Origin of the sequence: Pseudomonas sp. IT-P395 (assembly GCF_949767675.1) — a bacterium.
Classification (GTDB): Bacteria; Pseudomonadota; Gammaproteobacteria; order Pseudomonadales; family Pseudomonadaceae; genus Aquipseudomonas.
In genome coordinates this window covers 113,634-170,120 of sequence record NZ_CATKPW010000058.1, presented here as the reverse complement: position 1 = coordinate 170,120, position 56,487 = coordinate 113,634, and the positions used below count along the sequence as shown (strand labels likewise).

Here is a 56,487-nt window from a genome sequence, read left to right as displayed (position 1 = left end):
CGAGCTGGAAATCACTGATGTGAACAGCGCCTACCTCAATAAGAAGTCGCTGAATGTCGAAATGCTCGGCCGTGGCTTCGCGTGGCTGGATACCGGTACCCATGACTCCTTGTTGGAAGCCAGTCACTTCGTTCACACCATCGAGCAGCGTCAAGGCTTGAAAGTAGCGTGCCTCGAAGAAATTGCTTACCACAATGGCTGGATAACAGCAGAGCAGCTGGGTTCTCAGGCAAATGCCTTGAAGAAAACCGGTTACGGTCAGTACCTGCAAAAACTGCTGGACTCGCCTTCTCGCTGATTCGAAAGCCTCGCGCTTTCAATCGGTGGGTTCAATCGCTGCTAGCAGGAATGGCATGCCAGTAAAACATCCCAAGATTGCGGTTTTGCTGGCTGCCTACAATGGCATGCAGTGGATCGAGGAGCAGGTAGCCTCGATCCTCGGTCAGCAGTCCGTCGATGTCACTATTCATATCAGCGTTGATTTGTCCGATGACGGCACCGAGGCCTGGTGCAAAGCTCTCGGAGAGGTCGACAGTCGCGTGATTCTTTTGCCTCCTGCCGGGCGTTTTGGTGGTGCGGCGCGCAATTTTTTTCGTTTGATTCGAGATGTTGATCTGCACGATTACGATGCTGTGTCGTTTGCAGATCAGGATGATATCTGGGAGTCCGACAAGCTGCTGCGCGCTACACAAGCCATTACCTCGCACGGAGTCGATGCCTACTCCAGCAATGTCACGGCTTTCTGGCCGGATGGCAAGACGATCCTGCTCGACAAGAGTCAGCCACAAGTTGCCTGGGACTTTCTGTTCGAGGCGGCGGGGCCTGGCTGTACTTACGTGTTGAGCCCCGCGCTTGCCCGGTCACTGCGCCAACAGGTCATTCAGGATTGGGAGCAACTGCAGCAAGTCAGTTTGCATGACTGGTATTGCTATGCGTTCGCTCGCAGCCATGGCTTCAAATGGTTCATCGATTCGCGGCCGAGCATGCTTTATCGGCAGCATGAGAGTAACCAGGTAGGCGCCAATACCGGGTTGACATCACTGTTTCAACGCTATGTCACCATCCATGAAGGCTGGTGGTTCAAGCAAGTTCAGGCCATCGCGCTGCTTGTCGGGGCGGATAAAAATCCCTTCGTCAGCAGCTGGCTGCCTCTGCGGCGGCGTGATTTGCTGCGGTTATCCGTCAGGGGCGGGCAGTGCCGTCGGCGGCCGCGTGACAAGTTTCTGTTTTTTTTCGTCTGCTGGCTGACTGCTGTCGTTGGCAGGAAGTCCTGATCGAGGCTGGAACGGGTTTTGCGATTTTGCTTCGCCTGCTCGAAGCCCAACAACCGGAGATGAAAGTTCTCTATAATCGCCCGCTTCATGAAGGGAACGAATGGAGCCGATACCGCCGAAGCACTGGATATGATTCCTCAGGCTTCCGACCGGCGTTTTAATTGCAGTGGAGCATACAGTGTCAAGCCCCTTATCAGCGGATTCCGCGAACTCCGGCCTGAGTGTCGATACAGTCGAAGTGCCGGAGCTGGATGAGTCTGTCGCGATATTGCTGTGCTCGTATAACGGAGAGCGATTTCTTTCCGAGCAATTGAGCTCCATTGAGCAGCAGCAACATGCGCAGTGGCGTCTGTTCGTCTCAGATGACGGATCGTCCGACTCAACACTGGAGATTCTCAAGTCGTTTCAGGCGCGTATGGGGGAGCAGAAAGTGACGTTGCTTTCCGGCCCTCGAACGGGGTTCGCCGACAACTTCATGTCGGTGACCTGTCTGGAAAATATCAGTGCTGATTTTTACGCATGGTCCGACCAGGATGATGTCTGGGCGGCCGATAAGCTCAGCGCTGCGTTGACGCGGCTACGTCAGGTACCCGTTGGCGTTCCTGCGCTGTATGCCTCCCGGACGACGGTGGTCAATGAGTCCGGTGTCGAAGTGGGGATGACCCCCGGATATTGCCGCGACTTCAGCTTCCCCAATGCGCTCGTACAGAATGTCGCCGCCGGAAACACGATGGTTTTCAATCGCGCGGCGCATGAGCTATTGAAGGCGGGGCCGGCTCGGGGCATTGTCGCCCATGACTGGTGGGCCTATATGCTGGTGACCGGTGCCGGCGGGCAGTTTCATTTCGATCAGGTGCCGCATCTTTTCTATCGGCAGCACGAAACGAATTCGATAGGCGCCAATGCGGGGTTCATGGCCGCCCTGACGCGTATCCGAAAAATGTTTCAGGGACGTTTGCGGCGCTGGATCGATCAGAACATCGACCACCTGGAGGTGGTTGAACATCTTCTGACCGAACAGAACCGCAAGGTGTTGAGCCGGTTCAAGAGCGCTCGCAATCGGGGCTTGGCTGGACGCATCACCGGGATATGGCGCTCGGGTATTTACCGCCAGACGCTCCTTGGAAATCTGGGGCTTGCAGTAGCGATCATTTTCAAAGGAATTTGATGATGAATGTTGTGAAAAGGGTTTGAAAATGATTTTTTTTGAGGTCGCAGGTTAATGCAGAAGTTTTCAGCGGCGCCTGGCGTCATGTTCTCCAGTGTCTGGCGCAATCGCGCACTTATCGTTGCTTTGATCAAGCGCGAAGTCATCGGTCGCTACCGCGGCTCCTTTATGGGCATTCTCTGGTCGTTCTTCAATCCGATCGTGATGCTGGCGATCTACACATTCGTGTTCAGCTTCATCTTCAATTCACGCTGGGCGGGGGCTGGTGATTCAAAAGCCGAGTTCGCGTTGATCCTGTTCGCCGGCCTGATGGTTTTCAACCTGTTCGCAGAGTGTGTCACCCGCGCGCCCAATCTGATCATTTCAAATGCCAACTACGTGAAGAAGGTCGTGTTTCCGCTGGAAATACTGCCGTGCGTAATCGCCGGCTCTTCCTTGTTCCATGCGTTGGTCAGCCTGATTGTGTGGTTGCTGGCTTACTGCGTGTTTTTTGGCATGCCGCCGCTCACATTGTTTTACCTGCCGCTGGTCATAGCGCCTCTGGTGCTGATCATCCTGGGTCTGTCATGGGGGTTGGCCGCCATCGGTGTTTACATGCGAGATGTCGCGCATTTCATTGGCCTGGTGACCAGCGGTCTGATGTTCCTCGCGCCGATTTTCTACCCTGCGACGGCAGTGCCGGAGGAGTATCGGCATCTGCTTTTGCTCAACCCGCTCACCGTGGCCGTGGAGAACGTGAGGGCCGTACTGTTTTTCGGGCAGCAGCCTGATTGGCAGGCGCTCGGCATCTACGCATGCATAGCGATTGCAGTGGCTTACCTGGGGTTTGCCTTCTTCCAGAAGACTAGAAAGGGGTTCGCCGATGTCCTCTGAAATCGCGATCAAGCTGCAGAATGTCAGCAAGTGTTATCACATTTACGACAAGCCACGCGATCGCCTCATGCAGATGGTCGCTGGTCAGCGCAAACAATACTATCGAGAGTTCTGGGCACTCAGGGACGTCTCGTTCGAAATCAAGAAAGGCGAGACTGTCGGTATTGTCGGCCGTAACGGCAGCGGCAAGTCGACATTGCTCCAGGTCATCTGCGGTACGTTGAACCAGACCGTCGGTGATGTTCAGACTCTGGGCCGGATCGGCGCACTGCTTGAGCTCGGCTCCGGATTCAACCCGGAGTTCACCGGGCACGAGAACGTCTACATGAACGCCGCGATTCTCGGCCTCAGTCGTGCGGAAGTGGATGAGCGCTACGACGACATTGCGGCATTTGCCGACATTGGCGAGTTCATCCATCAGCCGGTCAAGACGTATTCCAGCGGCATGATCGTGCGTCTGGCGTTTGCCGTTCAGGCGATGGTCGACCCGGACATCCTGATTGTCGATGAGGCGCTGGCGGTCGGTGATGAGCGCTTCCAGCGCAAGTGTTTCGCCAGGCTCGATGAGTTGAAGGCGAAGGGCACTTCGATTCTGTTCGTCTCCCACTCGGGACCGCAGGTTGTCGAGCTGTGTGATCGGGCGATTTTGATGGAGCGCGGTGAGCGCGTCTGTACCGGATCGCCGATGGAGGTGGTGCGGGCTTATCAAAAGCTGATCTACGCACCAGCCGAAGAGCAGCCTCGATTGATCGAGGAATTCCGCGCAATTGGTACGGACAAGATTGCTGTCGAAACGACCCCGCTGGAAGCTGAGCAGGATGCTCCGGCGCAAGACCAGTACTTCGATGCCGGAATGGTGCCTGAGTCGACTACGGTCTACCCCGAACAAGGTGCTCGAATCGACGCGTTCGAGGTGTTCGATAAAGAAGGACGTCGTTGTAATGTCCTGAAGGCCGGCGGCGAATACGATATCGTCATGCGGGGCAACCTCACTGACGCGGTTTCGCGGGTTTTCTTTGCGATGCATATCCGCACGGTGTCGGGCGTCGTGATTACCGGTCAGCGTTTCCCCGATGAAGGGAAATATTTTGACTGTGAAGGCGCTGAGCGCGAGTTTCGAGTCACGTTCAGCTGCAAGATGGTGATGCTCCCCGGCGTATACTTCGTCGGTGGGGGCGTGTGGTCGGAGAGCGAGCCAACCCTGTGCCATCGGATTCTGGATGCTTCGATGTTCAGGGTGGTGTCGGATCAGGGGGCGAGGTCGTTTGGTTATATGGATGTTTCGGTCGATGAGCCCGCACTTGAATTGCTCTGAACATCAAAAAATTTCCCAGTTCGCGTATGTTGCGCTGAAGAGCTGGCTAATTCACGTTGAAGAACACCGGGCGCTCGGGTTGGCACAGTCTGGTGTCGATAAAGTTTCCGTTCGCGAGATAAGATATGAAGCCTGAGAGGACGGTGATGACAAACAGTAGTGAAGAAAGTTTACTGGATTATTTTTCGTGGAATAGCTGCGTTTCGGATAAGCAGAAGTTGTTCTACGTCGCCACTCCAAAGGTGGCTTGCACGTCTCTGAAATGGTGGTTTGCGGAGCTTGAGGGCGTCGCCCAGGCCGTTAGAGAGAAGAAAATTAGTTCAGAGACCGATCCGGAACTTGTCATCCACGATACGCTGCTGGCCGTAGCTCCGAATCTTCTGGTTCGTTCCGAAGAGCGGCTGGCTCAGGTCATAAGTGAAGGTTATTTTAGCTTTGCGTTGGTAAGAAATCCCTACAAAAGGCTGTTTTCTGCCTGGCAATCGAAAATCTTGCTGCGCGAGCCACTGCAGATTGAACCTTACGTTAGTCAAGCTTTTCTGGACTGCCCGGTTAAGGTCATGTCTGACGTGACAGCTGCGTTCGAGTGCTTTCTCGAGTACTTGTATGCGCATGAGCGTGAGGGGTTCAAGGATTCACACTGGACACCACAGTACGATTTGCTCCAGCCGCTGAATTTCTCTTACGACTTCATTTCCAAAATTGAAGACACTTCAGAGCTTAACGCCGCGCTTCGTAGTCATCTCGGCGATGCTTACGTCAACCCGTTCACGACGGCCAGAGCAAATGAAAGCCTTATTCCTTACCTTCCGGAGTTCATAAGTCCTCGTTCCAAAGCCTTGATAGACGACCTCTACGCGAAGGATTTTGAAGCGTTCGGTTATCCGACGACAGTCGCACCGGCGAAAGAGAATTTTTCTCAAGAACAGTTGACGGTGGCGCTCAAGGGCGTCGAGTTGCTGCACGGTCGACATCAGCGAATCAGTGAAATTCGCCAGACTTTCACAGAACAGGTGTCCAGCTTGTTAGTCGACAAGCAATGGCTTGCCGAGCAGCGTGAGACCTGGATGGAGATGGCAAAGAGCAAAGAGAACGAACTCTTGGATCTTCAAGCGCATCACAAAGAATTTGTGGACCAAGCTGAATTGCAGTGGGTCAAGTCTCAGCAACTTCAGGCTGAAAACGAAAAATTGCAGCATGCTCTCGAGCAGGCCCAAACAGAGGTCGCGGCGCCTGCCTCAGAGCATGTTATTGAAAAGGGCAAAGGGGATTAAGGTGGCGAAGGTTTCAGTTGTACTCACTTCCTATAATCACGATAAGTTCATTGGGCAGGCAATTGATTCTGTTCTCAATCAAACTTACAGTGATTGGGAACTCATTGTCGTTGATGATGTATCGCCAGATGACTCTTGGGCGGTTATCGAAAGTTATAATGACCCCCGGATCATCAAGATCCGAAATGATCGGACGCGCCGTTATATTTACAATATCAACCGTGCGATTCAGTCCCAAAGCACCGGTGAATACATCGCGATCCATCACTCGGATGATGCCTGGGCACTGGAAAAACTTGAAAAGCAAGTGGCTGTGCTTGATTCCAATCCGCACATAGGGGCAGTTTTTACCCATGTGCAATGCATCGATGAAAGTAATCAGGCGCTGTCTATCGATTGGTTCAATCAGCCGAACAAAAGCCGAACGGCCTGGTTGCGAGCACTGTTTTTCAACGAGAACCGTTTGTGCCATCCGAGTGTGTTGGTTCGGCGCAGTGCCTATGAGCAGGCTGATCTTTACAAGTGCGCCCATGCTCAAATTGATGACGCTGAGTTGTGGACTCGCCTGCTAAAGAAGTCGGACATTCACGTCATTCAGGAAAAGCTGACACTGCACAGGATCTTCTCCGATCAATCCAATGCGAGTGGCGACCGACCAGACCGGCGGGCTCGCTTGAAGCTGGAATGGCATTTGCAGAAGCAGCATTATGTCGATTTGCCGCAGGCGGATATTCTTGAGATCTTCCCGGAGGCCGCTAAGTGGGTTACGCCTCAGGGGGCGAATAATGAGTTTCTGGTGGCAATGGTCGCGATTCATGCCGGTCCTTGCCCGGGTACGCGATTGTTTGGTATCGAACTGCTCTATGAACTGATGACCTGCGCGGAAACTCAGGAACAGATTGAGACGTTGCACGGCTTTAACTATCTGGACTTCATCGGCCTTACCGGAAAGGAGGATTTTTTCGGTGAGGGTTCCGGACCCTTGCAGCCTCCTGTGACTGCAATTACGGGATGGCGCGGCTTCGTGAGCAAGGCTCTACGCAAAATAGGTATTTTGTAAAGTTGTTGGCCCGGCTGCTGCAGGCCGGGTGCGGCGTCGGAACCAGCGATGGCTCTTGAGGTAACGTCAAGGGTATTGCTGGTTTTGTTTGCGTATTTCAAAAGATTGAGGCGCTGAGTGAAGATTGATCTGAAAATTTTAGGCTCCGTTTGTATATTTGTCTGCCTGGCTGCAGCTGTTTTGTATTTCACACGCTGGATGGACGTCAAGGCGCCTGTAGCAAATATCACTTCCGTTGCTGTTTCTGATCAGTTGCAGATTGAGATTGTCAGCAACGCATTGCAGTTGGAATTGAAGGGCTGTGATGTCGCCCAGGTCGCCGATAATTTCTTTGTTCATATCTATCCGCTAGATGCGTCGAAAGCGGGGGCAGAAGGCTTTATAAACAAAGACTTCAATTTGACTGGCTTAAAGCGGTTATCCAAAGAGACGCGGTCGGGTGTGACCTATTGTCGTTATGTGGTTGCATTTGGCTCAGTGGCCGTTGACAGGATTGAACTGGGTCAGTTCAGGGCTCCCGAGGGAAAGTGCTGCGAAATACTCTGGAACAGGCAAGTAAACTTTAATAAATAGTTTTTGGTGTTATTGAAATGAGCACAACTGTTGCGGATTCCAATCGTTCTTTCGGACTTGACGTTTGTCGGACGCTCGCCTGCTTACTTGTCGTATTCGGCCACATGCTGGGGCATTCGTTGCCCAGCCCGATACTGTCAAATTTCGCATTTCTTGCCATATTTGGTGTTGATCTGTTCTTTTGCCTCAGTGGTTTTTTGATCGGCAGGATTCTGCTGAAAGAAGCCGCTAACTGGAATGTGTCCAGAACCAGTGGGCTTACCAATTTTTGGTATCGTCGCTGGATGCGTACTTTGCCACTTTACGTCTTCTTCTTTTTTGTTTCCTTAAAGTTTGACTGGCAAGGGGCGACCACTTTTTCTGAACAGTTTCGCTATCTGTTTTTTGCTCAGAATTTTGCTTGGCCCATGACGGATTTCTATCGTTTGTCCTGGAGCCTAGCAGTGGAAGAGTGGTTTTATTACACCTTTCCGCTGTTGATTTTGCTCGTGATCGGCTTTGGTGCGGATGTCAAGCGAGCAGCCATGGTTACAATCGTCGTTTTTATGGTCGTGCCATTCCTGGCGCGAATCGGGTTGCCTATCGAGTCGGTCAGATATGATGACGCCCGCTATGTTGTCCTCTATCGCCTGGACGCCATAGGCTTCGGTGTACTGGCGGCGTATATCTATACGTGGCACAAGCCAATGTTTGAGCGCATTGCCAAGCATTGGTATATCCCGCTGGCAGTTGTGATAGGGATTATTGTTTCGACCAAAATGGGGGCGCCTTGGTTGTTGAATGGCAAGGTTCTTCAGTCGCTGTTTTTCACCTGTTCGGCGATATTTTTTGCAGCCTTGATTCCAGCATTCTTCAGCTTGCGTCCTTACCGCTGGGGCTGGGTCAACCGCTTTGTAAATTTCACGAGTCTGGTTTCGTATTCGATCTACCTCGGGCATATTTTTGCGTTCACGATGGTGATTGCAGTGCTCAATCGTTTCGGATTACACGAGGCTGTCTACAATAATCCTTGGATCGTATATCCGATATTTACGATTTGTGTCTACTTGCTTGCCTACTCTACTTATCGTCTCATCGAAAAACCGTTCCTTAAACTTCGCGATATCGATGGAACGTCGTTAGTGAAATTCTTTAAAAGTCTCCAGCGCCTCGGTACAGGGAAGTAGGTCTCGTAATGCAAAACTCAACAGCTCCCGATTTTCCCAGCTACCGTGGCACGGTTGCAATGGCGAAGAATTACCAAGCAGCATTGGCTGATGGTGCGCAAGATGCTTCTGTACTTGTCGTTAGTGCGATAGATGATCGCGCTTGTGACTTGTCCGATGTTTATGAGTCATTGTGCGCTCAAACATTTCAAGGTTGGAACTGGCTTGTATCTTACGACGATGCGCTGGGTCATCAACTGAGTCGTGACCTCGTCACAGCACTTGCAGGCGATAAGCGGGTATCCCTGCGGCCCCATGCCGAATGTCGGTCTGCAAGTGCATCGTGGAAGTCGTTTGATTATGTGGTGCTTGTGGATGCCAAGACACAACTGGCAGCTACCTTTATCGAAAAGGCTTTATGGTGTCTGGTATCTAATCCGGAATTCTCCTTTTGCAATTCTTTAGGAGTGATACCGGGGAGGAAGGGCGGACTGATCAGTCAGAATCTAAACCAAGGCAAATATCACCTCGATAATACTCAGCCAAAAGTCAGAGGGATGGTTTTTCGTAAAGCGCACCTTCTTGAGTCTTTTACTGATGTAGCAAGCCTGGCCGATGGCCGTGACCCGACAGAAATGCTGTCGCGATTGGCAGAGGCTGGTCATTGGGGCTACACCATCCCTGAATGTTTGCAGTGGTGCGCAGTTTCGGCTGTCGAAAGCGAAGTGGAAACTGATGTTGCAAGAGCAAGTAAGCCGGTCCCACAGGTTAATCGGCGCTATCCTTCAGCTTATGAAACATTGCCGGTGGAGTTTCCGTTTCATAATGCATTGAAGCCAAACGCCAATGGCAGAAGGGTAATGGTCCTTTTGCCGTGGATGGTGGAAGGTGGGGCTGATCGGGTCAGTATTGACCTCATCCAAGGAATGGTTGCCAATGGGGTGGATGTCACGGTGTGTGCCACTCTTGAAGCAGATCACCGTTGGCTTGGCAAGTTTGCCGAGTTGACTCGCGATATTTTCATTCTGCCAAATATTTTGTCGCCGTCTGACTTTCCGCGCTTCATCTTGTACCTGATCGAGTCGCGAAGCATCGACACCGTTCTGATCACCGGCAGTACGCTGGGCTATCAGCTTCTTCCGTATCTGCGTAGTGCTGCACCGGATACCGCGTTCGTTGATTTATGCCATACCGAAGAGATGAATTGGCTTAACGGTGGGCATCCACGATTTGCGGTGGGCTATCAGGACGCGCTCGATCTGAACGTGGTGAGTACGGGCCATCTCTCAAAATGGATGGCGGGCCTGGGAGCGGACCAAGACAAGATCCGGGTCATGTATACCGGGATCAAGTCTCGGCCAGTATCGCTGTCCGAAGAGAAACGTGTTGCGGTATTGCGTGGTTTCGAACTGGATGAAAATGCGCTGACCATCATTTTTGCCGGTCGTATGTGTGATCAGAAGCGACCGCTGAAACTTGCTGAAATTTTTCATGCGGCAAAGCAGAAAGGCATCCGTTTCAATGCGCTTGTCATTGGTGAAGGGGAGTTGCGTCCTGCGTTCGAAACCTTGATCTCTGACTACGACCTTAAGGCCGAGTTGCGGATTCTGGGCGCCAAATCTCACGCCGATTGGCTGTCCCTTCTGGCGGTATCGGACATCTTGTTGATGCCATCCGAATATGAGGGGATTTCCGTGGCTCTCCTTGAATCCATGGCGGCGGGAGTAGTGCCGGTCGTGGCGGATGTTGGCGGCCAGGATGAACTGGTAGGCGAAGATACTGGCTATCTGATCCCGCATGGCGAAGATGAAGTGGAGCAATACGTGAGTGTCATTCAGGCGCTTGCTGCTGATCCCGTCGGTCGTCGTAACAAAGCACAGGCGTGCATGAAACTGATCGAGCGGAGCTACACCGCTGAAGCAACAAATCGTCAGTGGCTTGAAATCCTGGATGAGGCGCATGTTCGCAGAGATGGCTCAGCCCAGCCTTTCATGCCGTTGGGCCTGGCGAAGGAATTAGCCACGACTGCACTGGAAAACAGACGTGTCACGTCCTATCTTGATCATCTGTATGCGACGCACTGTCTGACTAACAATGCGCAAACCGAGATTTCATATAATCTCGGAATTGTTAATTTGTTGATTGCTAAAGTTCGTCAATACCGTATTGCGAAGTTTATATTTGACAGGCCTTTTATCAAGAAAGCTCTAAGAAGGCTAAAACTGACTGTTTCTTGACGTATTTTGGCTTTCGTGTTAATTTTTTTGTCTTTTTTGTTGACTGATTTATGTCAGTTTTTTGCAGTAGTTTCGATGTCAGTCGAGAGTTTTTATGAAAATTACGGTATTTGGCGGCGGCGGCTTTATCGGATCGACTATTGTTGATCGCTTGTTGCAGGACGGGCATTCGATCCGAGTGTTCGAGCGTCCGCGAGTGGGGGAGTATCGTAAGTTCTTGCCCAATGAATCCGTCGAATGGATGACAGGCGATTTGTCGTCCACCAGTGATATAAACAAGGCAGTAGAAGGTGCCGATGTTGTTTTTCATCTGGTCTCCACCACGCTGCCGAAAAGCTCGAATGAAGATCCGGTCTACGATGTCCAGAGCAATGTCGTTGCAAGTTTGCAGCTGCTCAATGCAATGGTTGCGCACAAGGTTGGCAGAATCGTTTTCATTTCTTCCGGAGGCACTGTCTATGGCGCTCCGAAGTACCTGCCGATCGATGAAAAACACCCGACAGATCCAGAAGTTTCTTATGGCATCACCAAGCTGACCATCGAGAAATATCTGCAAATGTACAACCATCTGTATGGCATCAAGCCTGTCGTTCTGCGGGTCGCCAACCCTTACGGCGAGCGTCAGCGCGTGGAGACTGCGCAGGGCGCGGTGGGTGTGTTCATCCATAACGTTCTGAAGGGCTTGCCGATCGAGATTTGGGGTGATGGTAGCGTCGAGCGCGATTTCCTGCATGTCAGCGATGTGGCCGAGGCGTTCGCCAAGGCGGCTACCTACTCGGGTAGCGCCAGTGTCTTCAATATCAGTTCCGGCGTGGGTACCAGCCTGAACAGTCTCATGTCGATGATCGAAGAAGTCAGCGGTGAGCCGGTTGCCCGTAACTACAAGCCTGGCCGTTCTTTCGATGTGCCAGTGAGTGTGCTGAGCAACGATCTGGCGCGCGACGAACTGGGCTGGGAGCCCAAGGTTTCGATGAAGGAAGGGATCGTGCGAACTTTCGAGTGGGCCAAGAACGAACAGCAGAAGTGAGGGTGGTCGGGTGAGTTACCGTCTGCTCGGTGTCAGCGTTGGTTGCAAATGAAGGTTCTGCTCACGGTTCATCAGTTTTTCCCGGAGTTTTCTGCGGGTACTGAGGTTTTGACGCTGTCCGTTGCCCGCGTATTGAAAACCCTTGGCCATGAGGTCAGGATTTTTACGGGCTATCCGGCTACCGAAGCGCTCGCGGACAGTGAGCGCTTCGATCAATATAGTTACGACTCGATTCTGGTTGATCGTTTTCGGCACGCCTATGTGCCCATGGGCGATCAAACTTCAAAAATCGAGATCGGTTATGACAACCATCTGGCCGCTGACTTTTTCGGGCATTTGCTGGAAGAGTTCAAGCCGGATGTCGTGCATTTCTTTCACCTCAATCGTCTCGGCACCGGCCTGATCGAAAAAGCGGTCGCTGCCGGTGTGCCTGCGTATTACACGCCAACCGACTTCTGGAGTATTTGTCCTACCGGGCAGTTGCTGCGTTGTGGTGGGCGGGCATGTGCGGGGCCAAGTACGGATGCGGGGAACTGTGTCGTGCATTTTGCTGCAAGTCAGTTGCCTGAGCGCATTGGCAGGCTGGCGACCGCGGTTCCGGATGTCATCAGCGATTTGCTCGTGCGCATTGCTCGCTCGCCTCGGCTGCCAGCGGGTTCCCTGGTCCGCGAGGTGCGCGCATTGCATGGTCGTCTTGAGCGTAATGTCGGGCGGCTGAATATGCTCCAGGGCATCATCGCCCCCAACCAGATGATCGAAACGCTGCTGACCCGTAATGGCGTGCGCCCAGATATCGTGGTCAAGTCGTCCTACGGCATCAATCTTGATCAGCCAGTTGTGGTGCGAGATCGAGCGCGGCGTGAGCGCCCATTGGTCTTGGGATTCATTGGTACGCTCGCTTCACACAAAGGCTGCCATGTGCTTTTGGAGGCGTTGCAGCAGTTTTCTTCACGCGATGTGCGACTGAGAATTTACGGCAAGCAGACGGAATTTCCCGACTATGTAGCCGGCTTGCATCGGCTGGCGGATGGCAATGAAGCCGTTACGTTTTGCGGCACTTTCGCCAACGAAGACATATTCGATGTATTGGGTGGGCTGGACGCACTGATAGTGCCATCTGTCTGGAATGAAAATACGCCACTGGTCGTCTATTCGGCACAGGCTGCCGGTTGCCCGGTTGTGGCTTCCGATGTACCCGGAATCGCTGAGGCCGTGACCCATGATTTCAATGGATTGCTGTTTGAACCAGGCAGCGTGTTGGGCCTTGAAAGCGCATTGAAACGTCTGCTTGCCGAGGAGGGTTTATTGGCAAAGCTGTCGTCGAATTCCACGCCTCCAAAATCCGTTGCTGTTTATGTAAATGAGTTGTTACAGAGATGGACGTTATCCAAGTAACAGCGTCGGCTATTGTTCCGGTGTAGAGGTTTTTCTTGGCGCCGGCAGACGCTGGGTCTATTCTTCACGCTTAATTACGAACTTGGGTTCAATGCTCGCAGATCTAATTTCTGACAGCGTTGGAAAGCCTGATTTAAGTCAATGTGTATATAACTGCGGTGTAGTTTCGATGACGGAAAATCTTGTCGCTCATCAGATGGTCGTCGACCGGGAGCAGCGGAGCGCTCTTAAACAGCAGCGCCCTGTGGTTCTTTGGTTTACCGGGCTTAGCGGCGCCGGCAAATCGACGATCGCCAACGCTCTAGAGCAGGCACTGCTTGAGAATAATCGTCATACCTACTTGCTGGACGGAGACAACATGCGTCTCGGTCTGTGCAATGATCTCGGGTTCAATGATCATGATCGGGCGGAAAACATCCGCCGGATCGCTGAAGTAGGCAAGCTGTTCGTTGACGCTGGCCTGATCGTCGTCAGCGCCTTCATTTCGCCGTTTCGCCTTGACCGGGCATTGGCCAGGAAAGTGATCGGTGACGAGTTCTTCGTTGAGGTCTACATCAGTACGCCGTTACCTGAGTGCGAGCGCCGCGACCCGAAGGGTCTGTATGGCAAGGCCCGCTCGGGCATGATCAAGAATTTCACCGGTATCGACTCGTTGTACGAGCCTCCGTTGAACCCGGATATCACGATCAACACACTTGAAGAAGATGTGTCCGTATCTGTCGAGAAGATTATGCAGTATCTGGTCGGGCGGATCGAACGTTGAAGACTCTGGTCATCATTGGTGCCGGATTCAGTGGCGCGGTAACCGCTGTTCAATTCCTCCAGGTGTGCAAACCTGGCACTCGAGTGGTGTTGCTCAACCGTTCCGGTGAAATGGCCCGTGGTCTGGCTTACGGAACCAACAGTTCTCGGCACTTGCTTAATGTGCCAGCGGGGAACATGACGGCGCTGGTTGATCAGCCTGATCATTTTCTGCGTTTTTGCGAAAGCCGTTTGCCGGGTACTGCGGCGGGGACTTTTGTTCCTCGCAAGCTCTACGGCGAATACCTCTCGGGACTGCTCGCCGAGGCTGAACATCAGTGCCGTGATGGCGTCAGTTTCGAGCGGATCACCACCGAAGCTCACAGCATCGAAGCGGAGAACGGAAAAGCCCGGATACGTATTGCTGATGGCCGGGAAATACTGGCCGATCATGTGATTCTCGCGTTCGGTAACTTTTCACCGTTCAACCCGGCTATCACGTCCATTCCCCGTGCCGCAGGGCGCTATATCGCTGATCCGTGGTCGGGAGAAATCGAGGTGCCGATCGACCCGCAGGCTCCGGTTCTGTTGCTGGGCGCAGGATTGACTGCGCTGGATGTGGCACTGACCCTGGATCAACAAGGGCACACCGGGCCGGTGTACATGCTTTCGCGGCGAGGCGTTCAGCCGTTGCCCCATCGTACTTCGGGACATGTCGATAGCATTGCCGGTGAGGTGGTTCAAACGCTTCTTGCCTCCGCTCCGAGCGTGCGCAGCTATCTGCGCCACATGCGCTCATTGGTTCGTGTTGCCGCTAAGGATGGCGTCGACTGGCGTGATGTCATTGCCGCCGTGCGTCCAGTCACTGCACAACTGTGGGAGCGTTTGAGCGAGACCGAACGCCGGCGTTTCCTGCGTCACGTCCAAGTGTATTGGGACGCCCATCGCCACAGAGTTGCACCGGCTTCGTATGCGGCGTTTTCCGCGCAGTTGGAGCTGGGCAGGCTGAAGCCGATGGCGGGCAGAATCCAGGACATCGAAGTATTGCCCAATGGTTTGCGCGTTCAAGTCGGGCTGCGTGGTACTGCGGCGGTAGAGTCTCTGGATGTTTCGCATATCATCAATTGCACCGGGCCGAATTCCAATCTGGCGCGTGTCGATGATCGCTTGATCGTGCAATTGCGGCAGTCGGGGCTGATTCGATTGGATAAACTCGGCCTGGGCGTTTGTGTCGATGAGGCGCTTTCCGTTCAGGATGAGCACGGCGCCCCTGTCAGTTGGCTGAGCTACGTCGGGCCAATGCTCAAGGCGCAGTTCTGGGAAGCCACGGCTGTTCCAGAGCTTCGTCGTTATGCGCGAGATCTGGCCCTGCGGGTTGCCGCGAAAATCGGCTGATTCATATCGCGACGATCAGTGTCACGGGCTTGTCCTTTCAGGCATCACGGTTTCCACTGACGTGTAGTTTGGCCTCGCTGTTTGCAGCGGGGTCCAATCCTCTTTTGGATAATTTGATGGTCAGTAGTCGTGATGCAATTTCAAGCGTCAATATTCGTTACCGAGCCTGAACAATGAAAGTTGAAACGGTACTTGTCTCCGGCGGTTCAGGCTTTTTGGGTGGTGCCTTGCTGCGACACCTGGATACCAGCGGGCAGTATTCCCTGATTGCCGCGTTGCGCAAGGAATGTAGCGATCTCCCCCCATCCATTCGACGTTTCCTGTTTGCGGATCTGACGGCTGATGTCGATTGGCGAGATGCGCTTGATCAGGTTGATGTGGTGGTACATTCAGCGGCACGGGTTCACGTCATGGATGAATCCGCTGCTGATCCGCTGACCGAGTTTCGCCGGGTAAATGTCGATGCCACATTGAATCTGGCCCGGCAGGCTGCAAGTGCAGGCGTGAAGCGCTTCATCTACATCAGCTCGATCAAGGTCAATGGCGAATCAACTTCGCCTGGCATTGCGTTTACAGCAGATGACACGCCCGCGCCCCTCGACCCTTATGGCATTTCCAAACTTGAGGCCGAACTTGGCTTAAAGGCGCTCGCAATCGCTACCGGAATGGAAGTGGTCATCATCCGGCCCGTTCTGGTGTATGGCGCGGGCGTCAAAGCCAACTTCCTCAGCATGATTCGCTGGGTACAACGCGCAGTGCCGTTGCCGTTTGGTGCGGTGCATAACAAGCGCAGCCTGGTCAGTCTGGATAATCTGGTGGATTTGATCGAGACGTGTATGAGACACCCTTCGGCGGCTAATCAGACATTTCTGGTCAGCGACGGGCATGACGTCTCGACAACCGAGCTGTTACGCAGTCTGTCTGCTGCGCTGCACAAGCCCTCTCTGTTAATACCGTTGCCGGTGAGCCTGATGAGCGCTGCGGCGAAACTATTGGGAAAAGAGGCCGTCGCACAGCGCATCTTTGGTTCTCTGGAAGTCGATATCAGTAAGAATCAACGTCTGTTGGGCTGGGTTCCGCCGGTCAGTTTTCCGCGGGCTCTTGACGCCACAGTAAAACCATTCCTGGATGCTCGAAAAAAATGAATGACTGGTGGCTAGTTCCGGTTGTTGCGATCCTGTCGTTCGCACTCACGGGTTTTTTACGTCGTTATGCAATTTCGCGCAGCCTGATCGATATTCCCAATCAGCGCAGTTCCCACTCGATCCCAACACCGCGTGGTGGCGGTGTGGCCATCGTCCTGACCTTTATCTTCGCCATGTGCGTTTTGTTCGCTGTCGGGCTGACGACCAAGGATGCGTTGATTGCCTTGGTCGGCGCCGGCAGTATCACGGCGGTTATCGGTTTTCTGGATGATCACGGTCACATTGCCGCCCGCTGGCGCCTGCTGGCGCATTTTTCTGCCGCCGCTTGGGGCGTTTATTGGGTGGGTGGGCTATCGCCGTTGATGATTGCCGGTGTCAGCGTTGATCTGGGATGGCTCGGACATTTTCTCGCGCTGTTTTATCTGGTCTGGATGCTGAATCTCTACAACTTCATGGATGGTATTGACGGTATTGCCGGTGTCGAAGCCGTCACGACATGCGCTGGTGCCTGTCTGATTTACTGGCTCAGTGGCTTCCCGCAACTGTTATGGCCACCTGCGTTACTGGCGGTATGCGCTGCCGGTTTTCTGTGCTGGAACTTTCCCCCGGCAAAAATTTTCATGGGCGATGCGGGCAGTGGCTTCCTCGGTATCATTCTTGGCGTGTTGTCGCTGCAGGCGGCATGGACTGATCCCGGTTTGCTGTGGGTCTGGCTGATACTGCTTGGCGTGTTCATCGTTGATGCAACGTTCACGTTGATGCGTCGATTGTTGCGCGGCGATAAAGTCTACGAAGCGCATCGCAGCCACGGCTATCAGTTTGCGTCCCGACAGTTTGGCAAGCACCTGCCCGTGACTGTGGCAGTCGGGCTGATCAATGTGTTCTGGCTGCTGCCGATTGCGCTCTGCGTGAGCTACTGGAAAGTGGACGGTGCATTGGGCTTGGTTGTGGCGTACTTGCCACTTGTCTGGCTGGCCATAAAGTTCCGTGCCGGACAACTGGAAGATCGCTGAAAAAGCATCCTGCAGGCGCAGACCTTCCTCGTGGCTCAGCGAGTAAAAATTGGAATCTTTTGTTTGCCGGGGTGTCTGCATTATCGACCAGAGTGAACTCTTGGCGATGTTCAAAACCCAGGTTTCGATTTACCCCGAATAAGGATTTCCGTCAGGAGTTACGGCCTCCTCAAGCCGTAGTCTGTTGACGGGAGCAGGGATCGCTCTGATGAATGCTATCTTCTAATTAAGCGCAAGAAAAAGGATCAGATTTTGTCTCGAAGTGGCTCCTTGTCAGATCTACTACGGAAGGTTATTCGTAGGGTAATTAACTCGATTCGCTTCAGGCTTGCCGCTAAGTTCCGTCGCAACACTCATGTGGACGCAGTGGTGGAACGTGAAAAACTCGACTTGAGTTTGCTTCCAGCAGAGTTTGATCCCGATTTATATTTGAAGATGAACCCGGATCTCGGCCTGGTTGATCCCGTTGAGCATTTCCTGAAGTACGGTCGACACGAAGTGTGGCGGCCCTATTCTTTGCCGGGAATTCATCTGTCTACAGCTCGCGCGGCAAATCCCGAGCGGGAAACGATATTGGTGGTGAGTCACGAAGCGTCGCGCTCTGGAGCACCCATACTCGCTCTTGACCTTGTCCAGCGCTTTTCTGCTCGATACAACGTTGTTGTGCTTCTGCTGGGTGAGGGGCCATTGCTGAGTGCTTTTCAGGAAGCGGCAGTTGTATTGGTGAAAGGTTTAAGGATCAAAGGGAATTCTGAGTATTCAGGACACGTAGTTGAATTCTTGAACAAAAAATTCAACTTTAAATTTGCGCTGGTGAATAGCCTTGAAAGCAATATCATCCTGAAGCCACTTGCCAGAAATTTTATTCCTTCAACTTATTTAATTCATGAGTTCGCCTCTTCTTATCCCAACGCGAAGGCGTTGTTGTCTGATGCGATTCTTTGGGCGGAAAAGTTGGTGTTCTCCGCCGCGCTGACTTTAGAAAACGCGATAGAGTCATTGCCGGAATTGAAATTTGCCGCGCCGCTGATCATGCCTCAAGGGTGTTGTGTCCTGCCGGAGCAACAGCACACTGAGCGTCAGAGCCTGGAAGAATCGGAATCTTTGCGAAAGCTGATCCGTCCTGAAGGCGACACCGAAAGAAAGTTTGTTGTGCTGGGGGCTGGGTACGTCAATTTTCGAAAGGGCGTAGATCTCTTTATTCAATGTGCCATCAAGGCAATGCGTGAACCGGGGGGCGATGCGTTTCGGTTTGTCTGGATTGGCAAGGGCTACGACCCGCAACTTGAGGACGGATATTCTGTTTATCTGGCGGATCAGATCAAGCGTTCCGGATTGCAGGACCGTTTTTTGATGCTGGGCGAAACATCTAATATCAACGCTGTCTATGCTGAAGTTGACGCACTGTTCATTTCATCGCGTCTGGATCCATTGCCTAACGTAGCCATAGACGCACTGACGATGCGCATACCGGTGGTTTGCTTCGATAAAGCGAGCGGTATTGCAGATTTTCTGGATACTTGTGGTTTACATGAGGCGTGCGTTGCGGATTATCTCGATGTGGACAGTGCTTTTCAGAAGTTATCCGCACTCGCCAGTTCTCGCCCGTTCCACGAGCATGTAGCGAATCAATCCTTTGAGGCATCCAAGGCGTACTTTGACGCAGACAAGTACGCTGGCCAGCTTGAGCGATTGGGTGTCGAGGGACATGAGAATGCTCGACAGGAAAAGCACGATGTAACGACTATCCTGGACTCCGGTCTGTTTGGCTCGGCCGGGGTTAACGCGAACGCCGAGGACGTGCAGGATTACGTCCGTGGAAACGCTCGCGGCATCAACCCTCAACGTCTAAACGCCAATTTTCGCGCGGATGTCTACCTTGCCGAGCACGGGGTTGCTAAAGCAGGAGCTGATCCATTCGCTGACTATATTCGGGCGGGGCGCCCTCAGGGCGCCTGGAATGAATCCGAATAAGCCAAACGCTATTTCCAGCGCTGTATGAATTTCAGCAGCCTTTCGCGAACAGTTTGCTTCGCGACCGGCTGCGCCCTGTAACCATCCGGATGGAAGTGGAGGCGTTGGAGCAAAGGGCCCAGTAACGGTTCAATCATCAATGCGTGTGCCGAAGGATCATAGTGGTGATCGCTTGGATCTGGATTTCGAAGTGATTCCGTGAGATTGCCCGAATCATCCGTAGAGTGGCTGTCAAAATTCAGGTAACTGATGCCTTCCGGGATGCAAAAGTTCTCCATCAGGTCATTGAATTTAATTGTCAGCAAGGTTCTTTCAGCGAGAGAGGCTGTCACCTCCTTTCGCAAATTGGCCACTTCTCCCCAGTCCATACCGTCCCTGATGGTGGGGAGAGGCGTACTAATACAAATTACCTCGTGTGTGCGGGCAATATCTTTTAACAGCTTCTGGTAGTTATCGAGTGCCAACTGCAGCATTTGGTTAACGGGGGTGCCATATTTTTGCGCCCGATACCAAATAACAAACCCGGTATCTACCTCGCCTAACATAACGATCACAGTGGTTGCCGTTGTCTTTTCCAGTGCAGAGGTGAACTGAGGCATGGCTTGTGTGACGGCGTTCGGATTTTGCAAACCGGATACAGTCGCACCGCCGACAGAGATCACTTCAAACGAGTACCCGGGTAGTAGCGCTGCTATTTTTTCAGAGCTGAAAACCGATGCGTGAGAGTCGCCGAGTACAAGTACTGGGATCATTGCCTGTAAGTCCCCTGATTCAATGATTTGAGCTGATGCTCGGGATTCGGGGCGAAAGTCTATAGAGTCGGGGAATCCACGCCTAGTTGAAGCAGGAAAATTCGGTGACAGCAACCCTTGAGGTACAGGGTGACGTGTTTTCCAGACAAACAGTTTTCCGGTTTTCCAGACTCGGCGAATGATTTTGCAGACGTTGCATTGATCCTCGCACTGCGGTTTTTGCCAAGTGTTAAATGTCCGAGCCCCCCAGGATTTTTGCTCGCGAGTTTGTGACAATCCTGTGAAACATCGGGCCAATTATTCAGATGAAGACGCCAGCATGAGGTTACAATGCTGGTCGTCGACTGTTTAAGGAGGGAGCCACGTGCTCGAGCGGCTGAATGGATAAAGTGCGGACTGTCTTGCTGGGCTTGCCTCGTAAGCAAAAACGTTTGCTGCAGGTGGCTACCGACGTCGTCCTGGTCTGGGTTGCTCTCTGGATGTCGTTCATCGTGCGCCTCGGCATCGATGACATGTACAACCCCTTGAAGGCTCACATCTGGCTCTTTGCATTCGCCCCTGTCATCGCCATTCCACTCTTTATTCGCTTTGGCATGTACCGGGCCGTGATGCGTTACTTTGGTAACGACGCCCTGATTGCCATCGTCAAGGCGGTCAGCCTGTCCTCGCTGATTCTGGCGGTCGTCGTTTACTGGTACAGCAATCACGAAGCGGTAGTGCCGCGCTCGATCATCTTCAACTACTGGTGGTTGAGCATGATGATCATCGGCGGCCTGCGCCTGTGCATGCGCCAGTTTTTCATGGGCGACTGGTTTACCGCAGCTCAACACGTACCGTTTACCAGCCGCGATGACGGTTTGACCAAGGTCGCCGTGTACGGTGCCGGTGTCGCCGGCAATCAGCTGGTTGCCGCTTTGCGCATGGGGCGCGTGATGCGTCCGGTGGCCTTTATCGATGATGATCCGGGCATTTCCGATCGTTCGATTTCCGGGCTTCAGGTCTACAAACCCAAGCACATTCAACATATGATCGATGTCACCGGTGCCCAGGAGATACTCCTCGCGCTGCCGTCGTCGACCCGCGCCAGGCGCCGGGAAATCCTCAACCTGCTCGAGGGTTTTCCGCTGCACGTGCGCAGTGTGCCGAATTTCACCGATCTGGCCAGCGGTCGCGTCAAGGTCGAGGATATCCAGGAAGTGGATATCGCCGACTTGCTCGGGCGTGACGCCGTACCGGCCCAACCGGACCTGTTGGCGCGTTGCATCAATGGCAAAGTGGTGATGGTCACAGGCGCTGGTGGTTCGATCGGCTCGGAGTTGTGCCGACAGATCTTCACTCTGGGGCCGACCACGCTCGTGTTGTTCGAACATAGCGAATTCAATCTCTACAGCATTCTCTCCGAACTCGAACAACGGGGTTGCCGGCAGTCGGTTCCGGTACGTCTGTTGCCTATCCTCGGTTCCATTCGTCATCAAGACAAACTGCTCGATGTGATGAAAACCTGGAAAGTCGACACCGTGTATCACGCAGCAGCCTATAAGCATGTGCCGATGGTTGAGCACAATATTGCTGAAGGTGTACTGAACAACGTGATCGGCACGCTCAATACAGCGCAGGCGGCATTGCAGTCGGGCGTGTCGAATTTCGTGCTTATCTCCACCGATAAAGCCGTGCGCCCGACGAACATCATGGGCAGTACCAAGCGTCTGGCCGAGTTGACGCTGCAGGCCCTCAGCTGTGAAAGTGCACCGGTATTGTTTGGTGACAGTGCCAACGTGTCGCGGGTCAACAAGACCCGGTTCACCATGGTGCGTTTCGGCAATGTTCTCGGTTCCTCGGGTTCAGTGATTCCGCTGTTCCACAGTCAGATCAAGTCCGGTGGCCCGCTGACGGTCACTCACCCGAAAATCACCCGCTATTTCATGACCATCCCCGAGGCCGCCCAATTGGTGATCCAGGCCGGCTCCATGGGGCAGGGCGGGGATGTGTTTGTGCTGGACATGGGCGAACCGGTGAAAATCGTCGAGCTGGCAGAAAAAATGATCCACCTGTCCGGCTTGAGCATTCGCTCCGAACGCAATCCGCAGGGCGATATTTCCATCGAGTTCACCGGGCTGCGCCCCGGCGAAAAGCTCTACGAAGAGCTGTTGATCGGCGACAACGTGGCCGCCACCCAGCACCCGATGATCATGACGGCGAGCGAAGACCACCTGCCGTGGGATGTGCTGAAAACCCGCTTGAGCGAATTGCTTCTGGCCGTGGAACGCGATGATTATGCGCGGGTCCGTCAACTGCTGCGCGAAACGGTCAGCGGCTATATGCCGGACGGCGAGATCGTCGATTGGATCTATCAGCAACGCCGTCTCGAACCCTGATTGTTTCACATCCTGTAACGCACGCATTTTTGACATAGCTCCAGCATGACCTACGTTTGGAGAGCAGCTTCGGAAAAGCTGCTTTCTCAAACGATGATGGAGCGTCACTAATGCGTACCGGTTACTTCTACTCTCTGATTTTCGCTTTCCTTACCAGCGCCTCGATCGCCGCTATTGCCGCACCTGTTGCGCCAGCGGAGTCGCCCAACGCGCCTTTGGTGATGGATACCGCGGCACCTTCCCTGAGTGCAAAAATCGATCTTAACGATGCCGACGCGGCAACGCTGCAAAAGGAGCTGGCGGGAGTTGGTGAGGCCAAGGCCAAAGCGATTGTTGCTTATCGTGAAACAAACGGGCCTTTTGCATCGGTGGATGAGTTGCTGGAAGTGAAGGGTATCGGCAAGGCGATTCTGGATCGCAATCGCGACAAGCTGGAAGTCAACTAAGCTAAGTGTTCAACGCCAAGGGGGCCGGTCATTGACCGGCCTTTTTTACTTGCGCAGCGTATGGCCGCTAGTGTTGGTGGAGAGGGCTGCCGTCGGCCACTTAAAATTACGGCTATCATATTGCGTTTGGATTATGCCTATAATAATTTGCCGGTGCGTCGAGCCAACGTGGCTCATAGGCAACTTCCTCCATCAAGCGTTCCAGGAGCATTCTCATGAGTTCCGCCCAATCCCAAGGTACTGCTCTCGTTACCGGCGCATCGTCCGGTATCGGTGCGATTTACGCTCAGCGCCTGGCGGCGCGTGGTTTTGATCTGCTGCTGGTTGCCCGTGACAAGGACCGTCTGGAAAGTGCTGCGAGCCGGTTGCGTGACGCCCATGGCGTTCAGGTTGAAGTTCTCAAGGCCGATCTGACACAGAAGGACGACGTGCTCAAACTCGAACAGCGCTTGCGCAGTGATTCGAGCATCAGCCTGCTGGTCAATAACGCCGGTGTGGCAGCGGACGGACTGCTGGCCAACGCCGATATGGACCAATTGGAGCGCCTGATCCAGTTGAACATCACCGCAGTCACCCGCCTGGCATCGGCTGCTGCTGCCAGTTTCGCCAAGGCCGGTCGTGGCACGATCATCAATATCGCCTCGGTGGTGGCGTTGTTTCCGGAACGCTTCAACGCTACCTACAGCGCCAGCAAAGCTTATGTACTGAGCCTGACCCAATCGCTTAACACTGAACTCGAAGGCACCGGCGTGCAGATCCAGGCCGTGCTGCCGGGCGTGACCCGCACCGAAATCTGGGAGCGCTCGGGTATCGATGCCAGTGGCATTCCGGCAGAAATGGTCATGGACGCAGGCGAGATGGTCGATGCGGCGCTGGCCGGCCTGGATCAGGGCGAGTTGATCACCATTCCTTCGCTACCTGACGCAGGCGAATGGCATGCCTTTGTAGCGGCTCGTCATGTCATGGCACCGAACCTTTCCCGCAGTGCTGCAGCCCAACGCTACAAGTCCGGCAATTGAATTGATCAGAGGTCATTACGGTATGGATTCGCGTCGAATAGTCGTCACGGGCATGGGCCTGGTTTCACCCTTGGGCAGCGACCTTGAAGTCGTATGGCAGCGCTTGCTGGCCGGGCGTTCTGGTCTGCGTAACTTGCCTGAGGCAACGGTCGCTGATTTGCCCACGCGAGTCGGCGGCGCGGTGCCGACGCTGGAAGAGGATGCTGAAGCAGGTTTTGATCCGGATCGCGCCACGTCACCCAAGGAACAGAAAAAGATGGACCGCTTTATTCTGTTCGCCATGGAGGCTGCCCGGCAGGCGCTGGAGCAGGCTGACTGGCATCCGTCGGAGAGCAAAAGCCAGGAGCGTACCGCAACGATCATCGGTTCCGGTGTCGGTGGTTTCGGCGCGATTGCCGACGCCGTGCGCACCACCGACAGTCGCGGTCCTCGGCGTTTGTCACCATTTACCATTCCGTCGTTTCTGGTCAATCTCGCGGCAGGGCACGTGTCCATTCAGCACGGCCTCAAGGGGCCTTTGGGGGCGCCGGTGACGGCGTGCGCTGCGGGTGTTCAAGCGATTGGCGATGCGGCGCGCTTGATTCGCGCCGGCGAAGCGGATATTGCCGTGTGCGGTGGCGCGGAAGCTTGCATCGACCGCGTCAGTCTTGCCGGTTTTGCGGCAGCACGGGCACTGTCGAGCGGTTACAACGACACCCCGGAGCGCGCATCTCGACCATTCGACAGCGGTCGCGACGGTTTCGTGATGGGCGAAGGCGCGGGGCTGCTGGTGATCGAATCTCTGGAGCATGCCTTGGCCCGGGGGGCCAAACCTTTGGCTGAGCTGGTCGGTTATGGCACCAGCGCCGACGCCTATCACCTGACGGCCGGGCCGGAAGATGGCAGCGGTGCCAGGCGGGCGATGACGTTGGCACTGGCGCAGGCGGGTATCGAGCCGGAACAGGTGCAACACCTCAACGCTCATGCGACTTCGACCCCGGTGGGCGACCTCGGCGAACTGGCGGCGATCAAAGCGTTGTTCGGCACGCAAAATAAAATCGCCGTGACCTCGACCAAGTCAGCCACCGGTCATTTGCTCGGCGCTGCCGGCGGGCTTGAAGCCATTTTCACACTGTTGGCCATTCGTGATCAGGTCGTTCCGCCGACGCTGAATTTCGACAATCCCGATCCGGCGAGCGCAGGGGTGGACATCGTCCATGGCCAAGCGCGGCCGATGTCGATCGAATATGCACTGTCCAATGGTTTCGGGTTTGGCGGGGTCAATGCCAGCGTGCTGTTCAAGCGCTGGCAGGCTTAGTCGCGGTTCTTGAGATGATCGCGGGTGACATCGAGGATGCGTTGCGCAAACTCGGCATCCGCGACGCTGCGTGACAGCAGCAGCGCGCCGACCAGTGTCGACATGATGACGATGGCGCGGTCAGCGCTGTTCTCTCCTTCGAGGCTGTTTTCGATCTGCTTCAGCCGCGCGTTGAGGACCACGTCGCTGGTGGGGCTCGGTTGGCCACGCAGGCCCAGCTCGGAAGAAATGGTCAGCAACGGACAACCTTCATGCGGCGATGTCTGGTGCCATTCGGACAGATACGTTTCGATGAAGACATCGAGCGGATTGTCCTGGGAAAAAATCTCGGCGCACAAACCGTCGACCTGGTTGCCGGCCTCTTGCAAGGCTTTCTCGACCAATTCGTCCTTGGACTTGAAATGTGAGTAGAAACCGCCATGGGTCAGGCCCAGCGCTTTCATCAGGGGTTGCAGACCTGTAGCGCCGATTCCGTCCTTGCGAAAGCGAGCCGAAGCCTCCTTGATGATGCGCTGATGGGTCTGGGCTTTATGATCCTGCGAATAACGCATGTGGAACTCTCCGCAACAATGTCCCCATCTTAACCAAGGAAAATTAGATGGTGACTGTACTTCTACTTCTTAAAAGCGTGCAGATAGGTCCAATGGCTATAAAAAGCACAAACCCCGCCGATCAGGCGGGGTTGTGTTCAGCGGTCCTGCGCATCTTTGGCGTCCGCTTCGGCATTGCGTTGGGCAACGCGTCGGCGTTCTTCATCGGTCAGATCGACCTTGTTGGCGGTGTCGCGCAACATCATCAATCCGCCGACGATCGAGCCGATTGCAACGACTAGAATCAACCAGGCATACCAAGGCATAACGGCTCTCCTTAAGGGCAGGTCGACGGACGAGGATTTCGCCGTGCGACGCTGCATACCACGTTTGAGCGAAGTGAACTCGCAGTGGTTCCATTCTAGGCCGCTTGCACCCGGTACACCCGAAATCCCTCAATTGCCCGTCAGCATCGCATCGGCCGGTGCGTTGGCACGCAGTTGTCCGGTGAGCAGGAAGTAGCCGAAACCGACTGCCATGAAGCCGAGGAAGATCAGCCCGATCAACGCGTTGAACCACGCCATCGCCACCAGACACACCACCGCCAGCACCAAGGCAATCAGCGGAATCAACGGGTAGCACGGCGCGCGGAAGGTACGTTCCAGATTCGGTTCCGATTTACGCAGTTTGAACAGACTGAGCATGCTCATGATGTACATCACGATCGCGCCGAATACCGCCATGGTGATCATCGCGGCGGTGAGGGTCATGCCGCCGAGGTTGATCAGACCGTCGCTGTAAATCGCCGCGATGCCGATGATGCCGCCGACAATGATGGCGCGGTGTGGCGTCTGGAAGCGTGAGAGTTTCGCCAGCGAGGCTGGGAGATAACCGGCGCGGGCCAGGGCGAAGAACTGCCGTGAATAGCCGAGGATGATGCCGTGGAAACTGGCGACCAGACCGAACAGACCGATCCACACCAGCATGTGCAGCCAGCCGGAGTTGTCGCCGACCACGGTTTTCATCGCCTGCGGTAGTGGGTCGTTGATGTTGGCCAGGGTGCGCCAGTCGCCGACGCCGCCGGCAAAGAACATCACACCCATCGCCAGCAACACCAGGGTCAGAATGCCGCTGATATAAGCCTTGGGAATCGTGCGTTTCGGATCCTTGGCTTCTTCGGCAGCCATCGCCGCGCCTTCGATGGCCAGGAAGAACCAGATCGCAAACGGAATGGCCGCGAACATCCCGGCAATCGCCGGCGCGCCAAACACGTCGGAGCCGGCCCAGCCATTCAAGGCAAAGTTGCTGAAGCTGAACGCAGGGGCGACCACGCCCATGAACACCAGCAATTCAGCCACGGCCAGCACGCAAACAATCAGTTCGAAAGTAGCCGCCAGTTTCACCCCAAGAATATTCAGCCCCATGAACACGATGTACGCACCGACCGCCGCGTGTTTCGGATCGAGCGCCGGAAACTGCACATTAAGGTAGGCGCCAATGGCTAGGGCGATTGCCGGTGGGGCGAAGACGAACTCGATCAGCGTTGCCAACCCGGCAATCAAGCCACCCTTTTCACCGAAGGCGCGACGGCTGTAGGCGAACGGCCCACCCGCATGGGGAATTGCGGTCGTGAGTTCGGTGAAACTGAAGATAAAACAGGTGTACATGGTCGCGACCATGAACGAGGTCACCAGAAACCCCAGGGTCCCGGCCACACCCCAGCCGTAACTCCAGCCGAAGTACTCTCCGGAAATCACCAGCCCTACCGCAATGCCCCACAGGTGCAGCGTGCCCAGCGTGGGTTTGAGTTGTGTGTTCATGCGTTTGCTCCCTGAACGGTTTGAAAAGCTCGGGAGAGGGCGTTTGCAGTGGGCGTGCCATTGCGTTGAAACAAGTCGTAATGAGTTGAAAGCTGTCGTATCGGGGATGTTCGCGGTGGGATAGCTGCTTTTTGTGCGCCAGTTGGGTGCGATGTCGGCGTTGATGCCGTCTTCGCGAGCAGGCCCGCCTGACGGCGCAAAAACCTGCTGTAACGCCGGCATAAACCCACTCTTTACGCTTTCTTTATGCCCAGCCAGACCCCTCGCTCTCGTTCCTTTACAGCCTCCTTTCCGACAATGCCTCCACACGCGGCAATACGCCGTAACACGGAGATCTTCCATGAGCGTTCTGGACGGGGTGTCACTGCTATTGGCAGTGGGGCTGTTCATTTATCTGTTGGTTGCGCTGTTGCGCGCGGATCGGAACTAGGAGCGGCTATGCACAGTTATGACTATTGGCTGATCCTCGCGTTTTTCGCGGTGGTCCTGCTGCCGGCGCCGCTGCTCGGGCGCTTCTACTACAAAGTGATGGAAGGTCAGCGCACCTGGCTGACGCCGGTTCTGGGCCCGGTCGAGCGCGGTTGCTATCGCATCGCCGGGGTCGATCCGCAGGCTGAGCAGAGCTGGCAGAAGTACACGCTGGCGCTGCTGGCGTTCAACCTCGCCGGTTTCCTCCTGCTGTTCGCGATTCTGTTGTTCCAGGATCACTTGCCACTGAACCCGCAAAATCTGCCGGGCCAGGAGTGGACGCAAGCGTTCAACACCGCGGTCAGTTTCATGACCAACACCAACTGGCAGTCCTACAGCGGCGAAGCGACCCTCAGCTACCTGAGCCAGATGGTCGGTCTCACCGTGCAGAACTTCGTCAGCGCCGCCACCGGCCTGGCCGTGCTGGTTGCGCTGTGCCGTGGCATCGGCCGCAAATCGACGAAAACTCTCGGCAACTTCTGGGTCGACATGACCCGCGCCACCCTCTACGGCCTGTTGCCGTTGTGCTTGCTTTTGGCGCTGTATCTGGTCTGGCAGGGCGTGCCGCAGACCTTTGCGCAGTATGTGAACGCGGTGACGATGCAAGGCGTTGATCAAGTGATCCCGCTCGGCCCGGCCGCCAGCCAGATTGCGATCAAGCAACTGGGCACCAACGGCGGCGGCTTCTTCGGCGTCAACTCGGCGCATCCGTTCGAGAACCCGACCGCGTGGAGCAACCTGTTCGAAGTCGCTTCGATCATTCTGATTCCGGTGGCGCTGGTGTTCACCTTCGGCCACTACGTCAAAGACCTGCGCCAGAGCCGCGCGATTATCGCCTGCATGCTCGCGCTGTTCCTGATCGGTGGCGCGACTTCGCTGTGGGCTGAGTACCAACCGACTCCGACCCTGAACAACGCCGCCGTCGAACAGACCGCGCCGCTGGAAGGCAAGGAAGCGCGCTTTGGCACCACCGCCACGGTGCTGTGGTCGGTGACGACGACGGCCGCGTCGAACGGTTCGGTCAACGGCATGCACGACAGCCTCAACCCGCTCAGCGGCATGGTCGCGCTGGTCAACATGATGGTCGGCGAAGTGATCTTCGGCGGCGTTGGTGCCGGGCTCTACGGCATGTTGCTCAACGTGCTGATCGCGGTGTTCCTCGCCGGTTTGATGATCGGTCGCACCCCGGAATACCTCGGCAAGAAACTCCAGGCGCGTGAGGTGCAATTACTGGTGGTGACCCTGCTGGTCATGCCGGTCGGCGTGCTGGTGCTCGGTGCGATTGCCGCAGCGGTTCCCAGTGCTGCGGCGACCATCAGCAACCCTGGTCCACACGGTTTCAGCCAGTTGCTCTATGCCTACACCTCGGCGAGCGCCAACAACGGCTCGGCGTTCGGTGGTCTGAGCGCCAACACGCCGTTCCACAATCTGATGTTGGGCCTGGGCATGTTGATCGGTCGCTTCGGTTACATCCTGCCGGTTCTGGCCTTGGCCGGCAGCCTGGCGATGAAGAAAACCGCACCGATCGGGCAGAACAGCTTCCCGACCCACGGCCCGCTGTTCGTGACCCTGTTGACCGTGACCATTTTGCTGGTGGGCGGCTTGACCTTTCTGCCAACCCTGGCGCTCGGCCCAATCGCGGAACACCTGAGCATGGGCTTCTAAGCCTTTCATTTTAGGAGCTGGATGATGAATATGCCCGCAATCAAACCCGCCGTCGTCAAGGCGCCGGAACAAGCGAAAACCGCGATCTCGGCCCTATGGCGGCCGGCGCTGGTGCAAGCCTTCGTCAAGCTCGACCCTCGGCAACTGAAACGTTCGCCGGTGATGCTGGTGGTCGAACTGACCGCAATTTTCACCACGGTGCTGTGCTTCATTCCCGACGCCGACGTGCCGACCTTCGTCGCTGCGCAAATCGCCCTGTGGCTGTGGTTCACCGTGCTGTTCGCCAACTTCGCCGAAGCCTTGGCCGAAGGTCGCGGCAAGGCCCGCGCCGACAGCCTCAAGGCTGGCAGCGAAGGCCTCAGCGCACGGCGTAAACAGGCTAACGGCAGCTTTCAGGTAGTGCCAGCGGCAAGTCTGCGCAAAGGCGATGTGGTGCGTGTCGAAGCCGGGGAAATGATCCCCGGTGACGGCGAAGTCATCGAAGGCATCGCCGCGGTCAACGAAGCGGCGATCACCGGTGAATCGGCGCCGGTGATTCGTGAATCCGGTGGCGATCGTTCGGCCGTCACTGGCAACACGCGACTGGTGTCTGACTGGTTGCTGGTGAAGATCACCGTCAACCCCGGTGAGTCGACTCTGGACCGCATGATCGCACTGGTCGAAGGCGCCAAGCGTCAGAAGACGCCAAACGAAGTGGCGCTGGACATCCTGCTGATCGGCCTGACCCTGATCTTCCTGTTGGTAGTCGTGACCCTGCAACCGTTCGCCCATTTCGCCAACGGCAGCCTGCCGCTGGTATTCCTTGTGGCGCTGCTGGTCACGCTGATCCCGACCACCATTGGCGGTTTGCTGTCGGCCATCGGTATTGCCGGGATGGATCGTCTGGTGCGCCTCAATGTGATTGCCAAGTCCGGTCGTGCGGTGGAAGCGGCGGGGGACGTGCATGTGCTGCTGCTCGACAAGACCGGCACCATCACCTTCGGTAACCGTCGTTGCAGCGCGGTGTATGCCGCGCCGGGTGTGAGCGGTCGCGAACTGGCTGAAGGTGCGTTGTTCGCATCCTTGGCCGACGAAACCGCTGAAGGTAAATCCATCGTCGAATACCTGCGCGGTCTGCACCCGCAGCCTGAGCCGGCGCTGGAAACCTTGACCGCTGTGCCGTTCAGCGCGGAAACCCGTTTGTCCGGTGTCGACTATCAGGGCCGCGTCTATCGCAAAGGTGCGGTGGACTCGCTGCTGAGTTTCCTCGGCCAGAAACGCTCGGATCTGGCTCCGGCACTGTCGCGGGAAATCGACAAGATCGCGCAGAGCGGTGGCACGCCATTGCTGGTGTGTGCCGACGGCAAATTGCTGGGCGCGATCCACCTCAAGGACGTGGTCAAACCAGGCATCCGCGAACGTTTCGCCGAACTGCGCAAACTGGGCATTCGCACCGTGATGGTCACCGGTGATAACCCGCTGACTGCCGCCGCCATCGCCGCTGAGGCGGGTGTCGATGACGTTCTCGCCGAAGCCACCCCGGAGAAAAAACTCGCGCGCATTCGTCATGAGCAAAACGACGGTCGCCTGGTCGCGATGTGCGGCGACGGCGCCAACGATGCCCCGGCGCTGGCTCAGGCTGACGTCGGCATGGCGATGAACGACGGCACCCAGGCTGCCCGCGAAGCGGCGAACATGGTCGACCTCGACAGCGATCCGACCAAGCTGCTCGACGTGGTGCAGATCGGCAAGGAATTGCTGGTGACCCGTGGCGCGCTGACGACGTTTTCCATCGCCAACGACGTGGCCAAATACTTCGCGATCCTGCCAGCGCTGTTTGCCTCGATTTATCCGCAACTGGGCGTGCTCAACATCATGCAGTTGACCAGTCCGCAGAGCGCGATCCTCTCGGCCATCGTCTTCAACGCCTTGATCATCGTCGTGCTGATTCCACTGGCGCTGCGCGGTGTGCGCGTGCAGGCGGCGAGTGCGGCAGCGTTGCTACGGCGCAATCTGCTGATCTACGGATTGGGCGGGATTCTGGTGCCGTTTGTGGGGATCAAGGCGATCGACATGTTGCTCACGGCGCTGCATTTGGTGTGAGGCTGATATCGCAGCCCCTCACCCTAACCCTCTCCCGGTGGGAGAGGGGACTGATCGAGGTGTTTGCGGGAGTTTCACCGACTTGAGATACCGAGCCGAACTCAGGTTTTGAACTGCACAAAGATCGGCTCCCTTTCCTCTTGTCGCCTTCGTGGGAGAGGGGACTGATTGAGGTGTTTGCGGGAGCTACACCGACTTGAGATATCGAGCCGAACTCAGGTTTTGAACTGCACAAAGATCGGCTCCCTTTCCCCCTCGCCCCCTTGGGGGAGAGGGCTGGGGTGAGGGGGAAGAGATCTCCCTGATACCCCGCAAAAGTTTGCCCAACGAATTCGAGGATTTTGAAATGTCCACAATGATACGTCCGGCCCTGAGCCTGCTGGTGCTGATGACCCTGGTCACCGGCGTCGCCTATCCACTGGTGGTGACCGGCGTCGCGCAAGTCGCATTCCCCGCTCAAGCCAACGGCAGCCTGGTGCACGACGCCGACGGTAAAGTCCGTGGCTCGTCACTGATTGCCCAGGATTTTGTCGGCGATGCGTGGTTCCATCCACGTCCCTCCGCCGGTGCGTTTGCCACCGTTTCCAGCAGCGCGAGCAACCTGGCGCCGAGCAATCCGGCACTCGCCACGCGGGTGATCGACGATGCCAACAAATTGCAGGTTCCTGGTCAGGGCCCGGTGCCATTGGCCTTGCTGACCACCTCCGGCAGCGGCCTTGATCCGCACTTGCCACCGGCAGCGATTGCCTATCAACTGGCGCGTGTCGCAGCAGCGCGAAATGTGCCGGTATCGACTCTTCAGCAACTGCTCGATGCGCATATCGAACAGCCGCTGGTGGGGCCGCCGGTGGTCAATGTGCTGGAGCTGAACATGGCCCTGGAAAAACTGTAGACGATGATCGTTCCCACGCTCTGCGTGGGAATGCATCAATGGACGCTCCGCGTCCGCTTTGGTGGGACGCAGAGCGTCCCGGGCTGCATTCCCACGCAGAGCGTGGGAACGAGATCATCAGGAAGAGAGAACATCAAGCATGAGCGACTCCGGCCGCGCCGACGCGCTGTTAGCAGACCTGCCCCGTGACGGCCGTGGCCGGCTCAAGGTTTTCCTCGGCGCGGCCCCCGGTGTCGGCAAGACTTACGCCATGCTTCAGGCTGCCCACACGCAATTGCGCCAAGGCGTGAAAGTCCTCGCTGGGGTCGTTGAAACCCACGGCCGCGCCGAAACCGAAGCGTTGCTTGGCGGCCTGCCGCAGCAACCGCTGGTGCGCTCGGAATACCGTGGCGTGATGCTCGAAGAAATGGACCTCGACGGCATTCTCGCGTCCAGGCCGAAGTTGGTGCTGGTCGATGAACTGGCCCACAGCAACGCCCCCGGCAGCCGCCACGCGAAACGCTGGCAAGACATTCAGGAACTGCTCGCCGCCGGTATCGACGTATTCACCACGGTCAACGTCCAGCACCTGGAAAGCCTCAACGATCAGGTGCGCGGCATCACCGGTGTGCAAGTGCGCGAAACCCTGCCGGACTGGGTGCTGCAAGAAGCCTACGAACTGCTGTTGATCGACCTGCCGCCGCGTGAACTGCTCGAGCGTCTGCGTGAAGGCAAGGTCTACGTGCCGGAACAGGCCCGCGCAGCGATCGATGCGTTTTTCACCCAGACCAACCTCACCGCGTTGCGCGAACTGGCGATGCAAACCGCCGCTGCGCAGGTCGATAACGATCTCGCTCAAGGCTATCGCCAGCTCGGTCAGGCCGCCCCGGCAGTGCGCGGGCGATTGCTGGTCGGCGTCGATGGTGATGCGCAAGCCGAACGCCTGGTACGGCATGCCAGTCGCGTTGCCCAGCGCCGGCATTTACCGTGGAGTCTGGTGCATGTCGATAACGGCAGCGTACGCGACGAGCAATCGCGCCTGCGCCTGCAAAGTGCTCAGCAACTGGCCGAGCGCCTCGGTGGAGAAGTGGTGTTGCTGCGCGCCGGTGAAGTGGCGAAAACCTTGGTCCAGCATGCTGCCGAGCGCCGTGCGAGTCTGGTGTTGGTCGGCCAGTCTCGGCCCAGTTGGCGTCGTCGACTGTTCGGCGGTGGCTTGGCGGCGCGTCTGTTGCGTCAGGCCCATGGGCTGGAAATCAACGTCCTCGACAACGATCATGAACACCCGCAGTCGCGCCCGCGAAACCCGCTGACACTGGTGTGGTTCGACTATGCGCTGGCGCTGGTTGCCACGGTGTTGGCCAGTGCGCTGGCGTGGGCGGTGTCGAGTGTGTTGCCGCTGCCGAATATCTCGCTGGTGTTCCTCGCGGCAGTGTTGCTGGTGGCGGTGCGCAGCAGTCTCGGTCCGGCGCTGGCCTGTGCGGCGTTGTCGTTTCTGACCTATGACTTTCTGTTCATCCCGCCGAATTTTTCCTTCGCCATCCAGCGCGAAGAAGACGTCCTGACTTTATTGTTTTTCCTGTTGATGGCGGCGCTCACCGGTAATCTTGCGGCGCGTCAGCGTCGGCAATTGCAAGCCTTGCGTGACACCCAGGAAGAAACCACCGAACTGCTTGACCTGTCGCGCAAACTCACCGCCGCCACCGATCGCCAGGCTGTGGTCAGCGCTGCCGCGCAACACCTCAATGGCTGGAGCGATCTGCAGTTGTGCCTGCTTAATCGCGACGGCCAGGGCGGCTGGAAAATCGAGACCGGCGGGCCGCTGGAATTTACCGAGTCCGAACGCGCCGCCGCCGATTGGGCCTGGCAGCACGATCAACCGGCGGGCATGGGCACCGGCACGTTGCCGTTCGGACGCTGGTGGTGGTGGCCGCTGTCGGTCGAGGATGGGCCGCTGGCGTTGCTTGGCGTGTGTGCCAAGGAAGGCCAGACCTTGAGTGGCCAGCGTCGCCGCTTGCTCACCGCGTTGAGTCAGCCGCTCGCCCAAGCGCTGGCGCGCGCGCAGTTGGCCGATGACCTGGAAGCCGCGCGCCTGCACGGCGAGACCGAACAATTGCGCAGTGCGCTATTGGCGTCGGTGTCCCACGACTTGCGTACTCCGCTGACCGCCATGCGCGGCAGCATCGACAGCCTGTTGGCCCTCGGCGAAGCGATCCCGCTGGAAGATCGTCGTGAACTGCTCGAAGGCACCCGCGACGAAGCCGAACGCCTCGACCGCTACATTCAGAACCTGCTCGACATGACCCGGCTCGGCCACGGTGCGCTGAAACTGGCGCGGGACTGGGTGTCGCCCGCCGATATCGTCGGCAGCTCACTCAATCGCCTGCGCGCGGTATTGGCGCCGCTCCAGGTCAGTACCGATGTGCCGAGTGAGTTGCCGCTATTGTTCGTCCATGCCGCGTTGATTGAACAGGCATTGGTCAATGTGATGGAAAACGCTGCACGCTTTTCGCCACCTCACGGTCGTCTGCAACTGAATGCGGGAGCGAATGACGAGGAGATTTTCTTCTCGGTCAGCGACGAGGGGCCGGGGATTCCCGAGGATGAGCGGGCGAAGATTTTCGACATGTTCTACACCGCAGCCCGTGGTGATCGCGGGGGGCAGGGCACTGGCCTCGGCCTGGCAATCTGTCAGGGCATGGTCGGCGCGCACGGCGGTCGCATCAGTGTCGCCGACGGCATCGACGGACGCGGCACCTGCATCACTTTGCACTTGCCGTTGCAAGCGCAACCGGGGATGGACAATGAAGCCTGATGCGGACTGCGCTAATCTCTTGCCACTCTTTTGTGTTGATGTGAATTCATGAGCCAGACCGCGACCATTTTGGTCATCGACGACGAACCGCAGATCCGCAAGTTCCTGCGCATCAGCCTCGCTTCCCAGGGCTACAAAGTGCTTGAGGCCGGCACCGGTGCCGAAGGCTTGGCGCAGGCGGCGCTGAACAAACCGGATTTGCTGGTGCTCGACCTCGGCCTGCCGGACATGGACGGCCAGCAAGTGCTGCGCGAATTTCGCGAGTGGGCCACGGCGCCGGTGTTGGTGTTGTCGGTGCGCGCCAGCGAAGGGCAGAAAGTCCAGGCACTGGATGGCGGCGCCAATGACTACGTGACCAAGCCGTTCGGCATCCAGGAGTTTCTCGCCCGGGTCCGCGCCTTGTTGCGTCAGGCGCCGGCGGGGGAGGCGCAGCAGGCGGCGTTGAGTTTCGGCCCGTTGACCGTGGATCTGGCCTATCGGCGGGTGTTGCTCGACGGTGTCGAAGTGGCGCTGACTCGTAAGGAGTACGCAGTGCTGGCGCAACTGGCGCGGCATCCGGGGCGGGTAATTACCCAGCAGCAATTGCTCAAGGATATCTGGGGGCCGACCCACACCGAGGACAGCCATTATCTGCGGATTGTGGTGGGGCATTTGCGCCAGAAACTCGCGGATGATCCGACGCGGCCGCGGTTTATCGTGACTGAGGCGGGGGTTGGCTATCGGCTGTTGAGTGACAACATTCTTTAGCCATTTGTTGTCCCGGCAGACGCCATCGCTGGCAAGCCAGCTCCCACAGGTTTTTCAGCTGTGATTGAAATCTGTGTATCACCTCGATCACTGTGGGAGCTGGCTTGCCAGCGATGAGGCCCTTAAAGACTGCGGAAAACTTCAGGGCTCTCTGCTCTGCTCACTGTCATACCGATCCAGCGTATCCCGCGCAATCTCGCGCCCCAACGCGATCAGCTCCGGCGCCTTGTAAAACTCGAAAAACCGGCACACCCGCTTCGGCACGTTGATCAGGATGTCCGGCGGATACCCGGCGATCTTGTACTGCGCCAACGAGGTCTGCATCACCTCGAAACTCTGGTTGATCAAATCCAGCAGCGACGCCGGCCCGACGTTATCGATGATGAATGAACCGGTCGCCGACTTCGGCGCGCCTTCACGCTCTGGCGCGGCGGCCGGTTGCTGGCTCTCCGGCTCGGCGCCGTCCAGCCAAGGGTTGATGTCTGCTGCTTCGGCGCGCAACGCTTCCTGCTCGAGCCGCAACAGTTGCTCGGCCTGTGTACGGCGGAACGGCATCTTCGATCCCAGTGATCTGATCAGGTTGTCGAAGCGTGAGCGGAACGCGGCGGGGCGCTGGATCACCGGCAGTTTGTAGTGACGCTGGTTGGTCGAGTTGAGGTTGACCGCAATGATCAGATCACAGTGGCTCGACACCACCGGCACGATCGGCAACGGGTTGAGAATGCCGCCGTCGACCAGCATGCGATTGCCTTGCATCACTGGCGTGAACAGACTCGGAATCGCCGCCGAGGCGCGCATCGCCTGATGCAGGCAGCCTTCCTGAAACCAGATCTCCTGTTGGTTGGTGAGGTCGGCAGCGACCGCGGTGTAGGGGATGCGCAAGTCTTCGATGTTGATTTCGCCGACGATCTTGCGGATCTGGCCGAAGACCTTTTCGCCGCGAATCGCGCCGAGGCGGAAACTCACGTCGACCAGGCGCAGTACGTCCAGATAGTCGAGACTTTCGATCCAGTTGCGGTATTCATCGAGCTTGCCGGCGGCGTAGATCCCGCCGACCACGGCGCCCATCGAACAGCCGGCAATGCAGGCGATTTCGTACCCGCGTTTCTCGATCTCTTCAATGACCCCGATATGGGCATAGCCCCGGGCGCCACCGGAGCCCAGTACCAGCGCGACACGTTTTTTTTTCATCCAGCGTCCTCCCGACAAGGTTCCACAATGCACCCATCGCCGGACCGGCTCAATCGCCGAAGTCGTTCAGTGCGCCAGTGACGTCGTTTTTTCGCTCCTGCATGACCCTTCAGCGCTATCCTTCTCAGTTGCGCGGTTTCACCCGCCGGCAAGGCACTTTTTCGCAGCCAGGCCGTCTTACCTGCACGACTGTTGACCTATTTGAGGTGTGAGTGATGAAAGCCTGGATCTGTGTGCCGTTGATGGCTCTGGCATTGGCCGGTTGCGCCGGTAAAACCGCTTACCGCGACAGCTGCGGCAGCCAGCTCGACGCGGCCTGGCATGAGCTGGATCTGGCCAAGGCCGAAGGCTTTGCCGGCACCGTCAGCTACTCCAAAGCGTTGTCGCTGCTGACTGCCGCGAAGACTCAGCAACAATTCGAGGGTTTCGAAGGCTGCAGCAAGAAAGCCGAGAAAGCGCGTTTCTACATTCGCGAATCCCGCGCCGGCCGCTAAGCTGCTGACGTGAAGCAAGGAGGCTGCGTTCGCTGGGCAGCAGAATGATCGTCAGAGCCATTTGAATCAGGAGCAAGTGATGTCTGCGTTGGTTGACCGGTTGGTGGCTCATGTCCTGAGTCTGGAGGTGCGGCTGCTGGCCTGTCAGGCGCGATTGACGGCACGTACCGACCCCGAGGCGCTGCACGATCTGCGCACTACGGTGCGGCGCTTGCGCAGCCTGTTGCGGCCATTGCGCGGCTTGCCCGGTGTCGAGCAACTGGAAGATGCCGCCTCGGCGGTCGGCCAATTGACCACCCCGTGGCGTGATCGCGAGGTGTTGGCGGCGTACCTGCTCGCGCATGATCAGCCCGAAGCCGCGCAACGCCGCATGGCGCAGATGGCCGAGGCTTATCCGGCGCTGGCGGCGAGTGCCGAAGTGGCCTCGCTGCTGATGATTCTCGACGCGTTCCCGCGATTTCTGCGCGCCTCACAGCGTCAGGGCTTGCTCAAAGGTTTGGACAAGCGCATCGAGAAACGCCTCGGCAAGCAATGGCAGAAACTCGACGAGGCGCTGCACGATCCCGCTCACGACCGTCACCGCTTGCGTTTGCTGATCAAGCGCGTGCGCTACGGCATCGAAGCCTATCCCGAACTGGACCGCTTGCCCGAGGCGGCGCTGGCGCGATTGAAGTCGGCCCAAGGCGCGTTGGGTGACTGGCACGATTGCTGGCAGTGGCTGGCGAAAGCCGAACTGGAGGCGGATCTTCAGCCCTGTGTCGCCACTTGGCAGGCGACCATGATCAAAGCCGAAAGCAAAGCTGATCGTGTGCTGGAAAAACTCAGTTCAGCCTGTTTCAAATAACCTGAGCCCCGCGATATCCCCTGCAGGAGCTGCCGAAGGCTGCGATCTTTTGATCTTGTTGTTAAAAATCAAAATCAAAAGATCGCAGCCTTCGGCAGCTCCTACAGGGTTTTGTGTCTGTATTTGAAATACGCTAAGGCCTTTCTGTCAGCCCATTTGACCGGAATAGACGCTGCGGCGCTGTGCAGGTCTGGTTAAGATCCCTGCATTCCTTTTTCGTTTTTTGAGGTTGCCATGCGCTTTAGCGATCTGCTCGAGGCGGTCCGCCGCCAACCGGAACTGACCATTCCTGCCGAATGGGGCCAGGGGCGTGCGAGCTTCGGTGGTCTGGTGGCTGCGCTGCAATACGAAGCCATACGCGCGAAGGTCCCGGCGGATCGCCCGGTACGTTCGCTGGCGATCACCTTTGTCGGCCCGGTCGAGCCTGAAGTTCCGGTGAGTTTCGAAGTGGATGTACTGCGCGAAGGCAAGGCCGTCAGCCAGGTCATGGGCCGGGCGATCCAGAATGGTCAGGTGGTGACCATCGTTCAGGGTAGTTTCGGTGCCTCTCGGCCTTCGGAGGTCGCAGTCGAAGCGTATCCGGCGCCGTCCATGAAACACTGGGATGAATGCCAGGAATTACCCTATATCAAAGGCGTGACCCCGGAGTTCATGCGTCATCTGGCAATGCGCTGGAGCGTCGGCGGCATGCCGTTCACCGGCACTCAATCGCGGCTGATGGGCGGCTGGGTGCGCTTGCGTGGAGATGTCAAAGAAGAACCGGTCAACGAGGCGCATCTGCTGGCCTTGGTCGATGCGTGGCCGCCCGCGCTGTTGCCGTATCTGAAGAAGCCTGCACCGGGCAGTACGCTGACCTGGACCATCGAATTTGTGCAGCCGCTACACGATTTGAGTACGCTGGACTGGTGCCAATACCTGGCCGACATCGAGTACGCCGCCGATGGCTACGGCCATGTCGCCGCCAAGCTGTGGAGCGCAGAAGGTGAACTGATTGCGATGAGTCGCCAGACCGTCACGATCTTCGCCTGAGTCAGTGCCGACGGTGGCGTTCACGCCAGGCGCGCCACCAGCCGCCGCTGAGAAAGAAGCGCGGAAAGGTCAGAAACTGCTCGACCAATAAGCGCGACACGGCATCTTTACGATCACTGAACGGCTCGGAGGCTTGCGCCTCCAGGCTGTGGCCGTGGCGCTGCAAACCCAGCGCCGCAACGATACCGATCACGCCGATGGCGACGCTGGCCAGACTCAGGCTGAACACCCCGGACACGATCAGCAGAAACGCGACGATAAACAACGGCACGGCAATCAGGTGCAGCACCAGATTGGTCGGGTGCTGGTGATTACCCGGGTACGCGCGCCATTGCCACGCGGGAAGATTGGGGTGACGTTTGCCCATGTTTTCTACTCCTCGATCCATGTTGAACACATGCTTGAAGAATAGGCCCGGGCGGCGAGGGCGGCGAATCAAGGTTGGCTATTGGCATCATAGTCATGATGGACAAAAAAGATCGCAGCCTTCGGCAGCTCCGGCATCTAAATGCGTACACCTGCAGGAGCTGCCGAAGGCTGCGATCTTTTGATCTTCAGAGCTTCAATTGACCTATGGCCTTGCTCAACTCCCCGGCCAACGTCGCCAGCTCATTACTGGTCGTCGCCGAATCCACTGTTTGCTGCACGGTGTTTTCGGTCACATCACGAATACTCACCACCGCCCGGTTCATCTCCTCGGCAACCTGGCTTTGCTGCTCCGCCGCCACGGCAATCTGCGTGTTGCTTTCACGCATCTGCGCCACCGCCCCGGTGATTTCCGCCAGTGCTTCGCCGGCCTCCTGCGCCTGCTGCACGCAATCGTCGGCCTTGTACGAACTCTCCTGCATGAAATCCACCGCATCGCGGGTGCCAGCCTGCAAGGCCGAGACCATCGTGGTGATCTCATCGGTCGAGGTCTGCACCCGTTTCGCCAGATTGCGCACCTCATCGGCGACCACGGCAAACCCCCGGCCCATTTCACCGGCGCGGGCGGCCTCGATGGCAGCGTTCAGGGCGAGCAAGTTGGTCTGCTCGGCAATGCTGTGAATCACGCTGACCACGCCGTTGATCTTCTGACTGTCCTCGGCCAGCCGTTGAATCATCTCGGCCGTCTGCTGCACACCGCTGGACAGCCCGGCAATCGAGTGCTGCACCCGGGCGACCACTTGCTGACCGCTGCCAGCGAGGCCATCGGCAGTCTGCGACAAGTCGCGGGTGGCGCCGGCGTGTTGGGCGATGTGATAAACCGTGGCGGTCATTTCGTTGATCGCGGTAGCGGCCTGATCGGTTTCGCTCTGCTGACCGAGCATGCCGTGGCGCACTTCGTTCATGCTCGATGCCAGTCGCGCCGCGCCGACATCCAGTTGCCGTGCGGTGTTGGCCACGGTGGTGACGACGCGCTGGTAACCGGCCTGCATCGCGTTGAACGCATTGGCCATCTGCCCGACTTCGTCTTTGCCGGCCAGTGGCACACGAGCCGAGAGATCGCCGCTTTTCTCAACGTGAAGCATGACGTCCTTCAAGGTGTTGAGCTGGCTGAGCAGAAAGCGGATCAGCAGTTGCGAGGCACACAGCATGGCGAACATCAGAATGAACACCGCCACCGCATAGTTGGCGAAACGCTCGCTGAACACCTGACTCAGACTCGGGCCGTAGGCAATGACCGCAACTTGCTGGCCATCGGCACGACTGAACACTTCGGCGCCCATCAGCGGGTTATCGCCGAACAGCGGCAGGTGATTGATCTCGTTCCAGCCGTTGCTTTCCGTGATTTCCAGCAAGGGCTGATCGTTCAGGCGCGGTGCTTCGCCGCGCTTGAAGGTCAGCACCTGATCGGCCTTCGGCAATGACTGCCCGACCGGCCAGGCCTTGAGCAATTGCGCCTGGGCTTGCGCCGAGGCCTGAGACGCGTGACTGCGCGCCTGTTGTTCGAGCTGCACGGCGTACAGCACCAGCAACAGGGTGGTGACGAAGGCGACCGCATTGACCGCCCAGAATTTGTATTTCAGCGAGATATTGCTAAGCCAGGCACCCATGGAGGTCTTCTCTGATAGCGGAAACAGTTTTGGCAAGGTGCCATTATTGTGCCGCTATGCAGAGGACTCGATTTGATGTGAGTCAAGAGATCAAAAGATCGCAGCCTTCGGCAGCTCCTACATTGGGATGGCGTACGCCCTGTAGGAGCTGCCGAAGGCTGCGATCTTTTGCGGCTTACGCCAATGCCGGGAGGTTGTAGAACGCGCGGGCACACGCGGTGGTGTGCGCCGCCAGATCTTCCTCGGTTTCGCCACGATGCAACGCCACTTCGCGCAGCACTTCAGTCAGATACGCCGGTTCATTGCGCCCATTCTTTGGTTTCGGTCGCAGGGTGCGCGGCAGCAGGTACGGCGCATCGCTTTCCAGCATCAGGCGCCCGCGCTTGATCTCTTTCACCAACGGATGCAAATGCGTGCCCCGACGCTCATCGCAGATCCAGCCAGTGATACCGATGTGCAGGTCCAGATCGAGATAGCTGAACAGGGCTTTTTGCTCGCCGGTGAAGCAATGCACCACAGTGGCGGGCAGTTGATCGCGGAAGACTTTGAGGATTTCCAACAGGCGCTGGCTGGCATCGCGCTCGTGCAGGAAGACCGGCAATTGCAGTTCAACGGCCAACGCCAAATGTTCTTCGAGGACTTTTTCCTGCTGTGGGCGCGGCGAGAAATCCCGGTTGAAATCCAGCCCGCATTCACCCACGGCGACGACGTTTTTTTCTTGCAACAGACTGCGCAAACGTCGGGCGCTGTCAGCGTTCCAGTCACTGGCCGAATGCGGGTGAATACCGGCGGTGGCGAACAGCCGCTGGCCACTTTCATCGAGTTGCTGGCACAGCTCTAAAGCTTGTTCGCTGCCCTCGACGCTGGTGCCGGTCAGCACCAGTTGGCAGACCCCGGCCGCATAGGCGCGATCAAGCACGGCCTGGTGTTTGTCGGCGAAACTGGGGTTGGTCAGGTTGACGCCGATATCGATGAGTTGCATGGTTGCTACCTCGGGCCGAAGGCCGGAAAGCATACCAGAGCTGTAGATTCATAAGAAAAGCCAAGAACTACAACGAGTTATAGCTGTCTTTTGATGCCGCGACGCAGCCCGGTTTGGCAGAAGTGCCATTACTGTGCCAGTCTCTCGCACTTTGCCAGCGCTCCAAGCGCTCTGTTTTTGTCGGTGATTTCGATCTTTCAGAGATGAAATTGCCCCGTATTCTTTCCGGAGAGTGGATGGTTCGTCCCTCGGTTTTGCTCCTGTTGTGTGGATCGTTGCTACTGCCGATGACGGCGGTTGCGCGCCTGCCCGGGCCGTTGCAAGCCGTGCCGGCCGCCAAGGTGCGGGACTTGTCCGAGATTCGCAGCAGCCGCGTGTTGCGCGTACTGGTCAACCAGAGCCGCAACAGCTCCGGCGAAGTTCAGGGCCAGGCCATCGGCGTCGAATACCATCGCCTGCGTGCCTTCGAGCAATACCTCAATGGCCATGCTCGCGATGGCCAGGAAATCACCCTCAAGATCATTCCCAAAGCCAAGGACCAATTGCTCGGCGCCTTGCAGCGTGGCGAAGGTGATCTGGTCGCACCGGGTGAATTGCTCGATCTGCAATCTGGCTATGCCGTGGCCAGTAGCGAACCGGTCGCCAGCAACGTGCCGCTGGTGTTGGTCGGGATCAAGGGCGAGCGACGCTACACCAAGGTCGAGCAACTTTCCGGCAAAACCCTCGCGTTGCCCACCGGCAGTGCGGCGGGGGAGGCGGTCAGTCAGCTCAATCAGAAACTGGCGTTGCACAAACTGGCGCCGATCAAGATCGAATGGGTCGATCCGACCCTGGCGGTCGAAGATGTGCTGGAGATGGTTCAGGGCGGGATTTTTCACCTGACCATCGTCGAACAACCTATCGCCGAGCGTTGGGGCAAGATCCTGCCGAAGCTGCGTTTTGACCGGCAACTGATCATCAGCGAGCCGGGCGAGGAGTACTGGTTCGTGCGCCGTGACGCCGCAATGTTGCGTGCAAGCATTGACCGCTTCCTCGGCGGTTACAAGAAACCCTCGAACGAAGATGCTGCGTTTTTGCGCATCTATCGACGCCTGTACCAAGTCCACAATCCGTTGGCTAAGGCCGATCGCCAGCGTCTCGAAAAACTGCGCCCGACTCTGCAAAAGCACGCCGCCGCGCAGAACATGGACTGGCTGAATCTGGCCGCACTGGCGTTCAAGGAATCACGCCTGCAACCCAACGCCCGTAGCGGCAGCGGCCCGACGGGGCTGATGCAGATCACGCCTTCCGCCGCTCAGCGAGTCGGCGTGAGCAATATTCAGAATCTCGATGCGAATGTACAGGCCGGGGCCAAGTACCTGGCGATGATTCGCCGCAAGTTTTTCAACAGCCCCAAACTCAACGAGCGCGAGCGCATGGCCTTCACCCTCGCGGCCTACAACATTGGCCCCGAGCGCGTGCAGGGCATGCGCGCCGAGGCCCGGCGGCGCGGGCTGAATCCCAACCAGTGGTTCTTCCAGGTCGAGCGCATTGCCATGGAGCAGGTAGGAATGGGGCCGGTCAGCTATGTTAATAGCGTGAACAAGTATTACTTGGCGTTCGACCGGGAGCGGGAGTCGTTGGAGCCCGGGGCGCAAAAAGTCGTCTCACGGAAATGATCTAATAAACTGATTGTTATGGCGGAATATTTGCGCTTTTAACATGAGTTTTACTGATTAATATAGCGGCCAACCAACACACACAACTTCTCGCAAAAACAAGGAATGCCCCATGAGCTCTCTGATCAACAAAGTACTGTTCACCCGCGCCGGCTACGGTCTGACCATCCTGCGCATTGCGGTCGGCGTAATCTTCGCTGCGCACGGCTCGCAAAAACTCTTCGGTCTGTTCGGTGGGTATGGTCTGGCAGGCACCGCGCAGTACATGGACAGCATTGGCCTGCACCCGGGCTACCTGATGGCCACATTGGCGGGCGGTACTGAGTTCTTCGCCGGCCTGGCCTTGATCATCGGCCTGCTGGTGCGTCCGGCGGCGTTGGGCCTGACCTTCCTGTCGCTGGTGGCGATCTTCACCGTACACATCAGCAACGGTCTGTTTATGGCCAACAACGGTTACGAGTTCGCCCTGGCCCTGCTCGGTGGCAGCCTCGCCGTCCTGATCGAAGGCGCCGGCAAGCTCTCGGTGGACCGCGCCATCGCCGGCTAAGCGCTCTGGCTCAAGGAATAGGCCCGCATTGTGCGGGCCTTTTTTTGTTGCGGCTGATTCTTGACACTGATCGGTCACGTTCTCTAGGATGTTGCCCATGCGCCGATTTAAACAGCTACTTGCGGGGCGCCAGGTGACTTCAACAGTTGCCGTCAGAAGCCGGAACAGGGCTTCGAAATACCGCTAAAGCGCTGGTTCGGTGTTGCCTCTCACCTGCCATGCAGACTTTTGAGGCAGAGACACGACACGATGAATGCACTACGCCCTCCAGCACGTCCCGCGCCGATCACGGCACATATCACCCAGCGCAACCCGAAAATTCTCCTTGGCGGCAAACATCAGCCGACGCTGTTGCGTTATCTCGATGGCTGGCCACGTCGCAGCGGCGGTCCTGCCGCGTTCCTGATCCAGTTCGTTGAAGACGGCGAGTCGCTGGCGCGTTTTGCCAGTGACAGTTTTGATCTGGCGGTGATTCAAGCGCCGAGCGTTGAGGATGCGCCGGAGATGATCAAGCAACTGACCCGCGTTGCGCGGCAGGGCTTGATCACCCGACGCTGATACGCTTTACGGATAGTCGATAGCGACGATGTAAACGAACTGTTCACCCGTCGGCGTCTGCACCCGGACTTCTGCATCCAGCGCCTTGCCGATCAAGGCGCGGGCCAGTGGCGAGTCGATGCTGATCAGGCCCAGTTTCAGATCCAGTTCATCCGGGCCGACGATGCGGTAGCGCGATTGCTTGCCGTTTTCGTCTTCGATGGTTACCCAAGCGCCGAAGTAGACCTTGTTCGGATCGCTGGGTTTTTCGCTGACGACTTTCAATGCTTCCAGGCGTTTGGTGAGAAAGCGTACGCGACTGTCGATCTCGCGCAGCATCTTCTTGCCATAGGTGTACTCGGCGTTCTCCGAGCGATCGCCCTGAGCCGCCGCCTCGCTGACCGATTGCGTCACTTGCGGGCGGCGCACATGCCACAACTCATGGAATTCGGCGCGCATCCGCGCTTCACCTTCGGGGGTGATCAGCGCGGTGCCGGCGGAGCGGGGAGGGCGATAACGGCTCATGGCAACTTCTTGTGATTAAGACCGCTTGAGTCTATCAACCCTCACGCAACACTGTCAGTGGACTTGCATTGAGTGCCCGGCGCGTTCCGAACACGCCGGCTCCCCCAATCAGCGCCGCGCCAATCAACGGCAGCAGCAACAACCATGGATGCGGATGCCACGGCAGATCGAACGCGTAGCGATACAACACCAGACTCACCACTTCCGAGCCGATCGCCGCGAGCAATCCGCTGACCGCACCGAGCAAACCGAACTCGATACGCCGTGCCTTGATCAGCAACTGCCGCTCCGCCCCCAGTGCACGCAACAGCGCGCCTTGGCGAATGCGTTCATCGAGCGTCGCCTGCAAGCCGGAAAACAGCACGGCCATTCCCGCTGCCAAAACAAACAACAATACATATTCCACGGCCAGGGTGACTTGGGCGAGGATGCTGCGCAGCTGTTCGAGCAGCGCTTCGACCTGAAGAATGGTCACAGCGGGGAAGGTACGCGACAGTTCGACAATCTGCTGATCATGGCCGGGGGCCAGATAGAAGCTGGTCAGGTAAGTCGCCGGCAAGTCCTTCAAGGTGCCGGGCTGGAAAATCATGAAGAAGTTCGGCTGAAAATTGTCCCAGTTGATCTCGCGCAGGCTGGTGACCTTCGCCTCGCGATTGACCCCGCCGACACTGAACACCATGTGGTCGCCGAGTTTGAGCTGGAGGCTTTCGGCGACTTTGCCTTCCACCGATACGCCGGGAACATCGTCGGTCGGCTGATCTTTCCACCACTCACCGGCAGTGAGCTTGTTGCCCGCCGGTAAATCAGCGGCCCAGGTCAGACTCAAATCTCTTTGAACCGCGCGGTCGCCCGCCGAATCCTTGCTGACGATTTGCTGCACGGCTTCGCCGTTGATGCTGATCAATCGTCCCGGCACTACCGGATACAGTGGCGCGGCTTGCGCGGACACTTTGATCAGGTGATCGGTGAACGCCTGTTTGTCTGCTGGCAGGATGTTCAGAGCAAAATAGTTGGGAGCGTTTTTCGGAAGCTGGTTTTGCCAGGTGTCGAGCAGTTCGCCGCGCAGCAGGGCGATCAAGGCCATCGACAGCAGAATCAGACCGAATGCCAGCGATTGACCGGCCGCTGCCAAGGGATGGCGCAGCAACTGGCCCAGGCCCAGGCGCCATGGCAGCGAAGCACGGGCGAGCATCCGCCGCAGGCTTTGCAGCAACAACAGCAGCAAACCACCCAAGACCAACGCGGCGACCACACCACCGCCGAGCAGGGCGAATGTCAGCAGCAGATCGAGGCTCAGGCGCCACATGATCAAACCGAGCGCACCCAACGCGGCGCCATAAACCATCCACGTGCTCGACGGGATCGGCAGCATGTCGCGGCGCAGCACCCGCAGCGGCGGCACGCGACCCAATGCGGCCAGCGGCGGCAAGGCGAAACCGGCCAACGCCACCAGCCCGGTGCCGATCCCGGCGATGGCTGGAAACAGCCCGCCCGGTGGCACGTCGCTTGGCAACAAATCATGCAGCAGCGCGAACAAACCCAGTTGCGCCAACCAGCCGAGCAATGCACCACTCAGTGCGGCGAGCAGCCCGAGCACGGTCAACTGCAAACTGAACAGCACCATGGTTTCCCGGCGCGAAAGACCAAGGCAACGCAACAACGCACTGGCATCGAAACGGCGACTGGCAAAACGGTTGGCCGATAACGCCACCGCGACACCGGCCAACAGCACGGCGACCAGACTGGCCATGTTCAGATAACGTTCGGCCTTGCCCAGTGCACCGCCAATCTGCCGGTTGCCATCGCGGGCATCCTGAATCCGCTGATTCGCAGCGAGCCCGGGTTTGATCAGTTGCCGATAGGTTTCCAGCGCCTGCGGTTCGCCGCGCCACAGTTCGCGGTAACTCACGCGGCTGCCGGGTTGCACGACACCGGTGGCGGCGAGGTCATCGAGGTTGATCATCACTCGCGGCGTGAGGCTGTAGAAGTTGCCGGCGCGATCCGGTTCGTAGGTCAGCACACGGGTCATTTTCAATGTCTTCATGCCGACATCGATGCTGTCGCCGATCTTCAGATCCAGTGCGGTCAGCAGGCGTGCTTCGACCCAGGCTTCGCCGGGTTGCGGTTCACCGCCGGGTTCTTCGGTGGCGAAGGGCGCTGGCGCACTCTTCAGTTCGCCGCGCAACGGATAGGCGCGGTCGACGGCTTTGATGCTCGACAACTGAATGCCGTTGTCGGTGGCGATGACGCTGGAGAATTCCACCACTTGCGCATGCTTCAGACGCAGCTCGGTGCCGCTTCTGATCTGTTCTTCGCGTGCTGGCGAACTTCCCTCAAGCACCAGGTCGGCGCCGAGGAACTCGGTCGCGCGCAGCATCATCGCGCCATTCAGTCGGGCACCGAAATAGCCGATGGCGGTACTCGCCGCTACTGCAACGACCAAGGCGAAGAACAACACGCGCAATTCACCGGCGCGGGCATCGCGCAGGAGTTGGCGTATAGCGAGACTGAACAGACGCAACAGCGGCAAACGTGCCATCAAGGCTCCAGAGGGGCGACCAACAGCCCGGCTTCAAGACGGATCAGGCGCCGGCAGCGATGGGCCAGGCGTTCGTCGTGGGTCACCAGCACCAGGGTGGTGCCGCGTTCCTTGTTCAATTCGAAAAGCAGATCGCTGATGCGCTCACCGGTGTGGCTGTCGAGGTTGCCGGTCGGTTCGTCGGCAAACAGCACATCGGGCTCGGCGGCAAACGCACGGGCGATCGCAACACGTTGTTGCTCACCACCGGAGAGCTGGCGCGGCGAGTGCGTGAGGCGCTGGCCGAGTCCGACGCGCTGGAGCAATTCGGTCGCGCGTTCACGGGCGTCTTTGCGGCCATCGAGTTCCAGCGGCAGCATGACGTTTTCCAGTGCGTTGAGACTGTCGAGCAATTGAAAAGACTGGAAGACGAAACCGACATGCTCGGCACGAATGCGCGCGCGCTGGTCTTCATCAAGATTGCTCAGTCCTTGCCCGGCGAGAATGACTTCGCCACTGCTCGGCAGGTCGAGACCGGCGAGCAGGCCGAGGAGGGTGGATTTGCCTGAACCGGATGCGCCGACGATGGCGAGGCTGTCGCCCTTGTTCAGTTCCAGGCTGAGTTCGTGCAGGATAGTCAGTTCACCTTCCGCGCTGGGAACCACTTTGCTGAGGTTCTTCGCGGTGAGAATGCTTGCGCCCATGGAGAATCCGATGCGTGTGTGGTTTTTGAGTGCTGGCCTGGCCTTGATGTGCATGGCCCAGAACGCAGCGGCGGGTACTGTCCTGATCGTTGGCGATAGTATCAGCGCCGGTTTCGGACTGGATACCCGCTTGGGGTGGGTGTCGTTGCTCGAACAACGGCTCAAACAGGAGGGTTTCGACGACAAAGTGGTCAATGCCTCGATCAGTGGCGACACCAGTGCCGGAGGCCAGGCACGGCTGCCGGCGCTGCTTGCAGAGCATAAACCGGAGCTGGTGATCCTCGAACTGGGTGGCAACGATGGCTTGCGCGGAATGCCGCCAAATCAATTGCAACAAAATCTTGCCTCGATGATCGACAGCTCGCGTCAGAGCGGGGCCAAGGTGCTGTTGCTCGGCATGCAACTGCCGCCCAATTACGGCAAGCGCTATACCGATGCTTTTGCCGAGGTCTACGGCAAACTCGCCGACGATAAAAAGATCCCGCTGGTGCCGTTTTTCCTCGACGGCGTCGGCGGTCATCCAGACCTGATGCAGGCCGATGGTCTGCACCCGGCGGCCGGGGCTCAGGGCAAGTTGCTGGAAAATGTCTGGCCGACGCTAAAACCGCTGTTATGAGGCTTTTCTAAGGGCAGGCTTTCGGCTAATGTGGCGCCCCCTTATTTGGAGCCCCCGATGTCGCGTTCTGCCTGGTCCCTGTTTGCCTACCAACTGATCGAGCCTGACGAGCAGCTGGATCTGTTCGCCTGCCAGGAAGTGCGGGTGCATCTGGTGACCCGGCAACTCGAACTCGGTGGTTCGGCCGATCGCACCCTGTGCGGCAGTCTGCTGCCGGCGCAGCCGCGCTGGTCGAGCGTGGATCGCCGGGTGTTTCAGGATCAGCGCCTGTGCTCGCTGTGCCGGGCGATTCTGGAGTCGCAGAAGCGCGGCACCTCGCCAATCTGGCCGGAGCTGCGTTTCGAGCTTTAAGAGCAAAAGATCGCAGCCTGCGGCAGCTCCTGCATGGGTTCGCGTAATCCTGTAGGAGCTGCCGAAGGCTGCGATCTTTTCGCGTTCAGCACGGTCCATCGGCGTGGCTCCCCGAATATTCAAAGTGCGGTGTACAATCGCGCTCTTATACCCTTGTTGATCATGCGAAGGATTTTCCGGATGTTGCCGCGCTTTCCTGCCGTCACCCGCTGCCTGTCACTTGCCGCCCTGTGTGTGGCCGGTCCCGTTGCTGCATTGGAGTTTCCCCTGCCACCACCCGGTGAAGACATCATCGGTCAGGTGCAGGTGATCAAAGCCAAGTACGAAGACACCTTCGCCGATCTGGGCACGAAGTACGATCTGGGTTACTCGGAAATGGTCGCGGCCAACCCGGGCGTCGATGCCTGGTTGCCGGGCGCCGGCACCGAAATCGTTCTGCCGACCCGTTTCATTCTGCCGCCGGGCCCGCGCGAAGGCATCGTCATCAACCTCGCCGAATACCGCCTCTACTACTTCCCGAAAGGCAAGAACGTGGTGTACACGTTCCCGCTGGGTATTGGTCGTGAGGGCTGGGGTTCGCCGATCGCGCACACCTCGATCACCGCCAAGACGCCTAACCCGACCTGGACGCCTCCAGCGTCGATCAAGGCTGAACACGCCGCTGACGGCGACCCGCTGCCGAACGTAGTGCCGGCCGGCCCGGACAATCCGCTGGGTCCGTTCAAGTTCACCCTGGGCACGCCGGGCTACCTGATCCACGGTTCGAACAAGAAATTCGGTATCGGCATGCGCACCAGCCACGGCTGCTTCCGCATGTTCAACAACAACGTGCTGGAAATGGCCAGCATGGTCCCGGTCGGTACCTCGGTGCGCATCCTCAACGATGCCTACAAGTTCGGCAGCAGTGGTGGCAAGGTCTATCTGGAAGCGCACACGCCGATCGACGACAAGGGCAACCCGTCGGTGGTCGACAAGCACACTGCCGTGATCAATGCGATGCTCAAGCGCGAAGACGTCACCAGTAACCTGCGCGTGAACTGGGATGTGGTGCGTGATGTGGTCGCGGCTGAAGATGGTCTGCCAACTGAAATCGGCACGCCGAATACCTCGGCGCCGATAGTCTCGAACACACCGATCGACTTGCAGCAGTAAGTCGAGATCAAAAACCCGCCGATGCGTGTAGCGTCGGCGGGTTTTTTATTGCCCGGGGAAAAGCATCGGGCACAAAAAAGCCGACCCGAAAAATCGGGTCGGCTTGATAACAATCCCGAGGGATTATTACTTGCGGCTAGCTTTGTCCAGCATGCGCAGAGCACGCTCGTTAGCTTCGTCAGCAGTCTGTTGTGCTTTTTGAGCAGCAGCCAGAGCTTCATCAGCTTTACGGTAAGCTTCGTCTGCACGAGCCTGGGAGCGAGCAGCTGCGTCTTCAGTAGCGGTCAGACGTGCTTCGGTTTCTTTCGATGCGCTGCTGCAACCGGTAGCCAGAACTGCGGCCAGAGCCAGAGCAGAGAATTTCAGAACGTTGTTCATCGTGTTCCCCTTCAAGGACTTTCAAATTAAGTGGCTGTCTCCTCACGATTGAGGAAATAGCCGGCGTACATACTACCCATTACTTGTAGTAAGTAAACTGACGTAAGGCAAGAAGCAAAAAAAATTGTAGGCGTTGATTCTTTTTCGAGCAACTTTTAACTGCACTGCTTAAAAAATACCCAGCTGCAAGCCCCGAGCTGAGCGAGTTAATGAGAAAAAGTTCCCGTTGCCACGTGCTGTTTTTGCAGTCTTGGCTAAAGTCTGTCTAGATGAATTCGTCCACACTTTTGTTCCGATTTTGCGCGCTCCTTCGCTTATCTTTGTCCATGTTGAGGTGACTTTAAAAAAGGCTGCACGTCTTAAGTCTCAACATCCGGCAATGTTCAGGTGAGTGGCCCGGGAAGATCTTCTCCCCAATCACCTCTGCGTCCATCGGAGCAACCCCCGTCAACCCGCTTGATGACGAGCGTACCTTGAGCATTTTTGCCAATGGTGCCTACTATTTATCAGGTGCCAGGTTGCGCGAGATCGGTGTGGCTCTTCTCGGTGTCCATCAGGCACGGGGTGGCGTAGATGTTCCTTCGCCGGAAAAACATCGGTAAGGTAGGGGTCAGAATTCAAGACCCGCGAGGAGTAGTGATGAGCGAGGCGTTGTCCATCCACCATGACCAGGCTGGTCATCAGTTCGAGACCAATGTGGACGGTCATCGTGCCTACCTGACCTATATGGATCTGGGGAAACAGACCCTGGATATCTATCGCACCTTCGTGCCCAACGCCCTGCGTGGCCGTGGCATTGCCGCAGCGCTGACCGAAAGCGCGCTGCAGTACGCCGAAGAAATGGGCTACACGGTGATCCCGTCATGCTCCTACGTCGAGCGCTACATGGAACGTCATCAGCGCCGCGCCGCCAAAATCTGAATCGCACACACAAAAACGCCGGGCATTGCCCGGCGTTTTTTTATGCCTGTAAAACGCGTATCAGCTGCGCTGGCGTTTCGGCAGAACATCCTTGAGCTTGGCGTGCATGTTGCGCAGGGTGTTCTCGGTGGCGGACCAGTCGATGCACGCATCGGTGATCGACACGCCGTATTGCAGGTCGGCGAGGTCTTTTGGAATTGCCTGGCAACCCCAGTTCAGGTGACTCTCGACCATCAGGCCGATGATCGATTGATTGCCTTCGAGGATCTGGTTGGCGACGTTTTCCATCACCAGCGGTTGCAGGGCCGGGTCCTTGTTGGAGTTGGCGTGGCTGCAATCGACCATGATGTTCGGCTTGATCTTCGCCTTGTTCAGCGCCTGCTCGCACAGGGCCACGCTGACCGAATCATAGTTCGGCTTGCCGTTGCCGCCGCGCAGCACCACGTGACCGTAGGCGTTGCCTTTGGTGGTGACGATCGACACGCCACCTTCCTGGTTGATGCCAAGGAAACGGTGCGGGCTGGACACCGACTGCAAGGCGTTGATCGCCACAGTCAGACCGCCGTCAGTGCCGTTCTTGAAGCCGACTGCCGAGGACAGGCCGGAAGCCATTTCGCGGTGAGTCTGCGATTCGGTGGTACGCGCGCCGATGGCCGACCAGCTGATCAGGTCCTGCAGATATTGCGGGGAGATCGGGTCGAGGGCTTCGGTCGCGGTTGGCAGGCCTTTTTCGGCCAGATCCAGCAGCAACTGACGACCGATGTGCAGACCGTCCTGAATCTTGAACGAGTCATCCAGGTACGGATCGTTGATCAGGCCTTTCCAGCCGACGGTGGTGCGTGGCTTCTCGAAATATACACGCATGACCAGATACAGGGTGTCGGAAACTTCCGCAGCCAGCACCTTGAGGCGATCGGCGTATTCGTGGGCAGCCTTGATATCGTGGATCGAGCACGGGCCGATCACTACGAACAGACGGTGGTCGGTGCCATCAAGAATGTTGCGAATGACTTCGCGACCCTTGGTGACGGTGCGCAGGGCAGCATCGCTCAGAGGGATATCACGCTTGAGCTGATCGGGAGTGATCAGGGTCTCGTTAGAGGCGACGTTTAGGTCGTTGATCGGTAAATCAGCCATCGTTTACTCGTCAGGTCACGGGTGCCGGCCGCCAGCGATCCCCGCGCGGCGGAGCACAGCAGATTTAAGCGCGTCGGGGAGCGGAACCTTAGCGCGTAAAGCGCCTGCTAGACAATGGGCAAAAGGTGCTTTAGTCCAGCGGTGGCTGCGCAAAAGCCTTGCGCACGCTGTCGTGGGAGAACTCGTCGGCGTGTTGCTCGACCCATTGCAGGGCGACTGCCTGAATTTCTTGCAGGTCATCGTGGGTGTCGTACATGCGGCAATAGCGCTCGATCTGACACACTTGCTCACCCATTCGCGCACTGAACAGCGTCTGCTCATCGGTGAACGCGATGCCCACCAGATAGCCTTTTTTGCGTCGCAGGCACCACGCTACATAGCCCGGATAACAGATGTCGGCATTCAGTGTCGGCATGCGTACTTGCAGGGCGGTGCCATGGCGCCAGGCACGGTGGTAATTGCAAGCGATGCCGCCGAGGCTGATAGTGTGCAGCTGTTGCCTGGAAATACACTCAGGCTTGAGCAAGGTTAATTCAACCGGCACCTCGTCCGGATGAGGAATGAAACGTCCCATGAGCACAGACTCCCTGTGTCGGCCATTTGACATTGTTTCCCCCAGTATAGTGGTCGAATCCGAACTGACCGATTTCGACGCCGACCAACGGCTATTGGCGATGAGCGGCGTTTCGCTGGTGATTTTCACCAGCGTTGGCTGCGCCAGTTGCCGTTATGCCCGCGAGGTGTTGCCGGGACTCGATCTGGCAATCGATCAGTTGTGCTGGATCGATGCCGGCGACAACGGCGGGTTGGTGGAGCGCTATCAGGTCTTTCATTTGCCGGCGCTGTTTGTGGTGCGCGACGGCGAGTTCTTTGGGGCATTGCACACGCGCCTGACGGCCGATGCGCTGAACGCGGCGCTGGCGCAGGCACTGGGTCGAATTGCAGAGGAGTTGCCATGATGGGGGCAGTGAATAAACCGGTCATAGGGATTATCGGTACCGGTGCAATCGGGGGGTTTTACGGTGTGATGCTGGCGCGCGCCGGTTTCGATGTGCACTTCCTGTTGCGCAGCGAGTTTTCAGCGGTGGCCGAGCGCGGCTTGCACATCAACAGCGCGGTGCATGGCCCGCTGACGTTGCATCCGGCGCAGGCCTATTCGTCGGCCGAAGACATGCCCAAATGCGACTGGCTGTTGGTGGGAGCGAAAACCACCAGCAACGCCGGCCTCGCGCCTTCAATCATTCAAGCGGCCAAACCCGATGCGAAAGTGCTGGTCCTGCAAAACGGTCTCGACGTCGAGGACAGCCTGCGTGAACTGCTTCCCGACTCTCTTCACCTGCTGGGCGGTTTGTGCCTGATCTGCGTGCATCGTGAGGGACCTGGACAAGTCACCCATCAAGCCTTGGGCGCGGTGAACGTCGGTTATCACAGCGGTCCGGCCAGTGATGACGTCGCACCTATGGCGATCGTCGAGGAGGGGGCCGGGTTGTTCCGCGCTGCCGGAATCGATTCCCAGGCGATGCCCAATCTGCAACAGGCGCGCTGGCAGAAACTGGTGTGGAATATTCCTTATAACGGACTTTCGGTTCTGCTCGGCGCCAGCACCACACCGCTGATGGCCGATGCCGACAGTCGCGCGTTGATTCAGGCGTTGATGGCCGAAGTGGTGCAGGGCGCCAAGGCCTGCGGCCATGACGTGCCGCCGGGATACGCCGACTATCTGTTCATGATGACCGAGAAAATGCCCGACTACTGGCCGAGCATGTACCACGACTTTTCACACAAACGCCCGCTGGAGCTGCAAGCGATCTACGCTCGGCCATTGGCAGCGGCGAAAGCGGCGGGCTGTGAGCTGCCGCGCATCGAAGCGTTGTATCGCAATTTAAGTTTTATCGACCGGCGCAACGTTTAAGCCGGTCGCTCTGGGGGAAGGCATGGCCAAGAACATCGATGACAAACTGGTGCTGGCGATTTCGTCGCGCGCCTTGTTCGACCTGAGCGAGAGCCACAAGGTCTATCTGTCGAGCGGGGTCGAAGCCTATCGGCAATATCAGATCGAGCACGAAGACGAAATTCTTGCGCCCGGCGACGCCTTCCCGCTGGTGGAAAAACTCCTGAGCCTGAACAGTCGCCTCGGCCGAGCACGGGTCGAGGTGATTCTGGTCTCGCGCAACAGCGCCGACACCGGACTGCGCGTGTTCAACTCGATTCACCATTACGGTCTGGCGATTTCCCGCGCGGCGTTCGTCGGCGGGCGCAGTCCGTATCCGTATTTGAAAGCGTTCGGTTGCGACCTGTTTCTGTCGACTCATGCCGAAGATGTGCGCGCCGCGCTGGATGCCGGATTCGCTGCTGCAACCATTCTGTCCGGTGG

54 protein-coding genes (2 of these 54 running past the window's edge) are annotated in these 56,487 nt (G+C 57.5%); 40 read left to right on the top strand and 14 right to left on the bottom strand.

The genetic code is table 11. The features are described 5' to 3' along the window. The 17 genes from rfbA to ACM6IN_RS24415 all read left to right on the top strand — a co-directional run. Positions 1–298, top strand: the 3' portion of a protein-coding gene (gene rfbA, locus ACM6IN_RS24495) for a glucose-1-phosphate thymidylyltransferase RfbA (RefSeq protein ID WP_007908453.1). The gene continues 593 nt to the left of window position 1, outside the view; only the last 298 of its 891 coding nucleotides appear in the window; its start codon lies off the left edge, out of view; its stop codon occupies positions 296–298. Between the two features lie 55 nt (positions 299–353). Further along, positions 354–1,274, top strand: a complete 921-nt coding sequence (locus ACM6IN_RS24490; protein WP_414916842.1) for a glycosyltransferase — start codon at positions 354–356, stop codon at positions 1,272–1,274. 178 nt (positions 1,275–1,452) lie between these two features. Then, positions 1,453–2,442, top strand: a complete 990-nt coding sequence (locus tag ACM6IN_RS24485) for a glycosyltransferase family 2 protein (RefSeq protein WP_007908457.1) — start codon at positions 1,453–1,455, stop codon at positions 2,440–2,442. Between the two features lie 54 nt (positions 2,443–2,496). Next, positions 2,497–3,315 (top strand): ABC transporter permease, encoded by an 819-nt coding sequence (locus tag ACM6IN_RS24480; RefSeq protein WP_007908460.1) that lies wholly within the window; start codon positions 2,497–2,499, stop codon positions 3,313–3,315. After that, positions 3,305–4,630: an ABC transporter ATP-binding protein gene (locus ACM6IN_RS24475; RefSeq protein WP_123375507.1), complete on the top strand. Its 1,326-nt coding sequence runs from the start codon at positions 3,305–3,307 to the stop codon at positions 4,628–4,630. The genes ACM6IN_RS24480 and ACM6IN_RS24475 overlap by 11 nt, the downstream gene beginning before the upstream one ends. Positions 4,631–4,776: 146 nt before the next feature. Continuing rightward, positions 4,777–5,904, top strand: coding sequence for a sulfotransferase family protein (locus tag ACM6IN_RS24470; RefSeq protein ID WP_414916841.1), 1,128 nt, complete (start codon positions 4,777–4,779; stop codon positions 5,902–5,904). A 1-nt stretch (position 5,905) separates the two neighbouring features. After that, positions 5,906–6,964, top strand: a complete 1,059-nt coding sequence (locus tag ACM6IN_RS24465) for a glycosyltransferase family 2 protein (RefSeq protein WP_414916840.1) — start codon at positions 5,906–5,908, stop codon at positions 6,962–6,964. Positions 6,965–7,081: 117 nt separating this feature from the next. Next, complete coding sequence (locus ACM6IN_RS24460; RefSeq protein ID WP_123375509.1) at positions 7,082–7,537, top strand: hypothetical protein; 456 nt, start codon at positions 7,082–7,084, stop codon at positions 7,535–7,537. A 17-nt stretch (positions 7,538–7,554) separates the two neighbouring features. Then, positions 7,555–8,703 carry an acyltransferase family protein gene (locus tag ACM6IN_RS24455; RefSeq protein ID WP_123375510.1) on the top strand — a complete coding sequence of 383 codons (1,149 nt, stop codon included), beginning with the start codon at positions 7,555–7,557 and terminating at the stop codon, positions 8,701–8,703. Positions 8,704–8,711: 8 nt separating this feature from the next. After that, a complete protein-coding gene (locus ACM6IN_RS24450; protein ID WP_414916839.1) occupies positions 8,712–10,919 on the top strand; it encodes a glycosyltransferase family 4 protein in 2,208 nt (735 codons plus the stop codon). Positions 10,920–11,013: 94 nt separating this feature from the next. Continuing rightward, positions 11,014–11,946 (top strand): NAD-dependent epimerase/dehydratase family protein, encoded by a 933-nt coding sequence (locus tag ACM6IN_RS24445; protein ID WP_123375511.1) that lies wholly within the window; start codon positions 11,014–11,016, stop codon positions 11,944–11,946. 48 nt (positions 11,947–11,994) lie between these two features. Next, positions 11,995–13,341: a glycosyltransferase gene (locus ACM6IN_RS24440; RefSeq protein ID WP_123375512.1), complete on the top strand. Its 1,347-nt coding sequence runs from the start codon at positions 11,995–11,997 to the stop codon at positions 13,339–13,341. Between the two features lie 169 nt (positions 13,342–13,510). Next, positions 13,511–14,104, top strand: a complete 594-nt coding sequence (gene cysC, locus ACM6IN_RS24435) for an adenylyl-sulfate kinase (protein WP_007908485.1) — start codon at positions 13,511–13,513, stop codon at positions 14,102–14,104. After that, complete coding sequence (locus ACM6IN_RS24430; RefSeq protein ID WP_414916838.1) at positions 14,101–15,477, top strand: FAD/NAD(P)-binding protein; 1,377 nt, start codon at positions 14,101–14,103, stop codon at positions 15,475–15,477. The genes cysC and ACM6IN_RS24430 overlap by 4 nt, the downstream gene beginning before the upstream one ends. A 173-nt stretch (positions 15,478–15,650) precedes the next feature. Then, a complete protein-coding gene (locus tag ACM6IN_RS24425; RefSeq protein WP_414916837.1) occupies positions 15,651–16,622 on the top strand; it encodes a UDP-glucose 4-epimerase family protein in 972 nt (323 codons plus the stop codon). Next, positions 16,619–17,635: an MraY family glycosyltransferase gene (locus tag ACM6IN_RS24420; RefSeq protein WP_123375515.1), complete on the top strand. Its 1,017-nt coding sequence runs from the start codon at positions 16,619–16,621 to the stop codon at positions 17,633–17,635. The genes ACM6IN_RS24425 and ACM6IN_RS24420 overlap by 4 nt, the downstream gene beginning before the upstream one ends. 369 nt (positions 17,636–18,004) lie before the next feature. Continuing rightward, complete coding sequence (locus ACM6IN_RS24415) at positions 18,005–19,609, top strand: glycosyltransferase (protein WP_414916836.1); 1,605 nt, start codon at positions 18,005–18,007, stop codon at positions 19,607–19,609. An 8-nt stretch (positions 19,610–19,617) separates the two neighbouring features. Here ACM6IN_RS24415 and ACM6IN_RS24410 read toward each other — a convergent pair whose 3' ends face one another. Continuing rightward, a complete protein-coding gene (locus tag ACM6IN_RS24410) occupies positions 19,618–20,361 on the bottom strand; it encodes an SGNH/GDSL hydrolase family protein (protein WP_259740577.1) in 744 nt (247 codons plus the stop codon). A 380-nt stretch (positions 20,362–20,741) separates the two neighbouring features. Between ACM6IN_RS24410 and ACM6IN_RS24405 the strand changes: the two genes are divergently transcribed. The 4 genes from ACM6IN_RS24405 (at position 20,742) to fabF (ending at position 25,498) form a co-directional block, all read left to right on the top strand. Next, the gene (locus ACM6IN_RS24405; protein WP_007908494.1) at positions 20,742–22,736 is read left to right on the top strand and encodes a polysaccharide biosynthesis protein; all 1,995 of its coding nucleotides are present in this window, start codon (positions 20,742–20,744) and stop codon (positions 22,734–22,736) included. 110 nt (positions 22,737–22,846) lie between these two features. Beyond that, positions 22,847–23,182 carry a ComEA family DNA-binding protein gene (locus ACM6IN_RS24400; protein ID WP_414916835.1) on the top strand — a complete coding sequence of 112 codons (336 nt, stop codon included), beginning with the start codon at positions 22,847–22,849 and terminating at the stop codon, positions 23,180–23,182. Positions 23,183–23,397: 215 nt separating this feature from the next. Next, complete coding sequence (locus ACM6IN_RS24395; protein WP_007908497.1) at positions 23,398–24,201, top strand: SDR family NAD(P)-dependent oxidoreductase; 804 nt, start codon at positions 23,398–23,400, stop codon at positions 24,199–24,201. Positions 24,202–24,223: 22 nt separating this feature from the next. Further along, positions 24,224–25,498, top strand: a complete 1,275-nt coding sequence (gene fabF, locus ACM6IN_RS24390) for a beta-ketoacyl-ACP synthase II (protein WP_007949741.1) — start codon at positions 24,224–24,226, stop codon at positions 25,496–25,498. Here fabF and ACM6IN_RS24385 read toward each other — a convergent pair. From ACM6IN_RS24385 to eat, 3 genes are all read right to left on the bottom strand, one after another. After that, complete coding sequence (locus ACM6IN_RS24385) at positions 25,495–26,049, bottom strand: TetR/AcrR family transcriptional regulator (RefSeq protein WP_414916834.1); 555 nt, start codon at positions 26,047–26,049, stop codon at positions 25,495–25,497. The two genes, fabF and ACM6IN_RS24385, sit on opposite strands and share 4 nt — an antisense overlap. 137 nt (positions 26,050–26,186) lie before the next feature. Beyond that, entirely contained in the window at positions 26,187–26,354 is a 168-nt protein-coding gene (locus ACM6IN_RS24380; RefSeq protein ID WP_007908505.1) for a DUF2897 family protein, read from the bottom strand. A gap of 129 nt (positions 26,355–26,483) precedes the next feature. Further along, positions 26,484–27,848, bottom strand: coding sequence for an ethanolamine permease (gene eat, locus ACM6IN_RS24375; protein WP_007908507.1), 1,365 nt, complete (start codon positions 27,846–27,848; stop codon positions 26,484–26,486). Positions 27,849–28,188: 340 nt separating this feature from the next. Here eat and kdpF point away from each other — a divergent pair, with 340 nt between their 5' ends. The 6 genes from kdpF (at position 28,189) to ACM6IN_RS24345 (ending at position 36,493) form a co-directional block, all read left to right on the top strand. Then, entirely contained in the window at positions 28,189–28,278 is a 90-nt protein-coding gene (gene kdpF / locus ACM6IN_RS24370) for a K(+)-transporting ATPase subunit F (protein ID WP_007899818.1), read from the top strand. An 8-nt stretch (positions 28,279–28,286) separates the two neighbouring features. Beyond that, complete coding sequence (gene kdpA / locus ACM6IN_RS24365) at positions 28,287–29,981, top strand: potassium-transporting ATPase subunit KdpA (RefSeq protein ID WP_414916833.1); 1,695 nt, start codon at positions 28,287–28,289, stop codon at positions 29,979–29,981. 24 nt (positions 29,982–30,005) lie between these two features. Beyond that, entirely contained in the window at positions 30,006–32,063 is a 2,058-nt protein-coding gene (gene kdpB / locus ACM6IN_RS24360) for a potassium-transporting ATPase subunit KdpB (protein WP_007949740.1), read from the top strand. Between the two features lie 346 nt (positions 32,064–32,409). Beyond that, on the top strand, positions 32,410–32,955 hold the full coding sequence (kdpC, locus tag ACM6IN_RS24355) for a potassium-transporting ATPase subunit KdpC (protein ID WP_007908524.1): 546 nt from the start codon (positions 32,410–32,412) through the stop codon (positions 32,953–32,955). Positions 32,956–33,094: 139 nt separating this feature from the next. Next, the gene (locus ACM6IN_RS24350) at positions 33,095–35,746 is read left to right on the top strand and encodes a DUF4118 domain-containing protein (protein ID WP_414916832.1); all 2,652 of its coding nucleotides are present in this window, start codon (positions 33,095–33,097) and stop codon (positions 35,744–35,746) included. 48 nt (positions 35,747–35,794) lie between these two features. Further along, the gene (locus ACM6IN_RS24345) at positions 35,795–36,493 is read left to right on the top strand and encodes a response regulator (RefSeq protein WP_414916831.1); all 699 of its coding nucleotides are present in this window, start codon (positions 35,795–35,797) and stop codon (positions 36,491–36,493) included. A gap of 141 nt (positions 36,494–36,634) precedes the next feature. Here ACM6IN_RS24345 and ACM6IN_RS24340 read toward each other — a convergent pair whose 3' ends face one another. Continuing rightward, entirely contained in the window at positions 36,635–37,684 is a 1,050-nt protein-coding gene (locus tag ACM6IN_RS24340; RefSeq protein WP_007908542.1) for a patatin-like phospholipase family protein, read from the bottom strand. A 215-nt stretch (positions 37,685–37,899) separates the two neighbouring features. Between ACM6IN_RS24340 and ACM6IN_RS24335 the strand changes: the two genes are divergently transcribed. From ACM6IN_RS24335 to ACM6IN_RS24325, 3 genes are all read left to right on the top strand, one after another. Next, complete coding sequence (locus ACM6IN_RS24335; protein WP_007908543.1) at positions 37,900–38,178, top strand: hypothetical protein; 279 nt, start codon at positions 37,900–37,902, stop codon at positions 38,176–38,178. 79 nt (positions 38,179–38,257) lie between these two features. Further along, complete coding sequence (locus ACM6IN_RS24330) at positions 38,258–39,022, top strand: CHAD domain-containing protein (protein ID WP_007908544.1); 765 nt, start codon at positions 38,258–38,260, stop codon at positions 39,020–39,022. A 234-nt stretch (positions 39,023–39,256) separates the two neighbouring features. Beyond that, complete coding sequence (locus tag ACM6IN_RS24325) at positions 39,257–40,051, top strand: acyl-CoA thioesterase (protein ID WP_007908545.1); 795 nt, start codon at positions 39,257–39,259, stop codon at positions 40,049–40,051. Between the two features lies 1 nt (position 40,052). Here ACM6IN_RS24325 and ACM6IN_RS24320 read toward each other — a convergent pair whose 3' ends face one another. The 3 genes from ACM6IN_RS24320 to ACM6IN_RS24310 all read right to left on the bottom strand — a co-directional run bounded on the left by ACM6IN_RS24320 (position 40,053) and on the right by ACM6IN_RS24310 (position 43,069). Then, positions 40,053–40,418, bottom strand: a complete 366-nt coding sequence (locus tag ACM6IN_RS24320; RefSeq protein WP_007908547.1) for an Mpo1-like protein — start codon at positions 40,416–40,418, stop codon at positions 40,053–40,055. Between the two features lie 187 nt (positions 40,419–40,605). Further along, complete coding sequence (locus ACM6IN_RS24315; protein WP_414916830.1) at positions 40,606–42,087, bottom strand: methyl-accepting chemotaxis protein; 1,482 nt, start codon at positions 42,085–42,087, stop codon at positions 40,606–40,608. Between the two features lie 175 nt (positions 42,088–42,262). After that, positions 42,263–43,069: a TatD family hydrolase gene (locus ACM6IN_RS24310; RefSeq protein WP_095112941.1), complete on the bottom strand. Its 807-nt coding sequence runs from the start codon at positions 43,067–43,069 to the stop codon at positions 42,263–42,265. A gap of 236 nt (positions 43,070–43,305) precedes the next feature. Between ACM6IN_RS24310 and ACM6IN_RS24305 the strand changes: the two genes are divergently transcribed. The 3 genes from ACM6IN_RS24305 (at position 43,306) to ACM6IN_RS24295 (ending at position 45,832) form a co-directional block, all read left to right on the top strand. Then, positions 43,306–44,727 carry a transglycosylase SLT domain-containing protein gene (locus ACM6IN_RS24305; RefSeq protein ID WP_007950156.1) on the top strand — a complete coding sequence of 474 codons (1,422 nt, stop codon included), beginning with the start codon at positions 43,306–43,308 and terminating at the stop codon, positions 44,725–44,727. Positions 44,728–44,839: 112 nt separating this feature from the next. Beyond that, positions 44,840–45,274: a DoxX family protein gene (locus tag ACM6IN_RS24300; RefSeq protein WP_007908568.1), complete on the top strand. Its 435-nt coding sequence runs from the start codon at positions 44,840–44,842 to the stop codon at positions 45,272–45,274. 249 nt (positions 45,275–45,523) lie between these two features. Continuing rightward, a complete protein-coding gene (locus ACM6IN_RS24295; RefSeq protein ID WP_007908569.1) occupies positions 45,524–45,832 on the top strand; it encodes a hypothetical protein in 309 nt (102 codons plus the stop codon). A 6-nt stretch (positions 45,833–45,838) separates the two neighbouring features. On the opposite strand, the gene greB is transcribed toward ACM6IN_RS24295, so the two are convergent. Genes greB through ACM6IN_RS24280 form a run of 3 tightly spaced genes read right to left on the bottom strand, consistent with a single transcriptional unit; the run spans position 45,839 to position 49,558 of the window. Continuing rightward, on the bottom strand, positions 45,839–46,336 hold the full coding sequence (greB, locus tag ACM6IN_RS24290; protein ID WP_414916829.1) for a transcription elongation factor GreB: 498 nt from the start codon (positions 46,334–46,336) through the stop codon (positions 45,839–45,841). Between the two features lie 34 nt (positions 46,337–46,370). Continuing rightward, a complete protein-coding gene (locus ACM6IN_RS24285; RefSeq protein ID WP_414916828.1) occupies positions 46,371–48,875 on the bottom strand; it encodes an ABC transporter permease in 2,505 nt (834 codons plus the stop codon). Beyond that, positions 48,875–49,558: an ABC transporter ATP-binding protein gene (locus ACM6IN_RS24280; protein ID WP_007908572.1), complete on the bottom strand. Its 684-nt coding sequence runs from the start codon at positions 49,556–49,558 to the stop codon at positions 48,875–48,877. The genes ACM6IN_RS24285 and ACM6IN_RS24280 overlap by 1 nt, the downstream gene beginning before the upstream one ends. A 10-nt stretch (positions 49,559–49,568) precedes the next feature. Here ACM6IN_RS24280 and ACM6IN_RS24275 point away from each other — a divergent pair, with 10 nt between their 5' ends. The 3 genes from ACM6IN_RS24275 (at position 49,569) to ACM6IN_RS24265 (ending at position 51,677) form a co-directional block, all read left to right on the top strand. Then, entirely contained in the window at positions 49,569–50,174 is a 606-nt protein-coding gene (locus ACM6IN_RS24275) for an arylesterase (RefSeq protein ID WP_007908573.1), read from the top strand. Positions 50,175–50,231: 57 nt separating this feature from the next. Further along, entirely contained in the window at positions 50,232–50,525 is a 294-nt protein-coding gene (locus ACM6IN_RS24270; protein ID WP_007908575.1) for a hypothetical protein, read from the top strand. Between the two features lie 180 nt (positions 50,526–50,705). Further along, complete coding sequence (locus tag ACM6IN_RS24265) at positions 50,706–51,677, top strand: L,D-transpeptidase family protein (RefSeq protein WP_007950157.1); 972 nt, start codon at positions 50,706–50,708, stop codon at positions 51,675–51,677. A 126-nt stretch (positions 51,678–51,803) separates the two neighbouring features. On the opposite strand, the gene oprI is transcribed toward ACM6IN_RS24265, so the two are convergent. Further along, complete coding sequence (gene oprI, locus ACM6IN_RS24260) at positions 51,804–52,055, bottom strand: outer membrane lipoprotei OprI (protein WP_003199355.1); 252 nt, start codon at positions 52,053–52,055, stop codon at positions 51,804–51,806. Positions 52,056–52,694: 639 nt separating this feature from the next. Between oprI and ACM6IN_RS24255 the strand changes: the two genes are divergently transcribed. After that, a complete protein-coding gene (locus ACM6IN_RS24255) occupies positions 52,695–52,976 on the top strand; it encodes a GNAT family N-acetyltransferase (protein WP_003226804.1) in 282 nt (93 codons plus the stop codon). 60 nt (positions 52,977–53,036) lie between these two features. Here ACM6IN_RS24255 and ACM6IN_RS24250 read toward each other — a convergent pair whose 3' ends face one another. Further along, on the bottom strand, positions 53,037–54,113 hold the full coding sequence (locus ACM6IN_RS24250; protein ID WP_414916827.1) for a 3-deoxy-7-phosphoheptulonate synthase: 1,077 nt from the start codon (positions 54,111–54,113) through the stop codon (positions 53,037–53,039). Positions 54,114–54,243: 130 nt separating this feature from the next. Next, positions 54,244–54,687 carry a PilZ domain-containing protein gene (locus ACM6IN_RS24245; protein ID WP_414916826.1) on the bottom strand — a complete coding sequence of 148 codons (444 nt, stop codon included), beginning with the start codon at positions 54,685–54,687 and terminating at the stop codon, positions 54,244–54,246. On the opposite strand from ACM6IN_RS24245, the gene ACM6IN_RS24240 reads away from it, so the two are divergent. The 3 genes in view from ACM6IN_RS24240 to ACM6IN_RS24230 are tightly spaced (at most 22 nt apart) and all read left to right on the top strand, a layout consistent with a single transcriptional unit that may run on beyond the window. Continuing rightward, a complete protein-coding gene (locus ACM6IN_RS24240) occupies positions 54,686–55,072 on the top strand; it encodes a thioredoxin family protein (protein WP_042705015.1) in 387 nt (128 codons plus the stop codon). The genes ACM6IN_RS24245 and ACM6IN_RS24240 overlap by 2 nt on opposite strands. Beyond that, the gene (locus tag ACM6IN_RS24235) at positions 55,069–56,025 is read left to right on the top strand and encodes a putative 2-dehydropantoate 2-reductase (RefSeq protein ID WP_414894793.1); all 957 of its coding nucleotides are present in this window, start codon (positions 55,069–55,071) and stop codon (positions 56,023–56,025) included. The genes ACM6IN_RS24240 and ACM6IN_RS24235 overlap by 4 nt, the downstream gene beginning before the upstream one ends. Positions 56,026–56,047: 22 nt before the next feature. After that, on the top strand, positions 56,048–56,487 hold the beginning of the coding sequence (locus tag ACM6IN_RS24230; protein WP_007908587.1) for a 5'-nucleotidase. 466 nt of this gene lie beyond the right edge of the window; the window shows 440 of its 906 coding nt (coding positions 1–440); it begins with the start codon at positions 56,048–56,050; the stop codon falls past the right edge of the window.

Excerpts from the sequence above, each read along its gene's own strand:
- ACM6IN_RS24380 (WP_007908505.1), bottom strand. The coding sequence starts at position 26,354 with ATGCCTTGGTATGCCTGGTTGATTCTAGTCGTTGCAATCGGCTCGATC.
- ACM6IN_RS24345 (WP_414916831.1), top strand. The coding sequence starts at position 35,795 with ATGAGCCAGACCGCGACCATTTTGGTCATCGACGACGAACCGCAGATC.
- ACM6IN_RS24285 (WP_414916828.1), bottom strand. The coding sequence starts at position 48,875 with ATGGCACGTTTGCCGCTGTTGCGTCTGTTCAGTCTCGCTATACGCCAA.
- ACM6IN_RS24330 (WP_007908544.1), top strand. The coding sequence starts at position 38,258 with ATGTCTGCGTTGGTTGACCGGTTGGTGGCTCATGTCCTGAGTCTGGAG.
- ACM6IN_RS24315 (WP_414916830.1), bottom strand. The coding sequence starts at position 42,087 with ATGGGTGCCTGGCTTAGCAATATCTCGCTGAAATACAAATTCTGGGCG.
- ACM6IN_RS24400 (WP_414916835.1), top strand. The coding sequence starts at position 22,847 with ATGCGTACCGGTTACTTCTACTCTCTGATTTTCGCTTTCCTTACCAGC.
- kdpF (WP_007899818.1), top strand. The coding sequence starts at position 28,189 with ATGAGCGTTCTGGACGGGGTGTCACTGCTATTGGCAGTGGGGCTGTTC.
- oprI (WP_003199355.1), bottom strand. The coding sequence starts at position 52,055 with ATGAACAACGTTCTGAAATTCTCTGCTCTGGCTCTGGCCGCAGTTCTG.
- kdpA (WP_414916833.1), top strand. The coding sequence starts at position 28,287 with ATGCACAGTTATGACTATTGGCTGATCCTCGCGTTTTTCGCGGTGGTC.
- ACM6IN_RS24270 (WP_007908575.1), top strand. The coding sequence starts at position 50,232 with ATGTCGCGTTCTGCCTGGTCCCTGTTTGCCTACCAACTGATCGAGCCT.
- ACM6IN_RS24470 (WP_414916841.1), top strand. The coding sequence starts at position 4,777 with ATGACAAACAGTAGTGAAGAAAGTTTACTGGATTATTTTTCGTGGAAT.
- ACM6IN_RS24310 (WP_095112941.1), bottom strand. The coding sequence starts at position 43,069 with ATGCAACTCATCGATATCGGCGTCAACCTGACCAACCCCAGTTTCGCC.
- ACM6IN_RS24335 (WP_007908543.1), top strand. The coding sequence starts at position 37,900 with ATGAAAGCCTGGATCTGTGTGCCGTTGATGGCTCTGGCATTGGCCGGT.
- ACM6IN_RS24385 (WP_414916834.1), bottom strand. The coding sequence starts at position 26,049 with ATGCGTTATTCGCAGGATCATAAAGCCCAGACCCATCAGCGCATCATC.
- ACM6IN_RS24240 (WP_042705015.1), top strand. The coding sequence starts at position 54,686 with ATGAGCACAGACTCCCTGTGTCGGCCATTTGACATTGTTTCCCCCAGT.
- ACM6IN_RS24305 (WP_007950156.1), top strand. The coding sequence starts at position 43,306 with ATGGTTCGTCCCTCGGTTTTGCTCCTGTTGTGTGGATCGTTGCTACTG.
- ACM6IN_RS24245 (WP_414916826.1), bottom strand. The coding sequence starts at position 54,687 with ATGGGACGTTTCATTCCTCATCCGGACGAGGTGCCGGTTGAATTAACC.
- ACM6IN_RS24275 (WP_007908573.1), top strand. The coding sequence starts at position 49,569 with ATGCGTGTGTGGTTTTTGAGTGCTGGCCTGGCCTTGATGTGCATGGCC.
- ACM6IN_RS24325 (WP_007908545.1), top strand. The coding sequence starts at position 39,257 with ATGCGCTTTAGCGATCTGCTCGAGGCGGTCCGCCGCCAACCGGAACTG.
- ACM6IN_RS24490 (WP_414916842.1), top strand. The coding sequence starts at position 354 with ATGCCAGTAAAACATCCCAAGATTGCGGTTTTGCTGGCTGCCTACAAT.
- ACM6IN_RS24425 (WP_414916837.1), top strand. The coding sequence starts at position 15,651 with ATGAAAGTTGAAACGGTACTTGTCTCCGGCGGTTCAGGCTTTTTGGGT.
- ACM6IN_RS24480 (WP_007908460.1), top strand. The coding sequence starts at position 2,497 with ATGCAGAAGTTTTCAGCGGCGCCTGGCGTCATGTTCTCCAGTGTCTGG.
- cysC (WP_007908485.1), top strand. The coding sequence starts at position 13,511 with ATGACGGAAAATCTTGTCGCTCATCAGATGGTCGTCGACCGGGAGCAG.
- ACM6IN_RS24350 (WP_414916832.1), top strand. The coding sequence starts at position 33,095 with ATGAGCGACTCCGGCCGCGCCGACGCGCTGTTAGCAGACCTGCCCCGT.
- ACM6IN_RS24440 (WP_123375512.1), top strand. The coding sequence starts at position 11,995 with ATGAAGGTTCTGCTCACGGTTCATCAGTTTTTCCCGGAGTTTTCTGCG.
- ACM6IN_RS24455 (WP_123375510.1), top strand. The coding sequence starts at position 7,555 with ATGAGCACAACTGTTGCGGATTCCAATCGTTCTTTCGGACTTGACGTT.
- ACM6IN_RS24410 (WP_259740577.1), bottom strand. The coding sequence starts at position 20,361 with ATGATCCCAGTACTTGTACTCGGCGACTCTCACGCATCGGTTTTCAGC.
- ACM6IN_RS24280 (WP_007908572.1), bottom strand. The coding sequence starts at position 49,558 with ATGGGCGCAAGCATTCTCACCGCGAAGAACCTCAGCAAAGTGGTTCCC.
- eat (WP_007908507.1), bottom strand. The coding sequence starts at position 27,848 with ATGAACACACAACTCAAACCCACGCTGGGCACGCTGCACCTGTGGGGC.
- ACM6IN_RS24295 (WP_007908569.1), top strand. The coding sequence starts at position 45,524 with ATGAATGCACTACGCCCTCCAGCACGTCCCGCGCCGATCACGGCACAT.
- fabF (WP_007949741.1), top strand. The coding sequence starts at position 24,224 with ATGGATTCGCGTCGAATAGTCGTCACGGGCATGGGCCTGGTTTCACCC.
- ACM6IN_RS24450 (WP_414916839.1), top strand. The coding sequence starts at position 8,712 with ATGCAAAACTCAACAGCTCCCGATTTTCCCAGCTACCGTGGCACGGTT.
- ACM6IN_RS24340 (WP_007908542.1), bottom strand. The coding sequence starts at position 37,684 with ATGAAAAAAAAACGTGTCGCGCTGGTACTGGGCTCCGGTGGCGCCCGG.
- kdpC (WP_007908524.1), top strand. The coding sequence starts at position 32,410 with ATGTCCACAATGATACGTCCGGCCCTGAGCCTGCTGGTGCTGATGACC.
- ACM6IN_RS24395 (WP_007908497.1), top strand. The coding sequence starts at position 23,398 with ATGAGTTCCGCCCAATCCCAAGGTACTGCTCTCGTTACCGGCGCATCG.
- ACM6IN_RS24250 (WP_414916827.1), bottom strand. The coding sequence starts at position 54,113 with ATGGCTGATTTACCGATCAACGACCTAAACGTCGCCTCTAACGAGACC.
- ACM6IN_RS24300 (WP_007908568.1), top strand. The coding sequence starts at position 44,840 with ATGAGCTCTCTGATCAACAAAGTACTGTTCACCCGCGCCGGCTACGGT.
- ACM6IN_RS24265 (WP_007950157.1), top strand. The coding sequence starts at position 50,706 with ATGTTGCCGCGCTTTCCTGCCGTCACCCGCTGCCTGTCACTTGCCGCC.
- kdpB (WP_007949740.1), top strand. The coding sequence starts at position 30,006 with ATGAATATGCCCGCAATCAAACCCGCCGTCGTCAAGGCGCCGGAACAA.
- ACM6IN_RS24320 (WP_007908547.1), bottom strand. The coding sequence starts at position 40,418 with ATGGGCAAACGTCACCCCAATCTTCCCGCGTGGCAATGGCGCGCGTAC.
- ACM6IN_RS24255 (WP_003226804.1), top strand. The coding sequence starts at position 52,695 with ATGAGCGAGGCGTTGTCCATCCACCATGACCAGGCTGGTCATCAGTTC.
- ACM6IN_RS24475 (WP_123375507.1), top strand. The coding sequence starts at position 3,305 with ATGTCCTCTGAAATCGCGATCAAGCTGCAGAATGTCAGCAAGTGTTAT.
- ACM6IN_RS24235 (WP_414894793.1), top strand. The coding sequence starts at position 55,069 with ATGATGGGGGCAGTGAATAAACCGGTCATAGGGATTATCGGTACCGGT.
- ACM6IN_RS24445 (WP_123375511.1), top strand. The coding sequence starts at position 11,014 with ATGAAAATTACGGTATTTGGCGGCGGCGGCTTTATCGGATCGACTATT.
- ACM6IN_RS24420 (WP_123375515.1), top strand. The coding sequence starts at position 16,619 with ATGAATGACTGGTGGCTAGTTCCGGTTGTTGCGATCCTGTCGTTCGCA.
- greB (WP_414916829.1), bottom strand. The coding sequence starts at position 46,336 with ATGAGCCGTTATCGCCCTCCCCGCTCCGCCGGCACCGCGCTGATCACC.
- ACM6IN_RS24405 (WP_007908494.1), top strand. The coding sequence starts at position 20,742 with ATGGATAAAGTGCGGACTGTCTTGCTGGGCTTGCCTCGTAAGCAAAAA.